Consider the following 45,422-nt stretch of genomic DNA (forward strand, 5'->3'; position numbering starts at 1 on the left):
GGCCTCTACACCGTGCTTTTGCGCCGTGCCAAATTCGGCATCGAACTCCTGCCGATGGTCGTGCTGCTGCTCGGCGCCGGTGCGCTGGTCGCCTTGCCTTTCCATCTGTGGGAATTGTTCAACGACGAACGCTCCGCCATGAACGTCCACAGCCTTCTCGCCCTCGCCTATCTGGCGGGTCCCGGCGGCGCCTTGATGTACTATCTCTACAACAAAAGCGTGGAAACGCTCGGCGCCAGCCGGGCAAGCATGCTGCTCTATTTGCAGACGGTGTTCGTGGCTGTGCTCGCCTACCTGCTGCTCGGCGAGGGCTTGCACGATTACGATCTGGTCGGTGCTGCCTTCATCGTCGCCGGCATCGTCCTCGCCACCGTGGTCAAACCAGCTCAACCACGCGTGGTGTAGAAATCTTGCGAGTGCGGGTACCCGGTCGCAGTAGCGTGTGGTGCGTCACCATCGCGACAGTCAAAGGCACCCCCTCAATGCCGCTTGAAATACTGCACCTCGCGCTCATGCTTCTCCGCCGCTTCGCGCGTCTCAAACGTGCCGAGATTCCGCCTCTTCCCGGTCTTCTCATCCTTCTTGCGCGAATAAAGCCGGTATTTGCCGTCCTTGAGTTTGCGGATCATCTCGCTCTCCCTCGCTAGGGTCGATCAGGATTTCCGCCTGGCCTTGAGGCTGCGGGCGGCCTGTTCGGTGGCGGCGCGGTCGGCGCCCAGGCGGTCGACCAGCGCTTGCGCCTCGTCGCCCGATATGCCGGTGCGCACGGCCAGCGCTTCGACCTCCAGCACATCAGTGCTGGCGATCTCGCGTGTTTCCGGCAGCGCGTCGTCGGCCGTCAGCGGCAGAGCGGCTTCCCGGTCGATCTCCATCGCGGCCTGGTGCCAGTGGCGATCATGGTCGCCATGAGCGCCGCCTTCTCGCTGCCAGATGGCGTAGGCGCGGTCACGGATTTTGTCGTTGCGGTCGTCGGTCATGGTGGTTCTCCCTTGGTGTGGGAGATGAACGCCGCGCCGCCGCGAATGATCCAAAAAATTTACGTGATCGCTGGTCCAGGTGGAATTGCTGGATGGCCGGGAGGACGCGAGGCGCCAGCCGGGCGCAAAATGATCCAGGCGGCGGGATCTGCCCGCCGCCTGGATGCCGACCGTGGTGGCCGATGTTAGTGGCCCCAGATGCCCTGGCCATAACCCGGTGCAGGCATGCCGGAGGTCGCATTTGCCTCGGCCGCGCTGTCGGTGATGCTCTTGGTGACGCTGTGGTCGACCGCGCCGCCGGACATCATCCAATGGGTGGTGGTCGGGTAGCTGCTGGCGGCGGGGACGAAGTCCGAGCCGAAATGGTCGCTGCCGGCAAAGGCCATGCCGGAGGCAAACAGGAACGCAGCAGTAGCCAAAATGATCTTCTTCATTTCAAGTCTCCATCTTTCAAAAGTGACATCGACCTCGACGCGCCGCCCGCATCGCATTCGTGAGGCTGTCTGTTCATGCTCTCGGGCGAAACCGGCCAACCGCGACCCTCACTGGATCTTTGCGGCTGCAGGTTTCAGCGCACGACCGTCTCTCGGTTCGTTGTTGCGCTGTTGGCGGCTTCAATAAGGGGCTGGTGTTTGTGCCAACGTGGGAATGGGCGTGGTAAGAACCGCCCGAGGAGTGGGATTTTGCGTGGAATGCGGCCGGGAGACGCGGCGAAAGCCGGTCGGGAGGGCCTGCAGCGGCCCTCAAACCGGCGGCCTCACCGGCAATTGGTCTCTACCGCAGGCAGCGCCATCTCCTGATGTCGCACCGCCGCKATTTCAGAGAGGCGGAGATGGCAAGCAGCAGCCTATTCGCACTGGCGCCTCGGCCCGCCGGAATAGGGCTGGTAGCTGTTGTCCTCGGGACGGTAGGAGCGATAGCGGTTGAAGCAGGATTGGACGTGGTCGTCCGAAAGSTCCGCTGCCGCAACCAGGGGCGCGGCGCCGCCTTCGACATAGCTGACTTCGGCGGGCTGCTGCGCGGCCGGGTCGGTCGCAACGGTGTCGAGATAGGGCGACACGCAGGGCCGCTGCTGTCCGCTATAGGACCTGTAGCTGTTGTCGTCGGCATTGTAGGAGCGGTAGCGGTCGGCGCACCAAGCGACATGGGCAGGTKGCAGCCTGGCTTGCTGCTCGCCCTCGTCCGGCGCCACCGCGCCCGTATTGGTCGGGTYGGGCGCCTGCACCCTGGCGGCGGCGTCGGGCGCCACGGGCTGCGCGGCGGCCACGCGCTCCARGCSCTGCGCGGCCTTGTCGACAGGCTGTGCGTCCTTGGTCCAAAGCTGCGAGACACTGTCGGCGGGCCTTGCCTGATGCACGGGCTTGGCGACAATCAGCCAKGCAGCGAAAGCCAGCCCGCTGGCGAARACCGCAAGGGTCAGCACGAAGCCGCCGACCAGTGCCAAAACCGCTTTCATCACACACTCCTTGAGCCCCTGCTAATAGAATGCGGAGCGTGCGGACTGGTTCCAGCGAGCGAGCATATGGCAAGGGTCGGCGACTGGAGCGGCCTGCCGATGCGCAAGGCAGGCCGCCACGACGCCTCAAACCGGCAACCGTACATCCACCGTGAAGTCGTTCTCCACGGCCAGCAGTGCCGCCACCATTTCCTTGTCGCGCTGGCGCTTCTGCAAATAGAGCCCCAGCAGCCAGTCCAGCGAGATCCTGCCGGCGCCGGCGACGGCCAGCACGAACATCCCGCCTGATATCGCCAGATCCTTTTCGAAGTTCAGCAGCTCGGCCTGGGTGGCGAAGTTGGTGTGGAACAGCGTGGCGGTTGCCAGGCAGAACAGGCCGAGGCCAATGGCGCCCAGCCGCGTCAGCACGCCCGTCGCCACCGAGAGCCCTGCCCCCAGCTGCAACGCAATGGTGGCGACAAACAGCGGCAGGCCGACGCCTTGGGCCGCCATCGCCTTGGCGGCGCCGTCGAAATGGGTGGCCAGTGTCACGCCCTCATGCAGGAAGATGAAGGACATAAGCAGGCGGCCGACGAGCAAGGTCACATCCCTGATGTGGTATTTCATGGCGAGGCCGGTGAGCTTCGCGGCGAGTTCGGTCGGTATCATGGGTCAGCCTCCAATTTTTTGGCACAGGCAAGCGCAGCGCCCGTCGTGGGACGTGCAGCGCTTGCCCAATGTGATGTCTGAAAAGGCCGGAGCCGGCTCGAGGGAGAGGCGCCGGCTCCGGCAATGGGCGCCAGCCACGAGCGCCCAAACTGGGATTCACCTTTGTTGAGGTTGGCGCCAAGGCCCCCTCATCCGGCCGCTTCGCGGCCACCTTCTCCCCGTGGGGGAGAAGAGAAGGCGCGCCGTGCCGGCCCCCTCCTCTCCCCTCGGGGAGAGGTCGGATTGCCCCGAATTGCTCCAGGCAATTCGGCCTTGGCAATCCGGGTGAGGGGGACCTTACTGCGTCACCTTGGTGTCGATCGCCTTCTGCAGGTCGGAAAGCTCGTCGCAGCCGGCGGGGCAGAGTTTTTGCAGCGACGCCAGCTGTTCCTTGGCCTTTGCCATGTCGCCGGTCTCGACATAGAGCTCGCCCAGATATTCGCGGGCGGCCTTGTGGTCGGGCTTCAGCTCCAGCGCCTTGTTGTAGTAGGTCAGCGCGGTGGTGAAGTCGCCGGTCTTGCGCAGCGTGAAGCCGAGCAGATTGTAGACATCGGCCTGCTGGTTGTCCTGCGCCAGATCCCGCAGATCGGCCAGCGCGCCCTTGTAGTCCTTGGCGGCGATCTTGGCCTGGACGGCGGTAAGGTCGGGCGCGTCGGCACCCTCGATGTCGTCGACCGCATAGGCCGGCATGATTGTCGCGGGAACCACGGTCAGCACGGCGATGGCGCCGAGCAAGCCGTAGAGGGCGTGCTTGCCCAGGAAGGATTGTTTCATTGTCTTTCTCGCTTTGGTCGGAGTTACCCGTTCAAATCTGAACGGGAGAGAAGCCGTAGGCGCTGCCATCTTTCACGAAGACGCCGGTGCCGGGGAACGGGAAGTGCGACCCGGAAATGCGGATGTTGTCCGCAATCACCCGGTCGATGATCTTGTGGCGCGTGGTGATCGCGGTCGGCCCATCCTGGTCGTAGCTGCCCTGCCACTCCGGATGCGGCGCCAGAAGGGCGGGCACATACATGGTGTCGGCCGAGATCATCAGCTGCTCCTTGCCGGAGTTGGCGAGGTAGACGGAATGGCCCGGCGTGTGGCCGGGTGCGGCGAGGATCTGGATGCCGGGCGCGACTTCCGCACCGTCCTCGACCAGCTTCCAGTTCTTCCACTTCGGAAAGTTTTCGGCGATGCGCTTGCCCGCCGGCTTGCGGCCCTCCGGCAGCTTGGCCAGCCGGCTTGGGTCGGTCCACCAATTGTATTCGGTGGCGTTGACGATCAGCTCGGCATTGGGGAACACCGGCGTGTTGGTGCCCTTCTCCATCAGGCCCCAGACGTGGTCGGGGTGGAAATGCGAGATCATGATGGTGTCGATCGCCTTGTAGTCGATGCCGGCGGCGGCCATGTTGGCCGGCAAATGCGTGGCGTTGGCCTGCCACTGGCCGACGCCCGAGCCGGCATCCATCATGATCAGACGGCCGCCCATCTTGAGCACGACGACGGTGAGCGGAATGGGCATGAAGTCGGTGGTCAGCCCCGCCTTGGCGAGCGCTGCCTTGGTGTCGTCGACGGAAACATCCCTAATGAAGGCCGGGTCGTGCGGCTTCTTCCAGATGCCGTCATAGATGGCGGTCACCTCGATGTCGCCGACCGTGTATTTGTAGAAACCGACGGTCGGCTCCACCGGGGTCTGCGCGAAAGCGGGGCGGGTGAATTCAAGCTTGCCGGCAAGGCCGAAGGCAGCGGCAGCAGTGGCGGTTCCAAGCAGTGTGCGGCGTGTCATGCTGAACATCGTGTGGTCTCCTGTGGGTTGCGGGTGGTGGCAAAAGTCGGAAGGCGAGAATTCCAGGGGTGACGGAGGGCCACGCCACATGGCCCTCCGTCCTGATTGCGGGTGGGGTCGGGACTCGAGGGAGGTCCGGACCCCTGAACTCAGCGACCCCAGATGCCCTGGCCGGGTTCATCCGCATCAGATTTCATCGTCGCCTGGGCACTGTGCCGGACCATGTCCGGCTTGCGGATCGAGGCGGTGTAGGTGTTGTCGATGGTGACGGCCGTCGGGTCGGCGCGGTCGCCAAAATGGTCGCTGCCGGCAAAGGCGCCAGTGGTGGCCACGAGAATGGCGGCGGCGGTGAGAGCGATGTTTTTCATGTCGATGGTTCCTGTTTGTTGAGAGATTGATTGAAGGCCGGAGCGCGCTCAGCGGCCCCAGAGGCCGTCGCGGTTGTGCTGGGCAATGATGTCCTGCACCGAGCCCTGGCTCGGCCCGGTCGTCACCTTGGCGTCGACGCCGTTCTGCTGTGCCGTGTAGGGGATCGAAGCGGTTGCATTGGTGTCGACAGAGGCGACAGGCTGGTTGGCGTTGTCGGCGCCGAAATGGTCGCTGCCGGCAAAGGCAGCACTCGARGCAAGCAACATCGCAGCCACGCTAAGAGCGAGCTTGGTCATTTCTGATAAATCCTTGTTTCGTTTCTTCGGGTCGCGGGCCGGTGAATGGCCCCGCTGAAATGAAGACCCGGCAGGGTGGTGCTTTATTCCCGGAGGCGTCGAGATTTTTTTGGAAGAGAGGATTTCTAGAGGTTGCGGCCAAGCCAAGCTTGGGTTCCTCGCCCCCGCCAAAGGCGGGGGAGAGGTGGCCGCGAAGCGGTCGGAGAGGGGGCCTTCGTAGAGGGCGAACCTTTCAGAAAGCATCCGGCACAGGTTCGCGCCATCCCCCTCTCCGTCTCGGCTTCGCCGAGCCACCTCTCCCCCATTTCATGGGGGCGAGGAACCCAGGCTTGGAAGCGCCGCCGCTTTGCGGCATCGCCATCGCAACCGGAAGGCCGAGGCTTTCGCCCTACGATTCACCCCTGCCCCTAGCCCCTCCCCCGGTTCGCGATGGCTCCCCCAGACACACTTCAGAAACAATATTCAACAGTTCGGAAAAACTGGCGAAAAGATCGGATGGCATAAGCATCCCTCAACGGCCGGGAATCGGCCGCCGCACACGCGCATATCAGTCAGATGGCGCGGCGGCGCAGCCGGCAAGGCCTGCCAATTGCGGCGGCGACCCGGCAATACGCAGTCAGGGCGAGAAAGTTTGGAAATGGATTACGGTATCGATATCGCCGCATTGGACAGGGACGCGGCAAGGCCGGGCAGAGAGCCGGAAATTCTCGACGCGCAGCCGAAAACCGGCTCCGGTTCCGCGATGGTCGCGCGCCCCCAGATCCTGACGGGCGCCGACTTTGCCCTGGCGGGTCAGCCCGACGAGCGGCTGGACAAGGTCTTCGAGCAACTCGCCGAAACATTCGCCACCTTGCCCGCGGTGATCTCCGACGGACGTAGCTGGACCTATGAGGAACTCGACAGCCGCGCCAACCAGTTCGCCCGCGTGCTGATCAAGCGCGGCGTGCGGCCGGGCCACCGGGTCGGGCTCATTCTCGATCGGTCGGCGGAGACCTATGTCGCCGTGCTCGCCGTCGTGAAGGCAGGCGCCGCCTTCGTGCCGCTGGCCACCGCCTTTCCACAAGAGCGCATGGCGCTGATCATCGAAGACGCCAGCGTCAGCCTGATCGTCACCATCGCCACATATGCGTCGCGCGCCGACCAGCTGCCAGTTCCCCATGTGCTGATCGACAGCGCCGCCGCCGAGATCTCCAAACAGTCCGGCGCGCCGCTGAAGCCGCACAAGGCCGCCACTGCCGGCGAAGACATCTGCTACATCCTGTACACCTCCGGCACGACCGGCAGGCCGAAGGGCGTGGCTGTCCGGCACCAGAGCTTCGTCAACTTCATCCGCGTCGCCGCCGCATCCTACGGCTACAGGCCGAGCGACCGCGTCTACCAGGGCATGACCATCGCCTTCGACTTTTCTTCCGAAGAGATCTGGGTACCGTTCGTCGCCGGCGCGACCGTGGTGCCGGCACCCGGCCAGATGCCTCTGGTGGGCGAGGAACTCGCCGATTTCCTGCGCCATCACCAGATCACCTGCATGGCCTGCAGCCCGACGCTGCTGTCGTCGATGACATCCGACGTGCCCAGCCTGCGCACGCTCCTGGTCGGCGGCGAGGCCTGCCCGCACAATCTGGTGGTGCGCTGGTCGAAGCCGGGGCGGCAGATCCTCAACACCTATGGCCCGACCGAGGCGACCGTCACGGCAACGATGGGCGCGCTGACACCCGACAAGCCCGTCACCATCGGCGCGCCGCTGCCCACCTATTCCATCGTCATTCTCGACCCTTCGCTGCCGGAACTGGCCGAGCCCAGTGAACTGGGCGAGATCGGCATCGCCGGCATCGGCCTCGCCGTCGGCTATCTCAACAGGCAAGACCTGACCGACCAGAAGTTCATCGCCGACTTCCTCGGCCTGCCGAACAACCCGTCGCAGCGCATCTACCGCACGGGCGACCTTGGCCGGATCAACGGCGATGGTGAGATCGAGTATGCCGGGCGCATCGACACCCAGGTGAAGATCCGCGGCTATCGCATCGAGCTCGGCGAGATCGAGGCGGTGCTGCTCGACCAGCCGGAGATCGCGCAAGCTGCCGTCACCACCTGGGAGATCGAGCCCGGCCGCGTCGAGCTCGTCGCCTATTACGCGCGCAAGGCCGGCCAGCCGGCGCTCTCGCGCGCCGACATTGCTCAGACGATGAAGCGACGCCTGCCGGATTACATGGTGCCCTCCTATCTGGAGGAACTGCCGGCGATCCCGATGACGGTCTCCAACAAGGTCGACCTTCGCCAGCTGCCGAAGCCGACAAGCGTGCGGCTTTCCGCCGACCGGGAGATGGTGGCGCCCGGCAATGACGACGAACGTTTCCTGGCCGAGGCGCTGGCCGCAGTGCTGAAATTCGAGGACGTGTCGGTCGAGGACAATTTCTTCGACGATCTCGGCGCCAACTCGCTGCTGATGGCGCATTTCTGCGCCCGCGTGCGCACCCGCAAGGAATGGGCGACGACGTCCATGCGCGACATCTATCTCTATCCGACCGTGGCGCGCCTGGCCAAGCACCTGAGCGTGCCGGAAGAAATGACGACGGCCACCAACGAGCCTGTCCTCACCCGCAAGGCCTCGAATTTTGCCTACTGGACCTGCGGCATGGCGCAGTTGCTGTTCTACGGGGTCTACAGCTATGTGGCGCTGTGGGCGATCAACATCGGCCTCAACTGGATGTATGACGCGCTCGACGATCCGCTGCAGCTCTATATCAGGTGCGTGGCGCTTTCGTCCGGCGTCTTCTTCGGCATGACGGGTTTTGCCGTGCTGGCGAAATGGGTGCTCATCGGCCGCTGGAAGGCCGAGGCGTTTCCGATCTGGGGCCTGCGCTACTACCGCTTCTGGGTGGTCAAGACATTGATCCGCACCGCGCCGGTCGTGCTGTTCCGCGGCAGCCCGCTCTACAGCTTCTATCTGCAGCTGCTGGGAACCAAAATCGGCAAGAACGCCGTCATCGAATCCCGGTCCGTGCCGGTCTGCACGGATCTCATCTCGATTGGCGCCAACACCATACTGCGCAAGGAATCGCTGATCCTCGGCTTTCGGGCGCAGTCCGGCTACATCCATATGGGACCGCTGACCATCGGCCGCGATGCCTTCGTTGGCGTCGGCTCGACGCTCGACATCGACACGTCGATCGGCGACGGCGGCCAGCTCGGCCATTCGTCCTCACTGCAGCGCGGGCAAAGCATCCCGGACGGCGAACACTGGCATGGGTCGCCGGCCGTGCCGACCACCGCGGACTATTGCAAGGTGCGCAACGAGAACGCGTCCGACGTCAGGCGCTTCCTCTTCGAAGCGGTCCAGCTGATCGGGCTGTTTGCCGTTGTCATCCCGCTGCCGCTGCTGTTCCACAGCTATTGGGAGAATGTCGGCGACGACTATCAGGAGACGATCGGCCTGGTCGCGATCGGCACCACGGTCACGCTTTTCGGCTATATCGCGGTCGCTTTTCTCGCCGCGACTTTGCTGCCGCGCCTGCTCAGCCTGGTGCTGAAGCCAGGCCGAACCTACGCGCTCTACGGTTTCCGTTACTGGCTGCAGGCCGCCACCGAATTCTCGAGCAATTCGCGTGTGCTGGGGCTGCTGTTCGGCGACAGCTCCGCGATCGTCTATTATATCAGGGCCGTCGGCTGGAACCTTAACAAGGTGGTGCAGACCGGCTCCAACTTCGGCTCCAACCAGCAGCACGAAAACCCGCTCCTGTGCGAGATCGGCACCGAGACCATGGTGTCGGACGGCCTGTTCATGATCAACATGCACAAGTCGGCCTCCGCGTTCCGGCTCGAGCCGACGCGCATTGGCGAACGCAACTATCTCGGCAACAACATCTACTATCCGCCGGATGGCCGCACGGGCGACAACGTCCTGCTCGGCACCAAGGTGATGATCCCCATCGATGGGCCGCTGCGCGAGAATGTCGGGCTCCTGGGTTCGCCTGCCTTTGAAATCCCGCGCATGGTCAACCGCGACAAGGAACTCATCGCCGGCGTCGACGAGGCCGACCGGCGCAAGCGCATCCCGTTCAAGAACCGCCACAATCTGGTAACGATCCTCCTGTTCTTGGCAACGCAATGGGTCATGCTGTTCGCCACGCTGGCGATCTGGGACCGGGCACTGAACTACTACACCGAATGGGCGGAGGTCGCGCTGTTCGTCGCCGTGCTCCTGACTTCAGCGATCACCATTCCGTTCTACATCCTGGTCGAGCGGGCAAGCCTTGGTTTTCGCAGGCTGAAGCCGCGGATAACGACGATCTACGACGTCGACTTCTGGCGTCACGAACGCCACTGGAAGCTGGCGGATTCGCCGATCGTGAACCTGTTTGGCGGCACGCCGTTCCGGCCGATGATCCTGCGCCTGCTCGGCGTCAAGGTCGGCAAGCGCGTCTATGACGGTGGAGCCAACCTGACCGAACGCTCTCTGGTCGAGATCGGCGACGACGCCACGCTCAACGAAGGCTGCGTCATCCAGGCCCATTCGCTTGAGGAAGGCGCGTTCAAGTCCGACTACATCCGCATCGGCAAGGGCTGCACGCTCGGACCGTCCGCCTTTGTCCACTACGGCGTCGTCATGGGTGAAGGGTCGGTGGCCGATACCGATTCCTTCGTGATGAAGGGCGAAGAGCTGGAGCCCTACTCCATCTGGCGCGGCAACCCGGCCAAGCTGCATCGCTTCGTGATCCCGGTCACGGACGACGGCGCCAAGGCGCCGGCTTGAAGGCCGCAGAAGTCCGCCTCGCTCCCGTGACCGAGGCCAACCTGGCCTTGGTCATGTCGCTGGAACTGGCCCCGGGCCAGATGGATTTCGTCGCTGGCAATGCGGAGTCGCTGGAGGAGGCCGAGGCCGACGACGACGCCCGGCCGCGTGTCGTGATGGCCGGAGATCGTGTCGTCGGTTTCCTGATGTACGAGGCACCGGAAGATGACGACGAGGCGCGCATCTACCGTTTCATGATCGACCGCGCCAGCCAGGGCAAGGGCTATGGCAAGGCCGCGCTGCGCGAGGTGCTGCACGAAATCGGCGGGCTCGGCCACATCAGGCACGTCTCGATCTGCTATGAACCGGAGAATGAGGCGGCACGCCAGCTCTACCGCGCCGCCGGTTTCGTCGAAGAAGGGCTCGACGAGGATGGAGAAATGATCGCCGACCTCGTCCTCGCGGCATCGACCTGCGACAACAGATGACACCTCCCGCAAATTCGTCCTCCCCAAATCTGCCCGAGGAAATTTCGCTGGCGCAGGCGCTGGCCGCCATCGCCCCGAGCGGGGTCCGCACCGGATGCCGGCTCATCCGTGGTGAAGACGAGACCCACCTCCTGCCGGAGGAGGCCCGCTCGATCCCGGCGCGTCAGCCGGCCATGCGGCGAGCCAGCGGCGCGGCACGATGGATCGCGCACCGGCTGCTGACGGATCTCGGCTTCAACGACTTTGCCCTCCTGCGCACCCCATCCGGCGCACCCGCCTGGCCTGGCGGGGTCACGGGCTCGCTCGCGCATGACGACGACATGGCCGTGGCAGCGGTTGCGCCAGTTGGCGATATCGTGTCCCTCGGCATCGATGTCGAGCCGGCGCTGCCCCTGCCTGACGAGATCCTGACCCTGGTTGCAACCCCTGCGGATCAAACCGGCGCGGCGCCCCGGCTTCTTGCCGGCCGCATCCTCTTTGCCGCCAAGGAAGCAGTCTACAAGGCCGYCTATCCGCTTGATCGCSARGTGCTGGGCTATGAGGAYATCACCGTAGACCTGAACACAGGCCGCGCGACGACAACGACAGGCCGCAGCGCCAGCCTCGTCTACTGCATTGCCCCACGTGTGGTGGTGTTGGCGTTTGTCGGTGAATAGCGCACCGCCCTATTCGCTCACAATCTCCCGATAGGTCCTCACCGCGCCATCCTGCCCGCGAAAGCGCCAGGTTTCCCCGTCACGTCCCTCGACAGGACACGGCCCGAGCGGCACCTTGCCGCCGCCTTCCGGCAGGTCGAGGACATAGACCGGGTTGCAGATACCCGACAGCCGCGCCCTCAGCGCTTCCACCAGCGCCTGGCCCTTGGCAATCGTGGTGCGCCGGTGCGCCATGCCGCGCGCGAGGTCGCCATGGTGCAGGTAGTAGGGTTTTACCCCCAGCCGATACATCAGCTCGCGGCAGAGCTCTTCCAGCACCTCGACCGTATCGTTGACGCCTTTCAGCAGAACGCTCTGGTTGAGCAGCGCGAAGCCCGCTTGCCGCATCGTCCGGCAGGCTGCCTCGGTAGCATCGGTGATCTCGCGCGCGTGGTTGAAATGGGTGATGACGGTGACCATCAGCCGGCCCTGCAAGGCCTCGACCAGCCCCGASGTGATGCGCGASGGCAGCGCCACCGGCACRCGCGTGTGGATGCGCAGCAGCCGCACATGCGGGATAGCCTCGATGCGCGCGCGGATTTCGGCCAAGGCCTTATCGGGCAGCGACAGCGGGTCGCCGCCGGTCAGGATCACCTCGCGGATTTCGGGATGATCCGCGATATAGGCCAGCGCCGGCTCCAGCGCCTCGCGCGTATAACCGCGACCGATCGAGGTCAGCGATTCCTTGCGAAAGCAGAACCGGCAATAGACCGCGCATTGATAGGTCGGGAACAACAGCACCCGGTCGGCATGGCGATGCGTCAATCGTGCCACCGGGGTGAACTCATGGTCGGCGATCGGATCGCCAAGCTCGCCCTCCGTCTCCACCAATTCCTCAGGTGACGGGATGATTTGCGCGCGGATCGGATCGGCCGGGTCGTTCCAGTCGATCAGGTCGAGATAGGCTTTTGGCGCACGGACCTTGTGGTGCGCGGCGGCAGCTTGCGCGGCCGCGCGCTCGGCGGGCGACAGCGGCAGGGCAGCGAGGTCGCGGACATGGCGCACGCCCTGGCGGACATCGTCCTGCCAGGCGGCGTCGAGGGCGCGGGTTGCATCTTTTAGGTCGGTCATTGGCGGTCTCGGGCTGTTCGCGCGGACCTATCGGCCGGATGGACGATTGGGTCAACTGCCACGAAGGCCAACGACGCAAGCCGCACCCTACGGCGCCCCCCTCTGTCCTGCCGGACATCTCCCCCACTTGGGGGGAGATCGGCAGCTCGGGCGCCGGCTCTCCTTTACTACGTTGGAGATTGGCGAAAGCCGAAACAACGTCCAATCTCCCCCCTTGTGGGGGAGATGTCCGGCAGGACAGAGAGGGGCGCCGTAGAGCACCAGCCTTTGCCGGGCATCCAACCTTCATCCAGTCCGCCCCTCCCTCTCGGCCATCGCCACAAAAGCACTCTCAATGCTCTCAAACCTCAGCTCCGGATAAAGCACCCCCGCCTCCGGAGTGCCCGTCTCGATCGCGGTCTCGCCACGGATCCAGAACGCCCGCAGCAAGCCAAGGCCGGGCGCTGCCGCGATCATTGCCTCCAACTCCTCCGCGCTCATGCCCACGACGCGCGGCGCGCGTCCGCTGACCCGACGCCACAGTTCGATCATCCCACTCTGCGTGATCCTGTTCTGCGCGATGCGGATCTCGCGGCGAACGGCATTGGGATCCTCCAGTGCGCGCAGGGTGACGGCAGCGATGTCTTTCTCGCTGACAAACGTCGCCGGCACATTGCCGTCGCCATAGAGCGTCACCTCATCCGGCGGCAGGGGCGCCGAACCGAAGCGCGTCAGGTCGCCGAGCGTCGCCACCCAGGTCGAGAAGAAACCGTTGGTGTAAATCACCGTATAGGGCAGATCGGCCTCCCTGACCGCGTCGAACACGGTTCTCTTGATGTCGAGCGGCGCGATCGAGCCGGGGGCGGCGGCGGCAAAGTCGAGGCCGAAGCCGGCGGAGGGCACGAAGCGGGAGACGCCGACATCTTTCACGGCGCGCACCAGCGTCATCTCGCTGGCCGAACCGACATGCACCGAGCTGATGACGCGATCGGCCTTGCCGACGGCGCGCACAAGGCTGCCATAGTCGTCGAGATCGCCGACATGCACCGTGGCGCCCAATTCCTTGAGCGGACGCATCCGCGCTTCGTTGGCTGAAGTTGCCGGCCGGACAAGGACATGGACGCTGTCGCCATTGTGCGCGCTGGCCTTCGCCATCTCGCTGCCCAGAAGCCCCGTCGCGCCGATGATCAGGGTGCTGCTCATATTTCCCTCCCGTTGTGCCGGATGGAACCGTCCCAGTCGCGCTCAAGGCCGATGTCATGCAAACGACGGTCGGAAAGCCGGGAAATCCGGCGCAGCGCGCGGCGGCGCTCGAACGCTGCCGTGCTTCGCATGGCGAAGCCGCTCATCGCGGCGCCGATGGGTCCAAGGGTTAAGGTCATCTCAGTCTCCTGTTCGCTGGGCGCAAGCGGGCCGGTGCCGCCCCAACGGGGCGAGCATGAAGATTGCTCACACTATGTCTGGTCATCGGGCGCTTCGACGGATGAAAACTTGATGCCTGTGCGCCGGTACGCCTTGATATTGGGCATTTCCGGGCTGGACGACAAACGACTCTTTGTGCAGGATTTGTGAGCAACGCTCACAGGTCGAGATCATGCCGCGCACACTGCCGCCCCTCACTGCCCTGCCCGCCTTCGACGCCGCCGCCCGGCATTTGAGTTTCACCAAGGCCGCGGACGAGCTCAATCTCACCCATGGCGCGGTCAGCCGCGCCATCCGCAACATCGAAGACAGGCTGGGCATCCAGCTCTTCGATCGCGGGACACGATCCGTCCGCCTGACAACCGTCGGTGCTGCCTACGCTTTGGAAGTCGGCAAGGCGCTGGACCAGATCGCCGCCGCCACAATCGTCGCCACGCCCGACCGCTCGACACGCATCCTCAACGTCAGCACATCGGACGGCTTCGCCGGCCGCTGGCTGGTGCCGCGGCTGCATCGCTTCCACCGCGCCAACGCCGACATCGACGTGCGGCTGGCGACCTCGGGCGTGCTGGCCGATTTCGTCAGCGACGGCATCGACATCGCCATCCGCTATGGCAAGGGCGGCTACACCGGCGTGACGGCCGAATTTCTTGCCGATGAGGAAGTCTTCCCCGTCTGCAGCCCGGAGTTGATGCAAGGCGAGCATCCGCTGCGCCTGCCCGGAGATCTGCGGCATCACAAGCTGATCCATGACGCCTTTCGCATCGACTGGGCGACATGGCTGCAACAGGCCGGCGTCGACGGCATCGACCCCAAACGCGGCGTGCGCTTCGATTCCGCCACCTTCGCCGTCGAGGCCGCCGTGCATGGCGAAGGCGTGCTGCTCGGCCGCAGCGCCCTGGTCTCGGCCGACCTCGCGGCGGGACGGCTGGTGCGGCCTTTCGACCTCGCGCTGAAATCGGCGGCCAGCTACTACGTCGTCTATTCCGACGGCGCGCTGCGGCAGAAAAAGGTCAAGGCGTTTCGCGACTGGCTGTTTGCCGAGGTGGCGGCTGATTGGGTCGGCATGCCCGGGAAAGATCGAAGCGGAACATAGGGCAATGGCCGCACGACTTGAGCCGAGCTGTTGACTCCGGCGCGGATTCGCACACCAATGTCCGCACACATTGGGTGGGGTCCTGCGATGAAAAGAGCTTACGTCAAACCGGTGCTGGCAAAGCACCAGAAACTTTCGGCCGTAACGGCCCAGGCAACCAATTCCAACGACTCCCAGGCGCCCGAGTAACCCTGAACAGAGGCTGGCAAGACCAAGTCGGCGCCAACCTCGTCTACACCCCCGCTTTCGACCGGCCCACCAGCCGCAGCGCGAGGAAGATACGCCCGTGGCGGTGCTGGCCCGCTCGCTCGGCTACACCTCCGAAAGCGCCTTCAGCAACGCCTTCAAGCGCGCCACCGGCACCGCGCCCAAGCGCTATCGGACCGCAGGGAAGGCCGAGCGGCTGGAGGATACGGAAGCGCAGCCGCTGAGCTTGGTGTCTTGAAAAATCGGGAGAGGCGGAGGCCCGAGACAGGTGGACAGCCCGGGGCTGTCCACCTGGCCCCCGCCTGATGCATGCCGCCCCAAAGGGGGCATCGGTTTTCAGGGAACCGACATGCAGGCCCGCGGACAGATTGGACGTTGGCGTCCGCGGCGGCCAGTCGTCATATGACGGGTATCAGCTCGGAGCGGCTAGTCCTTGGCGCGATAGGCTTCCGGTATGACGAACACCTCGTCGGCGCGGCCGTAGCCGCCATCGGCGACTTCCTCGACCAACACCATCGTGGTGGGGCGCGCGACCTCACCGAAAAAGTCGACGAACATGGCTGTGGTCCGATGGATGAGGTCTTCCTTCTGCGCCTTGGAGAGTGCGGCCTGCGGTACTTTTATGTTGGCGAACGGCATGGTCGTATTCCTTCTTTGAGATTGGATTTCAGGCTTTGGGATGGAGCAGGTCGGCAAGGCCGATCCGCTCCAGCAGTTGCACGCGCACGCGGTCGGCAACGCCGTTGACGATCACGGCGCCGTCATCCGATGGGTCGATGTGGACGCGAAACGGGCGGCTTCCGTGCGGCATGGCGACGAGGTCGACGATTGCCGCCGCGATCTCAGCCGGATCGGCATCCGCCGGCTCCAATGCCGCCAGCCCCTTCAGCGCCTGCTGATCGACACCGGCATAGGGACCGGACCAATAGGCGTCGGCGCGCGCCGCATCGGCGGGTGCCGCTGCGTGGTGGAAATGCTCGGTGCCCTTGGTGAAGGCGCCAGGAACGACGATCGTCGTTTCGATGCCGAAGCGGGCAAGCTCCAGCGCATAGCTCTGCGCCAGCGCGTCCATGCCGGCCTTGGCGGCGAAGTAAGGCGCCAGGAACGGCGGCGTGCCGCCGCGCGTGCTGCTCGAACCGACCCAGATCATCTGGCCCCGGCCGAGAGACCGCATATGCGGCAGGGCGGCGCGGTTGACACGCTGCGTGCCGACGACGTTGACGTCATAGAGCTGCGCCAGCTGTTCGGGCGAGAACGCCTCGGCCGGGCCGAACCCCATATGCCCGGCATTGTGGATCAGCACGTCGAGCTGGCCGGCTTCAGCAACGATCTGCTGGATCGCCGCCTGCGCCGAGGCGTCGGAGGTGACGTCGAGCGCAATGGTCTTCAGCGCCACACCCTCGTCACGGGCGAAGTTTTCCATCTCGGCTACCGCCGCGCCACGTGCCGAGGGGTCGCGCATCGAGGCATAGACCGTGTGGCCCGCTCTTGCGAGCGCCCGCGCCGTCATCGCGCCGAAACCCGAGGAAGCACCGGTGATCAAAATTGTCTGTTGCATATCAGTCTCCTTTAGAGAACGCCGCCATTGGCGCGGATGATTTGTCCGTTGACCCAGCCGCTATCCGGGCCGGCAAGGAACGCGACGACGCCGGCAATGTCGTCGGGCTGGCCGAGCCGGCCGAGCGGGCTCATCTTGCCGATGGCCTCGATCTGCGCCGCGCTCTTGCCGTCCGTGAACAGCGCGGTCTCGACCGGTCCGGGCGCCACGGCGTTGACGGTGACGCGGCGCGCGCCAAGCTCCTTGGCCAGGATGTGCGTCATTGCCTCGACAGCCGCCTTGGTGGCGGCATAGACGCCGTAGCCCGGCTGGTAGAGGCCGACGACGCTCGATGAGAAATTGACGATGCGGCCGCCATCGCGCAGGCGTTTCGCGCCTTCGCGCATGCCACGGAACACACCGCCGAGATTGATCGCCACCTGCGTGTCGAACGCGGCGTCGTCGGTCGCGGCGATCGGCGAAAGCTTCATGATGCCGGCATTGTTGACGAGGATGTCGACACCGCCGAACGCCTTCTCGCCGGCGTCGAACAGTGAAGCTATGCCTGTGGGATCGGCGATGTCGGCCTGCACGGCGATCGCCTTGCCGCCTTCGGCTTCGATCGCGCCGACGACCGCTTCGGCCTCCGCACGGCCCCGTGCATAGTTGACGACGACGGCGACGCCGTCGCGGGCAAGCCGCTGGGCGATCGCCGCGCCGATGCCCTTGGAGGCGCCGGTCACGATCGCGGTTCTGGTTGGGCCACCCGTACTTGTCTGCTGGTTTGTCATGTAAGTCTCTCCGTGTTGTTGATGACACGGATATAGGCCAAGCCAACTTCCGGATAATCAGCCGTCTCTTGACATCACTATTCGTAAACTGCGAACAAAGGCCATGGATCGGCTTGACACGATGCGGCTCTTCGTTCGCGTTCTGGAACGGCGCAGCTTCACCGCTGCCGCCGCCGATCTCGGCCTGCCGCGCTCAACGGCGACAGAAGCGATCCGCCGGCTCGAAGAACATCTTGGCGCCCGCCTGCTGGAGCGCACGACACGGCAGGTGAACGCCACGCAGGACGGCGAAGCCTACTATCAGCGCTGCCTGTCGATCCTGGCCGAGATCGAGGATGCCGAAGCCGCCTTCCGCAAGGCCGAGCCCTTCGGCCTGCTGCGCATCGACGCCAGCACGCTGCTCACCCGCACCTTCCTGCTGCCGCGCCTGCCGGAGTTTTTGGCCCGCTATGTCAGGATCGACCTGCAGATCGGCCAGAGCGACCGGCTGGTCGACCTTGTGCGAGAGGGCGTCGATTGCGTCATCCGTGTCGGCGAACCGCCCGACAGCGGCATGATCATGCGCCGGCTGGGGATGATCCGCGAGATGACTTGCGCCAGTCCCGGCTATCTCTCTCGCCACGGCATACCCGCCTCCCCCGATGCGCTCGACGGCCACCAGGCGGTCGGCTTCGTCTCGTCGCGCAGCGGCGAGGTGCTGCCCTTTGAATTCACCGTCAACGGCAAGACGCGCGAGATCCGGCTGCCCGGCCGTGTCGCCGCCAACAATTCCGACACCGCTGCCGATCTGGCACGGCTCGGCCTCGGCCTCATCCAGGCGCCGCGCTATCGTTTCGAGAAGGACCTGGCGGACGGCACGCTCGTCGAAGTGCTGGCCGACTGCCCGCCCTCGCCGACGCCGCTGTCGGCGCTCTACCCGCAGAACCGGCAGCTCTCGCCACGCCTGCGCGTCTTCCTCGACTGGGCGGCGCGCATCTTCGCCGAGGCGAACCTTTAGAACGAGGGGACAGGCGTCGGTTCAGTTGGTAGCTCGCCGCCATCGACCCATCGCTGACGAAACCGTAGGTGTTGAAGCAAAATGGCATTACTCTGCGCAGTCTGGGGTCTTGGGGCAAAAGGATGGATTTCGGCACAGGCCATGGCTACCTCCTCATCGGCGGCCTCATCCTGGTTGGTGCCGGGCTGCTGATCCTGTCGCTGATCGTCAATCTTCGCGTCGCCCACAGCGTGCGCGACGACGTGCGCCATCGCGAAAAGCTGCTCGAATATTACCGCAACATCTTTTCACAGCTGGGCGTGATCCTGATCGGCATCGGCGTGTCGCTGTTCATCTTCTTCTTCCAGCAGAACTATCAGGACCAGCGCAGACGCGAGACGGAACTGCAGCAGGTTCTCGCCAAGCTGGCGGCGCGCATTGCCCGCGGCGCTCCCGTCGTCGGCTCGCTTGGCGAATTCGACACGCTGCTGGATCAAGGCGGGCCCTATGTCAGTCCGGAGCTTGGGGGAACGAACGCCGCGGTCAGCACGCAGGGAACCGAGCTCGGCAAGCAGGTCGCCGAGATCCTTCTGGTCGAGCGCGACGTCGATATCAAGGACTTCGACATCCTGAATCTGTCGCGCGATTTCGAATCGTCGTTCGTCGTCAACGAGCTCGATCCGACGCTGTGGTTCAACATCGTGCGCGACGAGAGCGAGATCAAATACGCCACCACCCAGCTCGCCCTCGACTATAAGGACCTGCAGGACGCGATCGGTGGCGATCCGATCGAGGTCGCGATCGCCAATCCTGAACAGGGGCCAAGGATCAAGCACGAGGTGCTCGACATCTTCTACGATGCCGACCTGCTGCGCCAGCGCAGCAGGCGATTTCTCGGCCGTGCGTGCTGGCTCCTTGGCAACGGGCGCGGCTTCGTCAGCCTTCGACCGATCGATGCGATCGAGGCCGATGCCAGGTCGCACCAAGAATGGATCGACCGCTCGAAACCGCTGCTGACGCAGGCAAAGTCGGGCAGCGGCGAKTGCTTCAAACTGCTGCGGTACGGCCCGGCGTCGTGAGCTGGGAGCGTGTGGGCAAGGCCGCCGCTCTGGTGTCAAAACCAATCACTCCCAACAACCGGGTTCGACCCATTGCGGACTCTTAGTTGCGGGGCTCGCTTGACGCGATCCGCCCCCTGAGGCGTTGTTCGTTTGCTGCTGGTGAATGGCGGCTTTGCGCCTCACATCGGTCGCTCAGCATTGCGCAACCGCTGCCTGTAAGCAGACGAACCGGCTGGAGCCTCGCTGGAGGCAGACCATCCGCTGTTATGTATGGGAGCGCTTACGCGAATCCAGCCTCGTGGCAATCCGATGTGTGTTGTGAGAGCCGACCTCAGCGAGTAATGTGGATCGCCCTCAGCATCGCCACGGCAAGCTGATGGTTGGAAGATGCTTCGCGCTTTCGCCTGCAAGGGAGGATGCGTGTTGAACGACCTTCTAGACACTGCGCCGATAGGTGATCCACCGTCGAATACCAATTTCCTGTCAGGTGGCGGCGAGATGGGCTCGCTCACCCGAGCTTACGACTGGAACAAGACGGACCTCGGGCCACCTCAAGGTTGGCCTCAAAGCTTGCGTACCACCGTCAAGCTGATGCTCCAGTCGCGTCACCCCATGTTCATCTGGTGGGGGCCCGATCTCATCCAATTCTACAATGATGCCTACCGTGCGACACTAGGACCTGAACGGCATCCTAGTGCCCTGGGAGACCGTGGCAAGGATTGTTGGGCGGAAATCTGGCACATTATCGGTCCTCAAATAGAATTCGTTGTGGCCGGAAAAGGATCGACTTGGGACGAGGACGCCTTGGTCCCGGTGACCCGCCACGGCAAGCGCGAGGATGTCTGGTGGACGTATAGTTACGGGCCGATTGATGTCGATGGCGAGGTCGGTGGGGTCCTGGTCATCTGCAATGACGTTACTGAGAGGCATCTGGCAAAGGAGGCGTTGGAAGATCACACTCGCTACCTTGAGCAACTCTTTGAGCAAGCGCCCGGTTTCATAGCGGTGCTCCAGGGTCCGAACCATATCTTCGAAATCGCCAACGCTGCCTACAAGCGCCTGGTGGGGGATCGAACATTCGTCGGGAAAACTGTGCGCGAAGTGATCCCGGAGATGGAGGGCCAAGGCTTTTTCGAATTGCTTGATGAGGTCTATCGAACAGGCGTCGCTCATGTCGGCAGACGGGTACCAGTCATCTTTGTTGGAGACGCCGAAGCGCTTGCCAAGACAAGAGTGGTCGACTTTGTCTATCAGCCGATCATCCTGAGAACCGGGGAGAGCACGGGAATCTTCTGCGAGGGGATCGACGTGACTGACCACGTCCAGGCCGAAGAGCATCTACGACTGATGAATCAGGAATTGAAGCACCGAGTTAAAAACACCCTGGCAATGGTCAGCGCAATCGCCGGGCAGACCCTTCGTGGAACTCCTTCCGCATCTGCGCTTGCGACCTTCCACGGGCGTTTGGCCGCCTTCGGAAAGGCCCACGACACTCTGACGGCCGACACCTGGGCTACGGCGTCAGTAAGGAATGTTGTCCACGACGCACTTGAAGCGCACCGGACCGGGCAAGGGAGGTTCATCATATCCGGCCCAGACATCACCTTGGGCTCGAAGCAGGCGTTGTCGCTCGCCCTTGCCACCCATGAGTTGGCGACGAACGCTGCCAAGTATGGGGCGCTTTCCAGCACCCGGGGCACGGTTCACGTTTCCTGGCGGGAGGAGCGTGAGGGAGATGCGGTCATGTTTCACTTCGAGTGGAAAGAGGCAGACGGCCCATTGGTCACGGCACCGATGAAGAAGGGCTTTGGGACTCGCCTCATCAATCGCGTTCTATCGGCAGATTTCGGGGCGCGCGTCGAGATCGACTATGCACCCGGCGGGCTGGTCTGCCGCCTCGTTKCTCCAACTCAGAATTTGAACCAAGACCACCCTGCTTTTGCGGGCGAGTGATCCGGATAGCAAAAGCGAATTGTTCAGATGCCCATCGACGCGCGGCGTGCAGGGCCGTACCATCCTGTTGTCAAAAATGGTCTCCGGAAAGTGGCCTGGCCGCGCATGCTACGGCGATGATAAGCGCGCTTAACAGACACACTCATGCCGTTGCGGCGCTACTGCCCTTGATGATCCGGAAGTGACGCGTCCAGTGACCAGGGTTAGCGAACGACAATGGCAGGCAAGAAGATCACTTGGCCGTTGTCGACTTGCGGCTATGCAAAGCCGCTAGCCGGCTGGCTGCAGGGAGCAAAGCTTATAGAGGCTGCTTTGGCGATGCATGCGCCTGGAAAAGGAGTGCTAACAATGGCCTACACGCTGATTTGGTACGGTAGGCAAGGTATTGTTGAACAGATTCCCTTCGACGCCGAGAAAGCTGCTCGCGACCAAGCGCTCGCGACCTTTCCCATTCGCAAGGAGGTCGATGGTATCGTGGCCGTGGAAGTTCGCAAAGATGACGGCACGGTCGTTTTCAGTCTGGCAGGCGGTCACTGACCGGTCGTATTCCTTCAATGGAGCCCTGCGCCAATTTTGGTGACCCAAGGCATTCCCAAGGCACGTTTGGACGCAAAAGAGTCTGCTTCCCATCCCCATCATCCCGAAACCGGACCGTCTGCTCTCGGCCCCGTCCCGGTCGTTGAGAAACGCACGTCCGAAGAGCTACTTCTGGCGCAATGTGCTCGTTCTAACAGTTGAGCCGAACGGCAACTCCCGCCCCTGTCAGCACCTAGTCGCCCACCCGCCGCAGCGTGCCGAGATGATTGTCGTCGAGGAAGTCTATGGTCATCGCCGACGCCTTGCCGTCGGGGCCGACGACGAAGCTCACGCCGGTCGGCCTGTCCGGCGTCTCGGCATCGGGGAAGGTCAGGAACAGGTCACCGTCGAAATGCGTCAGTGAGTAGGACCGGGCGCCGGCCGGGCCGACCTTGAGCACAAGGCTGGCTCCCGCGCTCGCCACGACAGCATCGCCGATGAAGTCGTTGGTGTAGCGGCCGGCATAGGCACTGGCCGGCGCGGCCGGCCTTGCCGGAGACGGCGGCGTGGCATAGGTGGCCTTGGCCGCCTCGACCACCGGACCGAACATGCCGTTGTAGATGCCGTCCCACGCCTTGATCCAGTCCTTCTCGACCGAACCCTCGAAAACGAGATCGGCAAAACTGTCGGACAGCCCCTCCGGCACACCTGTCGGGAAAGCGTTGGCGAGGATGACGATGCCAAGCTTCTCCTCCGGGAAGACCGTCACCAGCGTACGCGCGCCGACGCTGAAGGCACCCGCATGGCCCCAGCTCAGGCCATGGCGGCCGAATTCGACATTCCAGCCGAGGCCGTAGAATGATGCACCGGCCGAGACAGGGTTCTTGCCCCGCGTCATCAGCGGCACATGCATCTGGTCGAGAGCATCGGCGGCAATCAGCGTCTTGCCTGCATAGACCCCATTGCCGATGATGAGGCGCACCCATTGCGAGAGATCGCGCGCGGTGGAACTGACGCCGCCCGCGGGCGCCTGCGCATCCGGATCACGCTTGATCTTCGCGGCCCAGGCGCCATCGACCTTGACATGCAGCGCGGCATGATCGGCGTGCTTGACGAAGTCCGAATGACGGGAACTGGTCGAGGCCATGCCAAGCGGACGATAGAGCTTCTCCTCGGCGACATCCTCCCAGGACTTGCCCGTCGGCATGGCGGCGGCAATGGCGCCCTCGGTCAGCCCGAAATTGCTGTAGGAGTAGCCGGCGCGAAAGCTCGACGATGGCGGCACGAAGCGCAGGCGATGCAGGATCTCGGCGCGGTCATAGCCAATGTCCTCCAGGTCGTCGCCGGCGGTGCCCGGAAGCCCGCTGCGGTGCGAAAACAGGTCACGGACGGTGAGTTGGCTGGTCGGATAGGGATCGGCCAGCCGGAAGGCCGGATCGAGATCGGCGATCTTCGAATCCCAGGACACGATCCCGTCGCCGACCAGCGCCGCCACCACGGTGGCGGAGACCGGCTTGGAAAGCGAGGCGAGCTGGAACACCGTGTCTGCGTCGACCGCTTCCGGCTTGCCGGCCTCGCGATGGCCGAAGCCTTTCAAGAAGATCACTTGGTCATCATGAACGACCGCGATGGCGAGACCGGGCACGCCACCGCCGGCGACGGCGGCTTGCGCCAGCGCTTCCAGCTTCGGCACCGCAGCAGCGATGCGCTCCGGCGTGACGGGGTCGGCCGACGCCGCATGGGGCCACAGCGCCATCACGGCGATGACGGCCCAGATCCTCAATGTGCAGAGATTCCGATCAAGCCACATGCTCGCGCCTCCCCTCCGTGCATTCACCCCGCAAATAGTACAGCCTGGCGCCGGCGCGGCCAATGCTGGCTCACCTCGCGACTTTCGCCGCAATCGACCATCGCCACGATTTCAGGCAATCTGACAGATGATGGCGCGCCATGGGGAGATGGAGCGCCGCCAGGGAGGACTGACATGACCAGCAAACAAGCCGGCTTGCCGCGCTACGACGACGCCGTTGCGGCCTTTCGCATCGAAGGCGAAATCGCACGGCTTCACGGCGACCCGGCGACCGGCATCAATGCCTATGTCGAATGCTGCGGCCGCTATTCAGGCCAGAACCGGCTGGCGCTGCGCACGATCTCCGCCGGCGGCGAACTGCGCGAGTTCAGCTTCGACCAACTCGCGGACATGTCCGGCCGTGTTGCCAGCCTGCTCAGAGATGTTGGCGTCGGCCCCGGCGATGTCGTCGCCGGCATGCTGCCGCGTATCCCGGAACTGGTGGCGCTCATCCTYGGCACATGGCGCATCGGCGCCGTCTACCAGCCGCTGTTCACCGCCTTCGGTCCGAAGGCGATCGAGCATCGCTTGGGCTACAGCGGGGCAAAGCTGGTGGTGACCAATCCGGCCAATCGCGGCAAGCTCGACGAGATGGAGACCTGCCCGCCGATCGCCACCATCCTTGGTCACGGTGACCCCCTGCTCGCAGGCGATATCGATTTCCGCGCCGCCCTTGCCACCGCCTCGCCGGATTGCGAACCCGTCATGCGCAAGGGCGACGACCTGTTCATGATGATGTCGACTTCGGGAACAACGGGCCTGCCCAAGGGCGTGCCGGTGCCGCTCAGCGCGTTGCTCGCCTTCGGCGCCTATATGCGCGATGCCATCGGGCTGCGCCCCGACGACATCTTCTGGAACATCGCCGATCCCGGCTGGGCCTACGGCCTCTACTACGCCATCACAGGCCCTTTGCTGCTCGGCATTGCAACCACCTTCAACGAGGGCGCCTTCACCGCCAGGAGCACCTATCAGGTCATCGAGCGGCTCGGCGTCACCAGCCTTGCCGGTTCGCCGACCGCCTTCCGTCTCCTCCTTGCTGAAGGACCCGACGCCGCCGCCCGCATCAAGGGCCGGCTGCGTGTCGTCAGCAGCGCCGGCGAGCCGCTCAACCCGGAAGTGATCCGCTGGTTCGACGCCCACCTTGATGCGCCGATCCACGACCATTACGGCCAGACCGAGAATGGCATGATGGTCAACAACCACCATGGCCTTGCGCATACCGTGCGCGCGGGGTCCGCTGGCTTCAGTATGCCGGGCTACCGCATGGTGGTGCTGGACGACGAAGGCCGCGAACTCGGCCCCAACCAGCCCGGCATCCTCGCCGTCGACATCGCCAACTCGCCGCTGCGCTGGTTCGACGGCTACCACCAGGAGCAGACGCCGGCGATTGYGGGCGGCTATTACCGCACCGGCGACACCGTGGAATACGAGCCGGACGGCTCGGTCTCCTTCATCGGCCGCGCCGACGATGTCATCACYTCGKCCGGCTACCGSATCGGSCCSTTCGACGTCGAAAGCGCGCTGATCGARCATCCSGCGGTCAACGARGCGGCGGTGGTCGGCGTGCCCGATCCGCAGCGCACCGAGATCGTCAAGGCCTTCGTCATCTTGGCGCCCGCTTACCAGGGCAGTCCGGAACTGGCCGAGGAGCTGGCCCAGCATGTCCGCAAGCGGCTCTCGGCCCACGCCTATCCGCGTGAGATCGACTTCGTCGCCGAACTGCCGAAGACGCCGAGCGGCAAGATCCAGCGGTTCCTGCTGAGGAAGGCGGAGGTGGAGAAGCGGAAGGGGTGAAGCGGGCCTACCAGCAATTAGACCGCGATCTTCAGCCGAGGCGCCCACGAAACAAGGTAGTGCCGTCCGTCAGGCGCGACCTGGAGATATCGCGCAATCCCGCCTCGGTCATCCACGCGCGATACTGACCTTCCGTGTAGGATTCGCCGTGGCGATAGAGGTTCAGGAAGGTGAGGTTCAGAAAGACACCCTCAGGCGGGCCGAGGCGGTCGTCATCGACGACACCCCACCCGGCAATTGCGATCTCGCCTCCAGGGTTGAGGCAACGCGCCGCGTTCAGGATCGAACTGCGCGCCTGGTCCGGCGGCAGGACCTGGACGACGGCCTTCAGGATCGCCAGATCGTGCCGACCGATCGATGGCGCGACAGTGATGTCGCCCTCTTCGACAACCACGTCGTTGGCGCCGTATTCTGCCAGGATAGCCGGCGCGACSGCTGCGACCGTTGGSAGYTCCATCAGCGTCGCCGCRATMTGYGGCCACCGCTCGCGMAGTCCGACSAGAATGGTSCCGGCGCCSCCGCCGATRTCGATCACCGAACGAATYGCCGAGAGGTCCAACTCGCGGGCSAGATKTCGGCCGAARATCACCCCGCCYGGTGCSAGCATGCGGCTGAAGGCYGCCGCGGACTCAGGCCCTGCTTCGGAAAAGTCGTGCAGCGCGGCCGGCCGGTTCTGTCGCAACGAGTCCGCGGTCAAGAGGTCGGCTCCCCAGAGCTCGCGCAGGAGCGCATGATCGCCGCCGCGATAGTCGGGCTTCGACGCATCGAGGAAGGCGGACGCCTCGGCTCCGTTGCGAAATTGACCATCCCTAACTTCGAGGAGACCGATGCTGGCGAGCGCGTAGAGCAGCCGCGACAGACGATCGGGCTCGACTTYGAGCGCGGCCCCAAGGCTGTCGGCAGTCGCGGCACCGCCACCGAGCCGGGTGAAGACGCCAAGGTCCAGCCCGGCTCGAAGCGCCAGGGCGGACGGCACCGCTGCGATCAGCCTGTCGATCCGATCGGAATCCACCATGTCACCTCCCCTTCCGCGGCCCAGAACCGAACTTCGAAGCAGCTTCTAATGAGTTGGTCGCAGCCGCTTGGCGGCTCCTCCCACGGCATCGCGGAAGGCGGCATCGAAGTTTACGCCGGCGATCTCCCAGCTTGCATCTTTCGCGATGAGGGGTAGCCGCCAAATGGCATGCCAGCCCGGCTCGTCGGTTTCCCAATCAAGCCGACCGACCAAGATCGCATCGGCGCCCAATCTGGATTTCAGCGTCATCAACTTATCCGCCGGAATTGCATCAATGCTCCCGAGCGTAACCGCTGCCGCCGCCAGATCGGCTTCTTTCGCGAATATCACAGGCATCGAGAACCGTGCCGAGGCATCCTCAAAGCTCGCGCGCATGTCGGAACCGTGGGCGCCGTCCGCCGCGAGCATATAGCTCCGCGCCATATCGGTGACTACGAGGACGATTGCCAGCTTCGGGCGCGGGCCCAGCCAAGGCGTCTCACCCAGCGCCGCCATCGCATCGTCCATCCGCTTTCGGTCAAACTGGAACGTGAGGTCAAAGGGGCGGTCGTGTGTGCCTTGTTCGTCGTGGATGGGAATGCCGAACATGCGATCATGATAGGTATACGACCAAACCATGGCAGTGGCCTTGATCGCCAACGAAGCGAAGACCGGATTTTGCGCAATATCAGGATTTCCCGTCAGCTTTTGCGCCGCCAGTTCGAAGCCCTGTGTAACGGCGGGGATGCGTGTTTCCTCACGATCTCCAGTGACAATCACGCTTGAACGATAGAGCACATCGTCATCCGCCTGCGCCAGGCTCGAGAATGCGAACCACGCCACGAGCGTCAACGAGATGGCCTTCATGGACGCCTCCCAGCCCTCTTGAGTAACCGTATAAACGGTTACATATTGGATGGATGGAATCAACTGAATTTATCCGCACCTACCTCTCGCCGCTCGGCCGCATGCGCATGTTGGGCGGCGCGCCGGCACTTGACCTTGCGAACACTTTGCACTGGCGTGACGGGAGCGAGGTCGATTTCATTCCGACCTATCAAGATATGTTGGCCTTTTGCGCTCCGGCCCAGTTGCTGTCTGACGACGAGGGGCGTGCGCTGAAGCGCATGGCGCGACATCATGGCAGCGCAGCCGGCAAGGTGCATCTCGAGGTGCTGAAGCTGCGCGAAGCCCTCAAATCGTGGCTCGCTGTTTCGGCACGAAATCTGAACCATGGAATGGCGCCGAAGGCACTGGCCTTGCACCGCATCCAGGAAGCGATAACACGGGCGGGCGGCACTGCCGGCTTTGGCGACATTTTGAAGCTCGCATCCGATTCCGCGAATGAGGCTATTTACCTGCCGCTACGCCGGTCCGCGGCCGCTGCTGCCATGTTGGTGCTGTTTCCGCCGGCAAATGACATCCGGCAATGTGAGGCCGACCATTGCGGCGGCTTCTTCATAAATGACAGTCGCTCGAAACCGCGGCGCTGGTGCTCGATGGATGGTTGCGGCAATCGTGCCAAGGCAGCGCGCTATCGCCTGGCACACCGAAAATCCGTTGCGTAGCATCCGTCCAGGGCGCACGCTCTTCCACAGACGCCCGTGTGACTGTCACGGAACGTTCCTGAGCCTGACGATCAGCTTCTGACCGTCTCATGCAATGTGATACCAGCGCCCGCCGGCTTTTGGCGGGCTTTTTGTGCCGGGAAGCCTCACAGTCTCGGCCGATAAGGGAGGTGCCCACCATGGAAAAGATCATTCTCGACTGCGACCCTGGGCATGATGACGCCATCGCCATCCTGCTGGCGGCRGGCAATCCRAAGATCGATCTCCTCGGCATCACCACGGTTTCGGGCAACCACAATGTCGAGAACACCACGCGCAATGCGCTCTCSGTMTGCACCGCCTATGGCATCAAGGTGCCGGTGGCGAARGGCTCTCCMGGSCCGCTCMTCATCGACCAGGTGCTGGCCGTCGAGATCCACGGCGAGACCGGACTGGACGGCCCCGTGCTGCCGCCCGCCTCGTTCGACCTCGACAAGCGRCATGCCGTCGACTTCATCATCGACACSGTSATGGCGCATGAGCCGAAGACGGTGACGCTGGTGCCGGTCGGCCCCTACACCAACATCGCGCTCGCCGTGCGCAAGGATCCGCGCATCATCAGCCGGGTGAAGCGGGTGGTCGCGATGGGCGGCGCCTATACGCGCGGCAACATCACGCCGGGGGCGGAATTCAACGTCTATGGCGACCCGGAGGCCGCCGACGTGGTGTTCCGCGCCAATTGGGACGTCACCATGGTGGGGCTCGACCTCACCCACCAGGCGCTGGCCACCCCGGACCTGCAGGACAGGGTGCGCGCCATCGGCGGCCCGATGGCCAAGTTCATCCTCGATATCTGGGAGTTCATAGCCACCACGCATGGCGGCCTGCTGCAGATCGAATATCCCGCCATCCATGACGCCTGCTGCGTCGCGGCGATGATCGACCCAACCGTCTTCACCACCGAGAAGGYCGACATCCGCGTCGAGCTAGCCGGCCGGTGGACCAAGGGCATGACCGTCTGCAATTTCGAGAAAATGGGCGGCATGCACCATTTCGGCGGCACGGCGAGCGARCAGACCGACTTCCGCCACACCGTGGCGATGAAGCTCGACCATSCGAARTTCTGYGAYCTGATCGTRGATGCGCTGGAGCGGTTGGCCAGGCAGAAGGCGTGATTGAAGCGTTGTCCGAACGAGCCGGTCACAGCCGGTTCCCCTTGGACTTCATCAATTCCAACTGACCTTCGCTGGGGATGCCTCATGGCGTCGATCAGGTAGGCAGAAGCTTCATGCCGTGCAGTCAGCCCGGCAAATAACCGAACCTTTCCATTTGAGCATGGTGCTTGGATACGATCTGGTCTACCTGGCTCGGCGTCAGAACCTCGCGCCATTGATCGGTTTTGCCTGCGCGGAAGAAGCTCGCCGTGGCCGCTTCGGGCCGCTCCCGAAAACCGCCCTCCTTTTCCTCAGCCTGCAGTCTCTCGAATGACGACATGTCGAGCGCGCTGTCGAGTTCGGCGGCAGATGGATTCATCTTGAGATGACTGGCAAGTCCGGCGAAGGTCTTGGCTTGATCGGCAAGCATGTCTTCATATCGCATGACGTAGATTGCCGGATGCTGCGACCGGGTCCAGCTGTGCACATGCTCGCTCCAGGAGCCCCAGATTTCATACACCTGCTTTTCGCTGATCGTCGTGCGCATGCCTTCACAGGCCATGAAATCGATTGTCTCATCAATGGGCCTGCCGCGATGGTGCGACAATGAGATGACCACATCGAGCGGGTTCCTGACGATGTAAACGGCGCCCGCCGTCGCGGCGGGACTAATGACTGGCTGTCCCTCGTCCATCAGCAAGGCATTGTGCGTCTTGATAAAGGCGACGCCACCCGCCTCGTCAGCGAGCTTGACCTGCACTTTGGGACGCAGCGTCGGGATAAGCTCTACGTCTTCTTTGGTTATTTCTCGCCCGGCCAAGACGGAATAGCGCCATCTCCCGGCCTCGCCACTGGAGAAGCGCCCCATATTGTTGATCGACTGCGCACCAGCCTCGCCATGAAGAACCCTCAGCAGGCTGTGAAGGAAATGCCTCGTCCAGGTGTTGCCGGACTTCGGGTATGACGCCAGCCAAACTATTCCGGATTGATGGGACARACTGGCCTCCTTACCGCCTTGCCATCGCTGATAGCGTCTCCGGCATTTTTGCAACAGTTGTTAGAATTCTAATGTAGTAACATACGCGTGAGTTGAAACCTTAGCCGGTCCCGCTGCATGTGACGTTGCGGAATGAATTGGGCTTTGGGATTTAACATGCATCTGAAAAGATTACTGCTTCTGGGCGTCTCGTCCATAGCGTTGGCGGCCTTGGCGCCGGCGGCGCGCGCTGCCGATCTCGCCGATACCTCGCTTCCGGTTGCGGCTTCGTTGCCGCTGACGGTCTTCATCGAAGGCGGCGTGAACTGGGCGAACGGCGACCGTCTGTATCCGAACACGCCTCTCCCTGACTTCTTCTCTCCCTTCGCGGGAGCAGGCGGTGAAGTTGCGGCGGGTCTCGACTATCGCATCAACGAAGCCTGGCATGTCAGCGCAGCCTTCCGCTACGGCTGGAACAAGCGCAACAAGAATCACGACGCGACGGAGAGCGTCACCTTTGCGCGGCCGCCGGGAGACGGTACAAACGGCTCGAACGGCTCGATTGACGCCACAGGCGCCCGTGCAGGAACCGTCCATGTGCGCTCGTCGCATTTCGTTGCCGATTTCGCGGTGGGCCGCGACCTCGGCATCGGATCCGGACAGGCTCAGGTCAAGCTTGGGCTGCGCTACGCCGACCTGAGCGAGAAGATAAGCGGTCCAGGCGTTGCTTACACCGATTCCGGCTTGGGATCGCTGACTTCTACCGACAACGCATCTCTGAAGAGCCGCTTCCAGGGCCTCGGCCCACGTATCGCGGTCGAAGGCAGCATGCCGATATCGGGCCAGTGGGGCGTCGACTATGGCGCGGGCGCCGCGTACCTGTTCGCTCTCAAGCGCGACCGGACATTTGCGCTCGAAGACGGTGAGACGATCACCCAGTCCGACAAAAAGGGCGTGTTCAATCTCGATGCGTCATTGGCGTTGACATACAACTTCACGGAAACCACCAAGGTGGCGGTGGGATACCGAGCGGACGCGTATTTCGACGCCCTGCCTGGAATCGATTTCACGAAACCAGGCGGCGGGGCCGATACGACCCGTGTCTATCACGGAGCGTTCCTGAGACTGACGACCAGTTTCTGACCGTCTCACGCATTGTGAGGCAATGGCCCGCCGGCTTCCGGCGGGCTTTTTTGCGTAGAGACGTCGACTGACAAAGCCACACATGCCCACTGCCAGAAGGCTGTCGGCGCACCATCCTGAGCGCCGGCTGAGAACGATGTCTCGTCGTTAGGAGACGGATTGGCGGAGGTCAGTGCGCCACCCYGTCCGTTGCATGCAGCAGCCTCCAGGCCGAGCCGAGACGGCCATGGAACTGCGAGGCACAATGCTCCGCGGCCGCATCCTCAAGGCCATCATCGACCAGCGCCTCGATGCTTCGCCGCATCAAGGCAAGCTGCATCTGCCGGGCGTGTTCGAGGTCTGCCTCTCGCATGATTGCCGTGACGTGGTAGGCGACGACGGGTTGCCCGAGGCACGACAACAGAGCGCTGGCCTCGGCTGTTACAGCAGTAATCGCATCTTCGATTTTCATTCTGGCGATCCTCATCAAAATGATGCTGACGCCTCCCCGCAAGGCGACGGTGGTCCGTCGCTTCTTTTTTAAAATTCAAGCTGCCGCGCGCTCCCGAAAGCCTCGCGCCAGTCTAAAAATTACTGTCTTCTCCGGCTCCCCCAAGCAGCCTGGTTTGGCAGCCTCGTTTGGCCAAGAACAATATCCGCCAAATTTGATTCAAAGGCGAACGGATAGTTAACTGATGGTTAATGCCGGCGCTTGCCATCCCTCCCCGATCAAGATGTTTCGTCTCGACGTTTCCTGCCGCGCAATCGCCGCAAAGCTGCCCGATGGCTGCCTTGCCTGTTGATCGCCACGAAGAAAGGTTCTGTCATGCGGTTGGTCTGGACGGTCATGTTTGCACTTGCGAGCAGCGCGGCTTTCGCCGCCACGCCCGAGGACGATTATATCGCCGCGCGTGACAAGGCGATCGCGGCCATCGCGGCGATGGACAGCGCGAACACCCCGGTGGAAACGCTCGATGCGGCCAATGAAAAGGCCCGCGCCGATCTCGAAACGCGTCTCAACGCCCTGCTCGGCCCGTTCACGGTCAAGGATTTTCCGGCAACCGGCACGATCAACCTCGAAAGCCTCAGCTCCTCCGATGTCGGCTTCGGCATGCTGGACGGGCTGCGCCATGGCACCGAGGATGGCCCAAGCATCGTGGCCTCGACGCGCGGGCTGGTCGAGCGCTGGCTGCAGTCACGCGCCGCCGAGACGGACGCCGATCTCAAACTGCCCACCAGCTTCGACGCGGCGCTGAAGCTCGAYGCCTTCTACACCCAGGCCATCGGCAGCGACGCCGCCTTCACCGGCACGCTCGACTTTGCGCTGAAGACACCTGACGGCGCCGACATGGCGATCGCCCGGCTCGGCGGCTGGGCACAGGATGTCGGGCCTAACTACGACCAGGAGGTCGTCGTCACGGTCGTCAAGGGCAACAGCGTGCTGATCGCCGAAGCGCCCGCGACCCCGCCCATCCCCAAGATCGCAGCCTGCGACGCGGTGTGGACCGCCGCCGACGCCGCCGCCCAGAAACTGGCCAAGCAGGCGACCGACGACAGCGACGAAAACACATCCGACGCCGCCAATGCCGCCTGGACAAAAGGCGACAACGACTTCCGCGCCTGCCTGGGCAAGAGCCTGCCGGCGGATGCGGCCTTCCCGGCGCTGCAGGCGCAGGCGCAGGCGCTGGCGGATCACATGGCGGGGAAGTAAGGCCAATCCAGCTTGGGTTCCTCGCCCCCACGAAAGTGGGGGAGAGGTGGCTCGGCGAAGCCGAGACGGAGCGGGGGACGCCCTCCGCAAAGCCAGAGCCGGCCGAGAATTAGGCACAGCAATGCGTAGCTTTCAGAAGCAAGCTTCCAACCGTCAGCGCTGCCCCCTCTCCCACCGCTTCGCGGCCACCTCTCCCCCGCTTTGCGGGGGCGAGGAACCCAAGTCTTGAGATGCCGGCAGGACAGCGCCCTCTCTGCCCTGCCGGCTTTCGTCGCTCGGAAAGCCAAGCAATTGGCTTCCCGTCCGCTGCGCGGACCGCTCCTCAACCCCCACGAGGGGGGAGATCGGCAAATCGGAGTTGCCAGCGCAATTGAAAATGGTTGAAAGGAAGTCCTGCACGCGCCCCGGCGCGGCAGGCGGATGAACAGCGTGGGAAAATTGGAATGACGACCGACACAAAAGCGACGGAAACCAGGGCGTTCGAGGCTGACGTCTCGCGGCTGCTGCACATGATGGTGCACTCGGTCTATTCCGACAAGGACGTCTTCCTGCGCGAACTGATTTCCAACGCCGCCGACGCCTGCGAAAAGCTACGCTTCGAGGCCGTCAGCCGTCCCGAATTGCTGGGCGACGACCCCAAGCCGCGCATCTCGATTTCGGCTGACGCGGACAACAAGGAGATTACCGTCGAGGACAACGGTATCGGCATGAGCCGCGACGACATGGCCGAGGCACTGGGCACCATCGCTCGCTCGGGCACGCGCGCCTTCATCGAGCGCGTCGGCGCAGGCACAGAAGACACGCAGCTCATCGGTCAGTTCGGCGTCGGTTTCTATTCCGCCTTCATGGTCGCCGATCGCGTCGACGTCATCAGCCGGCAGGCGGGAAGCGAGGAGGCCTGGCGCTGGTCATCCGACGGCAAGGGTTCTTACGAGATCGCGCCCGCTCCGCTCGAAGCCGCTCCCAAGCGCGGCACTCGCGTCGTGCTGCATCTCATGGACGACGCCGTCTCCTACACCGGATCCTACCAGCTCGAGCAACTGGCCAAGTCGCAATCGGGCCATGTGCCGGTGCCGATCACGCTCATCGAAAAACCCGGCGCCGAGGCGCGCGACATCGCCGACGGCACGGCACTCTGGGTCCGCCCGAAGAGCGAGATCAAGCCTGAGGAATACACCGACTTCTACCGCGGCCTGTCGGGCCAGTATGACGAGCCCGCCGCCACCATCCATTTCCGCGCCGAGGGCCGGCAGGAATACTCCGTGCTCGCCTTCGTGCCGGGATCGCGCCCGTTCGATCTGTTCGACCAGGACCGCAAGGGCCGCATGAAGCTCTATGTGCGCCGGGTCTTCATCACCGACGAGGCCGACCTTCTGCCGCGTTATCTGCGCTTCGTGCGCGGCCTGGTCGATTCCGCCGACCTGCCGCTCAACGTCTCGCGCGAAATGATCCAGGAAAGCCCGCTGCTCGCCTCCATCCGCAAGGGCCTGACCAACCGCGTGCTCGGCGATCTCGTCAAGCTGGCCGAGAACGACACCGAGGCCTACGCGAAAATCTGGGAGAATTTCGGCGTCGTGCTCAAGGAAGGGCTCTACGAGGACCATGAGCGGCGCGAACAATTGCTGAAACTCGCCCGCTTCCACTCGACCACATCAGGCGAAGGCTGGCGCGGCCTTGCCGACTATGTCGCGGCGATGAAGGAAGGCCAGAAGGCGATCTTCTTCATCGCCGGCGACGACCGCGCCAGGCTCGAAGCCTCGCCTCAGCTCGAAGGTTTTAGGGCGCGCGGCATCGAGGTGCTGCTGCTCACCGACCCGGTCGACAGCTTCTGGGTGACGATGGCGCCGGACTTCGACGGCAAGCCGTTCAAATCGGTGACGCAGGGCGGGGCCGAGCTGTCCGACATTCCGCTGCTCGATGATGCAAAGACGCCGGACACACTGGCGACACCGGAAGTCGACAGCTTCCTGGCCTTCGTCAAATCCGCGCTTGGCGATGCCGTCTCGGACGTGAAGGCGTCCGACCGCCTGACCGAAAGCGCTGTCTGCCTGGTCGCCCCCGAACACGGCCCCGACCGGCAGTTCGAGCGGCTGATGAACGCCGCCGGCCGCCTCGACAAGGCGGCCAAGCCGATCCTCGAAATCAACCCGCGCCACGAACGCGTGCTGGCGCTCGCCGGCCTCGGCGAAGAGGACCAGGCCTTCAAGGACGACGCCGCCCACCTCCTCTACGACGAGGCGCGCGTGCTCGACGGCGACAAGCCGGCGGACGCCAGGGCGTTTTCGCAGCGTCTGGCCCGGCTGATCGCGCGCGGCATCTCGAAGGGCTGAGCTTCGCGGCCGGGCTTCAGTGCTGCGCCGCGGCGGCAGGCATGCGGTTGGGATGCCTGAGATGGGTTGGCGTGATGCCGGTCTGCTGGCGGAACACGCGGCTGAAATGGCCGGCATTGGTGAAGCCGCAGCGATAGGCGATGTCGCCGATCTGCAGGTCGCTGCCTTCGAGCAGCGACTTCGCATGATGCACCCTGAGCGCCAGGTAGGCCGCCATCGGGCCGATGCCGAGTTCTGTGCCGAAAAGCCGTTCGAGCTGGCGCCGCGAACAGTTCAGGCGGCTCGCGATCTCGCTGACCGRCAGCGTCTCCTGCAGGTTGCTCTCCATCAAAAGCAAGGCGCGCTTCACCGCGCGGCTCGACGCCGCTGGAAAAAGGTCGCCGACGGGCTGCACGTCGCGGCTGCTTCTGATGCGGTCGAGCACCAGGATTTTTGCCGCCTTTTCCGCCGCCTTCTGGCCGATGAACTGCGACACGAAATGGCCGGCGAGGTCGGCGGCGCCCGTGCCGCCGGCGCAGGTCGAACGGCCCCGGTCGACGGAAAACAGGCTGTCGGCATGGGCATTCACATCGGGGAACTGGTTGCGAAAATCCTTGATGTGGAACCAGCTGACGGCCGCGGCGTAGCCGTCGAGCAGGCCGTAGCGCGCCAGCACGAAACTTCCCGTACACAGCGCCGTCAGCGGCACGCCCTTCTCGGCAGCGCGCAACAGGAAGGCCTCCTTGTCGGAACTCAGGCTACGGTTGGTGTCGAGCAGGCCACCGACCACCACGACATTGTCGAAATCCTCTGGATTGCCGATCCCTTTGGTCGGCAGCAATTCGACGCCGCAGCTTGCCCGGATCGGCAGGCCGCGTTCGCCGACGATCTCCCAGTCGAATTCTATCCTGCGGCTGCGGTCGCCCTCATCGCCCGCCAGCCGCAGCGTGTCGATGAACAGCGACAGCGGCGACAAGGTGAAGTCGCGAACCAGGAGAAACGCAAACCGCCTTGCCATTGTGTGTCCGGAACCGCCCTCGGCCTGTGCTGGAACCTGTTATCACCGATGCGTATGGTTTGGCACAGCCACCAGGCCCCGCGCTTCTCAGGAGCGGCCGCTGATGTCGGAGATAAGATCGACGGCCTCGAGAAGAGGGTGTGCTCGTGTGAGCCAGCGATCTAGATCTGCGGTTCCGTCTTCGATCCTGGGCTACCTTGCCCCAGGCGTGGCTCCGTTCCGGCCAGCAGTCGCCGGATGTTGGCACGATGGCGCGCGATCACATAGAGGCCGCCGGCAATCACCAGCAGCCGGTAGGGCAGCGGTTGCTCCAGGACGCAGACGAGAACGATCGCGGTCAATGCCGCCAGCATCGAGCTCAGGGAAACAATCCTGAAAAGTGCCAGCACGGCGCAGAAAACCGCTGCCGCGCCCAGACCGATCGGCCAGGACAGCGCCAGGAGCACGCCGAGCCCCGTCGCGGCGGATTTGCCGCCGGTGAAATTCAACCAGACCGAACGGCCGTGCCCCAGCAACACAGCAAGTCCGGCCAGGCAGACGGCCCATGGTACAAAGCTTTGCAGGTCAAGCCCTGCCGGGGGCGTAAGGAACGGCAACGGGTAGAGCCAGCGGATAAAGACGATCGCCGCCACACCTTTCAACACATCGACCAGCAGCACCGCCAGGGCAGGCCCTTTTCCCAGCGTTCGCAACACGTTGGTTGCGCCGGTTGATCTGGAGCCATGCTCCCGGATATCGATGCCCGTGAGCAGTCTCCCCGCCAGATAGCCGGTCGGCACGGAGCCGAAGAGATAAGCGATCGCCAATCCAGCCACGCTCGCTATCCAGAAAACCATGGATTTACCCTGTTGCTGCAGACCAATCGCCACGACCTTATAGAGCCGCTGTCGGAAAAGGCAGAGTTGGTTTGGTAAGCCCAACTCCTTTCACTACGAAGTCCTTTCGCAGGCGAAAGCTCTGGCCTTTGGCTTCGTGCACGAATTCCCCACGACGAACATCGGACGCTGTTAAGCACCCAATCGTTCGTCCGTGTGGCGCTCAACTCGAGGAACGCTCCGGTCGTACATCGCCCAGGGAGTAGTTCATGCAAAGCCACCCGAATAATGCTCGCAAAGCCAGCACCCGCATAGGCGTTTCGTCGGGTATCTGGCCCCGACACGTCCAGAAGGGCCGGCGACGCCGGCCGTTTTAAGCACTGCTCCGCCCGGCAAGTTGAAATGCCCCGCATAGGCTAATGCTGAAACTTCCTGCCAGCATGGAAGGGCAAATTTAAGCGTTTCCTACTAGGCTCGATCGATGAGCTATTGTCCAGGAAAGCTATCCGGGTCGAATTGACCACAACAAGATTCAATCTTGGCCGCGTGAGCCGGGCCGTTTTTTCTTCCGCCAACTTGCCGGCGGCGATCGCTTTTGTCGTGCTTATGGTTTGCGCCGTCGTTGCCGACCAGCAAAACAGAATGGTCTCTGATCAACTGGCGCGCGCCGACGTGCTGGCCAAGGTCAACATCATTCGCGCCAAGCTCGAAGGCAATGTAAACGGCAATCTTCAGCTTGTTCAGGGCCTCGTCTCGACCATCGTGACGGAGCCCTATATGGGCCAGCAGAGATTCGCCGCGCTTGCCGGCAATCTGTTCGAGCAGAAATCGCAATTGCGCAACATTGCCGGCGCGCCCGACCTCGTCATCTCGCTGATGTACCCGATGAAAGGCAACGAGAAGGCGATCGGGCTCGATTACCGCAAGAACGAAGCGCAGCGCATGGCAGCGCTGCGGGCGCGCGACCAGCGGGTGCTGGTATTTGCCGGCCCGGTCGACCTTGCCCAGGGCGGGCGCGGCTTCATCGGCCGCATTCCAGTCTTTGTGCCGACTGCCGGCGGCGGCGACCGTTTCTGGGGCATCGTCTCGGCGGTGGTCGATGTCGACCGCCTCTACGCGGCGAGCGGGCTGACCGACCCGGATCTCGACATCGATGTCGCGCTCACAGGCAAGGATGCGCTCGGCGGCGGCGGCGAACGCTTTTTCGGCGGCGACCATGTCATCGCCGGAAATCCCGTATCGGCCGATGTGCAGCTGCCGTCAGGCTCCTGGCAGATTTCGGCCATCCCCAAGGGCGGCTGGCCGGCGGCTCCGAAGAACGAGTGGACCTTGCGGTCGCTTATGTTGCTCGCCGGCGCATTGGTGGTGCTGCCGATCATGGTGGCCGGCCGGCTATTCGGCGAAAGGCAGAAGAACTACGCCGAGTTGAGGCGCCTGTCAGGACGCCTGGAGCTGGCTCTTGAAGCCTCTGGTATCGGCGTTTGGGAACACGACCTCACCACCAATGAAATGGTGTGGGATGACCGCGTCAACGAGATCTACGGCAGGTCTGCCGACGGCAAGCCGCGCGGCTATGATGACTGGGCGCAGGCGATCCATCCAGAAGATCTCGGACGGGCAAGACAGGATTTTGATGCGGCCGCTGCCAGAAAAGGCCCCTACTCCTCGCAATACCGGCTCCTGCGCGCCGACGGCACCGTCCGCCATGTGCGCACGCGGGCAACCTACTTCCAGGACATCGGCGGCACGCCCAAGCTGATCGGCGCCGAATGGGACGTGACCAGCGACGTGCTGCTCAACGAAAACCTCATTCGCGAGCGCCAGTTGACGGAATCGAAGAACGCCGAGCTTAATCTCGCCAAGGCGCATATCGAGTATGCGGCGCTGCACGATTCGCTGACCGGCCTGCCCAATCGCCGCTACCTGGATGAGATGCTGGCCGAAAACGGCCAACCGAACCGGCGCACGGCACTGCTGCACCTGGACCTCGATCGCTTTAAGCAGATCAACGACACGCTCGGCCACGCCGCGGGCGATGCCATGCTGATGCATGCCTCCAGGGTCATCAAGGCCAATGCGGGCCGTGACGATTTCGTTGCGCGCATCGGCGGCGACGAGTTCGTCGTGGTGAGCCGTGGGCTTGACGACGACGGGCTCTCGGCACTTGCCGACCGCATCATCGAGGAGATGCGCCAGCCTGTCGATTATCGCGGACATCCCTGCCGTTTCGGGGTCAGCATCGGCATCGCCGCCAACAGCGGCGTCGACGTGAAGCAGTTGCTGGTCAACGCCGATCTCGCGCTCTATCGGGCGAAAAGCCGTGGCCGCAACCGTTACGAGTTCTTCAACGAAGACCTTCAGAGYGAGATCGTGCGGACCAAGCAGATCGCCGACGAGATTCTCGGCGGGCTGGAGCGGCACGAATTCGTCGCCTACTATCAGCCGCAGTTCGACGCGAGCACGCTTGAGATCGTCGGCGTCGAGGCGTTGTCGCGATGGAAGCATCCGCGACGGGGCATCCTGGCCCCCGACGCCTACCTCAAGGTGGCCGAAGAACTCAACGTCGTGGCGCTGATCGACCGCATCGTCCTCAAACACGCGCTGGAGAATTTCGAGCGTTGGTCGCGCAGTCATCTCAACATCCCGCGCGTGTCGGTCAACGTCTCGGCCAGGCGGCTGGAGGACAAGGACCTGATCGAGGGTCTGCGCAAGCTCGCCATCAAGGCGGGAACCGTGTCGTTCGAGCTGGTGGAGTCCATTTTCCTCGATGAGAACGACGATCTGGTCACCTGGAATATCGACCACATCAAGGAWCTCGGCATAGACATCGAGATCGACGATTTCGGCACCGGCCATGCCTCGATCGTCWSSCTGCTCAAGCTGCGGCCRCGKCGCCTSAARATCGACCGCCARCTGATCACGCCCATCACCGGCTCAATGGCGCAACGGCACCTGGTGGCGTCGATCATCGAGATCGGCAAATCCCTCGGCATCGAAGTGGTCGCCGAGGGCGTCGAGACGATGGAGCACGCGCGTATCCTCAAGGAGCTTGGCTGCGATATCTTGCAGGGCTACCTTTTTGGCCGCCCGATGGAGGCCAAGGCCTTCAAGGCCTTCGCCCAGTCGCGCAAATGGCTGGCCGCAGGCTAGTTGGCCCCTAGTCGATGGCGTTGCCCTTTGCCGCCGCCATGCCTGTTGCAGACCAATCGCCACATCGCTATATAGCCGCTGTCGGAAAAGGCAGAGTTGGTTCGGTAAGCCCAACTCCTCTCGGTAACGAGAGCTCTGGTCTTTGGCTTCGTGCACGAGATCCCCACGACGAACATCGGACGCTGTTGAGCGCCCAATCGTTCGTCCGTGTGGCTCTCAACTCGAGGAACGCTCCGGTCGAACACATCGACCAAGGAGCAGTTCATGCACAACCCGATTCCCCATGATGTCGTCATTGCCGGTGCCGGTCCTGTCGGCCTGTTTCTCGCTTGCGAGCTGCGTCTGGCAGGCCTCTGCGTGCTGGTGCTGGAGCAGGCCGAGAACCCCAGCTCGCCGCTGAAGCGGCTGCCCTTCGGCATGCGCGGCCTCAACGTGCCCACCATCGAGGCCTTCCACAGTCGCGGCCTGCTGGACGACATTGCGCCGCCCGCGCAGAATGGCTCGGGCGGCGGCAAATTGGCAGCCGCGCACTGGATGCAGCAGCCGCGCCGCCCGGGCGGCCATTTCGCCGGCATCCAGTTCCACCTCGACGCCGTCGACAGCTCGAAATGGCCCTATCGCCTGCCGAGCCCGGCGAACCCCGGCATGGCGGTCGAGATGGAGCATCTGGAAACCGCGCTTGCCGCGCGCGCGACCGCGATGGGCGTCGAGATCAGGCGTGGCCTCGCCGTCGACGGCTTCTCCCAGTCGGACGAAGGCGTGACCATCCGCGCCGGTGGCAAAACTTTTCACGCAAGCTGGCTCGTCGGTTGCGATGGCGGCCGCAGCGCGGTTCGCAAGCTCGGCGGCTTTGCCTTCACCGGCACCGATCCCGAGTTCACCGGCTATTCCGTCGAAGTCGAGATGATCGATCCGGACACACTCAGCCTCGGCCGCCACTATACGCCGACGGGCATGTATACCTACTCACGGCCAGGCACGATCGCGATGGTCGAGTTCGATGGGGCCGCTTTCCACCGGATGGAGCCGATCACGCTTGAGCATGTGCAGGCGGTGTTGCGCCGCGTGTCCGGCACGGACGTCACCTTGACCGCTCTCCACCTCGCCACGACCTGGACCGATCGCGCCTACCAGGCGACCGCCTACCGCAACAAGCGGGTGCTGCTTGCCGGCGACGCCGCGCACATCCATTCCCCGCTCGGCGGCCAGGGGCTCAATCTCGGGCTCGGCGACGCGATGAACCTCGGCTGGAAGCTTGCCGCCACCATCCGCGGCGACGCGCCGGCTGGCCTGCTCGACAGCTATTTCGATGAACGGCATCCGGTGGGGGCGCAGGTTCTCGACTGGTCGCGCGCCCAGGTCGCGCTGATGCGGCCGAGCCGCAGTTCGCGCGCGCTCGAAGCCATCATCCGCGATCTCATCGACACGCGCGACGGCGCGACCTATTTCGCCGAGCGCGTCTGGGGCGTTTCGCTGCGCTACGATCTTGGCGGCAGCCACCCACTGGTCGGCCGCAGCGCGCCCGATTTCGAACTGGCCGACGGGACGAGGCTCGGTGAACACTTGAGGAACGGGCAAGGCCTGCTGCTGGACTTCGACACCAGCCCTGCCCTTCAGGCGCTTGCCGGCCGCTGGAATGGGCGGATYACCTATGTCGCTTGCAACGCCGGGGGGCGGCTGGGCCTGAGCGCTGTGCTCGTGCGCCCGGATGGCTTTGTCGCCTGGGCTGCTGATGCCGAGCCTGACCTTGAGGGCGCTGCCCAGGCGGCGGCGCGATGGTTTGGCGAACCCGAATAGCTGCCTGCGCGTGCTAAAGGAACTGTTTGAGCCTGATTTCGGTTGTCTGCAGTGCGAACTGCCGTTCCACGAAGGCAGCTGATGAGCGAACATGAAACATGGCAGACAAGAAGCGTTCCCTGCGAAAGATCGTGAGCGGCATCGTCGCGGCAATTGCCACCGCTCCTGATCGCACATCCGAGCGCGACACCCCTAAAGCGTCAGTGGTCGCCGAATGGCCGCTGCCGCCATCGGCAACGCTTGGCTCCTCCATGCGCCTGAAAGGGATCGAACGTGAAGTTCGAGCCCGCCTGCCATGGGTGGTGAGGAAGTTTGCCAAGGCTGAGACGGGCCGCATCGTCTTGCGCATGTTGAAAACCGACGCGGATGCGTTCCAGGCAGCCTCTGCAACCATCTCCAGGGCACTCGAGGGGATCGAAACACTGCCAGTGCTTCCGCGTGAGGCAGAAGACATTCTAACCATCTCCGCCCGCGAGCGTCACAAATGGCTGAAGGACGGGCGTCTGAAGAGCGTCGGCACGCGCACCGTCAAGATGCGCGGGCGATCCAAGGCCGTCACCTTCCATGTCTTCGATCCACGCCACATCGAGGACATTCTCGATCGTGATTTGGCGAGCACCTGGCGGGAGGAGGATGCGCAGGAAGTGACCGAGAACAGGCGGCGCGGTGCCGGCAAGGCCGCGCTGACGCGGGCGGGAAAGCGGGAGCGCACAGCTCGCAGTCCCAGGAAAGCCGGGAAGGATGACGCTCCGCAGCCAAAGTTGGAAGGCTGGGATACGTTCGAGGCGGAAGGCCTGCTGCGCTAAAAAAGCGAGGCAGCTTGTCGGGAACAGCCCCGGTCGTTCGTCCTCTGTGTGCAAGCGCAAGACCTGGAAACCAACCCTTCGGAGCCTCCCATGATCCCCACCATCACCGCCTTTGAACGCTCGCCCGATGGCGGCAAGGGACTGGCGCGCGACACGCGCGTTCGCTGGGCGCTCGAAGAAGTCGGGCAGCCCTATGAGGTTCGTTTTGTTTCCTTCGCTGGGATGAAGGCGCCTGGCCATCTGGCCATCCAACCCTTCGGCCAGATCCCCACCTATGAGGAAGGATCTCTATGCCTGTTCGAGACCGGCTCGATCGTCTTTCATCTTGCCGAGCAGCATGCGGGCCTGCTGCCTCGGGAGCGCGATGCCCGSGCSCGCGCSATCACMTGGATGTTTGCCGCGCTCARCACSRTCGAGCCGCCGGTCCTCGATTTGACGACGGCCAGGATATTCGAAGCCGACAGATCCTGGGCTCAGCAGCGTCTGCCGCTGGTGAAAGACCGTGTTCGGGCAGTGCTGGACAAGCTCTCGGCCTATCTGGGCGCCGCAGAATGGCTCGATGGTGCATTCAGCGCGGGCGATCTGTTGATGGTATCGGTGCTGCTGCGCCTGAGAATGTCGGGCATTCTCGACGAATATCAAAACCTGGCCGCCTATGTGGCGCGCGGCGAAGCGCGGCCCGCTTATGCCAGGGCTTTCGCCGCGCAATTTGCGGTCAACGGCCCATCGTAAGGCCGCACCCTTCGGCGCGATCACAGCGGCCACGAGCGGACGTCAGGCGAAGGCGGCCGCAGCGGGCGGCGGGTCAGGATCGACAGCAGTCGGAACGGGAGCGTATGCGGCGTAGCTGACGCTCAAGCGCGCCTGCCCGTTCGAACGCGAGCAGAGTGTCGACTCCAGTTTGAACATTGTGGCGAGCGGCACCATCGCGTTGATGACGACTGCGCTGTCGCGAGCTTCCTGGTCCCCGATCCGGCCACGGCGGCCCTTCAACTCGCTGACGATGCCGCCGGCATAGTCTGCCGGCGTCACCACCTCGACCCTCATGATCGGCTCGAGCAGTTGCACGCCGAGATGCGGCGCGGCTTTGCGAAAGCAGGCGCGGCCCGCAACCTCGAAAGCCAGGGCCGAGGAGTCGGTCTCGTGCCAGGCGCCGTCCACCAGCGTCGCCTTGACGCCGATCATCGGAAAGCCCGCAAACGGCCCCTGCGACTGGATGCTGCGCAGCCCCTTTTCGACCCCCGCCACATAGTCGTTCGGGATCACACCGCCGGCGATCCTCGACGCGAACACCAAGTCCGGATTGTGCGCGTTCGGCTCGAACATGATCTTGACGCGGGCGAACTGACCCGCGCCGGCCAACAGCTTCTTGTGGGTGTAGTCCTGTTGATGGCTGCGGGTGATCGTCTCGCGATAGGCAATTTGCGGGGCGCCGACATTCACCGCAAGATTGAACTCGCGGCGGATGCGGTCGATGATGCTGTCGAGTTCAACTTCGCCCATGGCGGCGATGATCGTCTGACCCGATTCCTCGTCCCACTTGACGTCGAAGCAGGGATCCTCGTCCGCCAGCCTCGACAGGAGGATACGCAGCTGCCCCTCATCGGCCCTCGATTTCGCCTCGATCGCGAGTTGCAGCAAAGGCCATGGCGCGGCAGGTTTTTCCATGACGATAGGATCGCAGCTTGACCGTATGTCCGCAACGGGTCAGGTGCGTCAACGATCCAATATCAGCCGCGCGCTACGGTGCCGTTGCCTGCCGAAACCAATCAGCGGTCCTGCGACCAGGCCCCCAGGCCCGCCATATCGGTCAGGCGGATCGCGGCCAAGGTCTCGATTTCCCTGGAGATCGGCGTCTGCCGCATGCTCTGCGCCTCAGGCTCGCTTTTGGCGGTGGTGAAGCGGGCTTGGCCAATCATGGCTCGAACGGCGGTCAGCATGTGTGRTGTTCCTTAGCTTGTCCTGGGCTAAGAACTTGGCGAATGCATTTACGTTCCAAGGGCTGCTGACAAAACCGTTCGGTGCAATCCAATCCACTGGCGGTTACGATGAGCCACGCAGCCCTTATCCAACAACAGAAAGTGATGGTCGGGATCGAAACCGTTTTGGGCAAGCTGCGAGTGAAGCGCTACGGTGGTTGTCAACCGGAGCAGGTAAATGATTGGAATGAAGTGGAACGCAACGACAGCGACTGAGGCGACCAGCTCAAATAGCCCCAATGAAACTATCGCTGGAACCAGCAATTCTGGAAGCGCAACGCAGGAACCCGTTCGCATTGAACAGTTTTGGGACAGGAACCGATTGGT

Annotated in this window: 45 protein-coding genes; 22 read left to right on the forward strand and 23 right to left on the reverse strand. The window is 63.7% G+C overall.

Annotation, left to right across the window (positions count from 1 at the left end; all coding sequences use genetic code 11):
* A partial coding sequence (locus AC1DX0_RS05190) for a DMT family transporter (protein ID WP_477354494.1) occupies positions 1-405 on the forward strand: 405 nt, incomplete at its 5' end.
* A gap of 74 nt (positions 406-479) precedes the next feature.
* Here the strand turns inward: AC1DX0_RS05190 and AC1DX0_RS05195 are convergent.
* From AC1DX0_RS05195 to AC1DX0_RS05235, 9 genes are all read right to left on the reverse strand, one after another.
* Positions 480-629 carry a hypothetical protein gene (locus AC1DX0_RS05195; RefSeq protein WP_013894378.1) on the reverse strand — a complete coding sequence of 50 codons (150 nt, stop codon included), beginning with the start codon at positions 627-629 and terminating at the stop codon, positions 480-482.
* Positions 630-653: 24 nt separating this feature from the next.
* On the reverse strand, positions 654-977 hold the full coding sequence (locus AC1DX0_RS05200) for a DUF2934 domain-containing protein (RefSeq protein WP_477223642.1): 324 nt from the start codon (positions 975-977) through the stop codon (positions 654-656).
* A 185-nt stretch (positions 978-1,162) separates the two neighbouring features.
* Positions 1,163-1,411 (reverse strand): hypothetical protein, encoded by a 249-nt coding sequence (locus AC1DX0_RS05205; protein ID WP_477223641.1) that lies wholly within the window; start codon positions 1,409-1,411, stop codon positions 1,163-1,165.
* 413 nt (positions 1,412-1,824) lie between these two features.
* Positions 1,825-2,436, reverse strand: a complete 612-nt coding sequence (locus AC1DX0_RS05210) for a BA14K family protein (protein WP_477354497.1) — start codon at positions 2,434-2,436, stop codon at positions 1,825-1,827.
* Between the two features lie 123 nt (positions 2,437-2,559).
* On the reverse strand, positions 2,560-3,081 hold the full coding sequence (locus tag AC1DX0_RS05215) for a DoxX family protein (RefSeq protein WP_477224448.1): 522 nt from the start codon (positions 3,079-3,081) through the stop codon (positions 2,560-2,562).
* A gap of 336 nt (positions 3,082-3,417) precedes the next feature.
* Positions 3,418-3,894, reverse strand: coding sequence for a tetratricopeptide repeat protein (locus tag AC1DX0_RS05220; protein ID WP_477224449.1), 477 nt, complete (start codon positions 3,892-3,894; stop codon positions 3,418-3,420).
* Between the two features lie 31 nt (positions 3,895-3,925).
* A complete protein-coding gene (locus AC1DX0_RS05225; protein WP_477224450.1) occupies positions 3,926-4,897 on the reverse strand; it encodes an MBL fold metallo-hydrolase in 972 nt (323 codons plus the stop codon).
* 140 nt (positions 4,898-5,037) lie between these two features.
* The gene (locus AC1DX0_RS05230) at positions 5,038-5,256 is read right to left on the reverse strand and encodes a DUF680 domain-containing protein (RefSeq protein ID WP_477224451.1); all 219 of its coding nucleotides are present in this window, start codon (positions 5,254-5,256) and stop codon (positions 5,038-5,040) included.
* Between the two features lie 48 nt (positions 5,257-5,304).
* The gene (locus tag AC1DX0_RS05235) at positions 5,305-5,553 is read right to left on the reverse strand and encodes a DUF680 domain-containing protein (protein ID WP_477224452.1); all 249 of its coding nucleotides are present in this window, start codon (positions 5,551-5,553) and stop codon (positions 5,305-5,307) included.
* A 637-nt stretch (positions 5,554-6,190) separates the two neighbouring features.
* Here AC1DX0_RS05235 and AC1DX0_RS05240 point away from each other — a divergent pair.
* The 3 genes from AC1DX0_RS05240 to AC1DX0_RS05250 are packed head-to-tail and all read left to right on the forward strand — an operon-like array spanning position 6,191 to position 11,426.
* Complete coding sequence (locus AC1DX0_RS05240) at positions 6,191-10,303, forward strand: Pls/PosA family non-ribosomal peptide synthetase (RefSeq protein WP_477224453.1); 4,113 nt, start codon at positions 6,191-6,193, stop codon at positions 10,301-10,303.
* Between the two features lie 26 nt (positions 10,304-10,329).
* Complete coding sequence (locus AC1DX0_RS05245; RefSeq protein ID WP_477224454.1) at positions 10,330-10,770, forward strand: GNAT family N-acetyltransferase; 441 nt, start codon at positions 10,330-10,332, stop codon at positions 10,768-10,770.
* Positions 10,767-11,426: a 4'-phosphopantetheinyl transferase family protein gene (locus AC1DX0_RS05250; protein ID WP_477354500.1), complete on the forward strand. Its 660-nt coding sequence runs from the start codon at positions 10,767-10,769 to the stop codon at positions 11,424-11,426. The genes AC1DX0_RS05245 and AC1DX0_RS05250 overlap by 4 nt, the downstream gene beginning before the upstream one ends.
* A gap of 9 nt (positions 11,427-11,435) precedes the next feature.
* Here AC1DX0_RS05250 and AC1DX0_RS05255 read toward each other — a convergent pair whose 3' ends face one another.
* From AC1DX0_RS05255 to AC1DX0_RS05265, 3 genes are all read right to left on the reverse strand, one after another.
* Positions 11,436-12,536: a KamA family radical SAM protein gene (locus AC1DX0_RS05255; RefSeq protein WP_477224456.1), complete on the reverse strand. Its 1,101-nt coding sequence runs from the start codon at positions 12,534-12,536 to the stop codon at positions 11,436-11,438.
* Between the two features lie 285 nt (positions 12,537-12,821).
* A complete protein-coding gene (locus tag AC1DX0_RS05260) occupies positions 12,822-13,718 on the reverse strand; it encodes an NmrA family NAD(P)-binding protein (protein ID WP_477224457.1) in 897 nt (298 codons plus the stop codon).
* Complete coding sequence (locus tag AC1DX0_RS05265; RefSeq protein WP_477224458.1) at positions 13,715-13,897, reverse strand: YjiS-like domain-containing protein; 183 nt, start codon at positions 13,895-13,897, stop codon at positions 13,715-13,717. Before AC1DX0_RS05265 ends, AC1DX0_RS05260 begins: the two co-directional genes overlap by 4 nt.
* 212 nt (positions 13,898-14,109) lie before the next feature.
* On the opposite strand from AC1DX0_RS05265, the gene AC1DX0_RS05270 reads away from it, so the two are divergent.
* Both AC1DX0_RS05270 and AC1DX0_RS05275 read left to right on the forward strand, forming a co-directional pair.
* Positions 14,110-15,033, forward strand: coding sequence for a transcriptional regulator GcvA (locus AC1DX0_RS05270; protein ID WP_477224459.1), 924 nt, complete (start codon positions 14,110-14,112; stop codon positions 15,031-15,033).
* Between the two features lie 202 nt (positions 15,034-15,235).
* Complete coding sequence (locus AC1DX0_RS05275; RefSeq protein WP_477224503.1) at positions 15,236-15,478, forward strand: helix-turn-helix domain-containing protein; 243 nt, start codon at positions 15,236-15,238, stop codon at positions 15,476-15,478.
* A gap of 188 nt (positions 15,479-15,666) precedes the next feature.
* Here the strand turns inward: AC1DX0_RS05275 and AC1DX0_RS05280 are convergent, their stop codons facing one another.
* Genes AC1DX0_RS05280 through AC1DX0_RS05290 form a run of 3 tightly spaced genes read right to left on the reverse strand, consistent with a single transcriptional unit; the run spans position 15,667 to position 17,568 of the window.
* A complete protein-coding gene (locus tag AC1DX0_RS05280) occupies positions 15,667-15,879 on the reverse strand; it encodes a tautomerase family protein (protein ID WP_477224460.1) in 213 nt (70 codons plus the stop codon).
* A 28-nt stretch (positions 15,880-15,907) separates the two neighbouring features.
* On the reverse strand, positions 15,908-16,798 hold the full coding sequence (locus AC1DX0_RS05285; protein WP_477224461.1) for an SDR family oxidoreductase: 891 nt from the start codon (positions 16,796-16,798) through the stop codon (positions 15,908-15,910).
* Between the two features lie 11 nt (positions 16,799-16,809).
* Positions 16,810-17,568 carry an SDR family oxidoreductase gene (locus AC1DX0_RS05290; RefSeq protein WP_477224462.1) on the reverse strand — a complete coding sequence of 253 codons (759 nt, stop codon included), beginning with the start codon at positions 17,566-17,568 and terminating at the stop codon, positions 16,810-16,812.
* Positions 17,569-17,671: 103 nt separating this feature from the next.
* On the opposite strand from AC1DX0_RS05290, the gene AC1DX0_RS05295 reads away from it, so the two are divergent.
* The 4 genes from AC1DX0_RS05295 to AC1DX0_RS05310 all read left to right on the forward strand — a co-directional run bounded on the left by AC1DX0_RS05295 (position 17,672) and on the right by AC1DX0_RS05310 (position 22,095).
* Positions 17,672-18,565, forward strand: coding sequence for a LysR family transcriptional regulator (locus tag AC1DX0_RS05295; RefSeq protein ID WP_477224463.1), 894 nt, complete (start codon positions 17,672-17,674; stop codon positions 18,563-18,565).
* A 122-nt stretch (positions 18,566-18,687) separates the two neighbouring features.
* Positions 18,688-19,623 carry a hypothetical protein gene (locus AC1DX0_RS05300; protein WP_477354503.1) on the forward strand — a complete coding sequence of 312 codons (936 nt, stop codon included), beginning with the start codon at positions 18,688-18,690 and terminating at the stop codon, positions 19,621-19,623.
* Positions 19,624-20,028: 405 nt separating this feature from the next.
* The gene (locus AC1DX0_RS05305; RefSeq protein WP_477354506.1) at positions 20,029-21,558 is read left to right on the forward strand and encodes a sensor histidine kinase; all 1,530 of its coding nucleotides are present in this window, start codon (positions 20,029-20,031) and stop codon (positions 21,556-21,558) included.
* A gap of 216 nt (positions 21,559-21,774) precedes the next feature.
* Positions 21,775-22,095: a hypothetical protein gene (locus AC1DX0_RS05310; protein WP_477224466.1), complete on the forward strand. Its 321-nt coding sequence runs from the start codon at positions 21,775-21,777 to the stop codon at positions 22,093-22,095.
* Positions 22,096-22,327: 232 nt separating this feature from the next.
* On the opposite strand, the gene AC1DX0_RS05315 is transcribed toward AC1DX0_RS05310, so the two are convergent.
* Entirely contained in the window at positions 22,328-23,884 is a 1,557-nt protein-coding gene (locus AC1DX0_RS05315; RefSeq protein ID WP_477224467.1) for a serine hydrolase, read from the reverse strand.
* Between the two features lie 174 nt (positions 23,885-24,058).
* Between AC1DX0_RS05315 and AC1DX0_RS05320 the strand changes: the two genes are divergently transcribed.
* Positions 24,059-25,717, forward strand: a complete 1,659-nt coding sequence (locus AC1DX0_RS05320; protein ID WP_477354509.1) for an acyl-CoA synthetase — start codon at positions 24,059-24,061, stop codon at positions 25,715-25,717.
* Positions 25,718-25,748: 31 nt separating this feature from the next.
* On the opposite strand, the gene AC1DX0_RS05325 is transcribed toward AC1DX0_RS05320, so the two are convergent.
* A complete protein-coding gene (locus AC1DX0_RS05325; RefSeq protein WP_477354512.1) occupies positions 25,749-26,732 on the reverse strand; it encodes a methyltransferase in 984 nt (327 codons plus the stop codon).
* Between the two features lie 45 nt (positions 26,733-26,777).
* On the reverse strand, positions 26,778-27,578 hold the full coding sequence (locus AC1DX0_RS05330) for a DUF2066 domain-containing protein (RefSeq protein WP_477224470.1): 801 nt from the start codon (positions 27,576-27,578) through the stop codon (positions 26,778-26,780).
* Positions 27,579-27,679: 101 nt separating this feature from the next.
* Here AC1DX0_RS05330 and AC1DX0_RS05335 point away from each other — a divergent pair, with 101 nt between their 5' ends.
* A complete protein-coding gene (locus AC1DX0_RS05335; protein WP_477224471.1) occupies positions 27,680-28,279 on the forward strand; it encodes a CGNR zinc finger domain-containing protein in 600 nt (199 codons plus the stop codon).
* A 179-nt stretch (positions 28,280-28,458) separates the two neighbouring features.
* The gene (locus AC1DX0_RS05340) at positions 28,459-29,433 is read left to right on the forward strand and encodes a nucleoside hydrolase (protein ID WP_477354515.1); all 975 of its coding nucleotides are present in this window, start codon (positions 28,459-28,461) and stop codon (positions 29,431-29,433) included.
* Positions 29,434-29,557: 124 nt separating this feature from the next.
* On the opposite strand, the gene AC1DX0_RS05345 is transcribed toward AC1DX0_RS05340, so the two are convergent.
* The gene (locus tag AC1DX0_RS05345) at positions 29,558-30,463 is read right to left on the reverse strand and encodes a sulfotransferase domain-containing protein (RefSeq protein ID WP_477354518.1); all 906 of its coding nucleotides are present in this window, start codon (positions 30,461-30,463) and stop codon (positions 29,558-29,560) included.
* 102 nt (positions 30,464-30,565) lie between these two features.
* Here AC1DX0_RS05345 and AC1DX0_RS05350 point away from each other — a divergent pair, with 102 nt between their 5' ends.
* The 4 genes from AC1DX0_RS05350 to htpG all read left to right on the forward strand — a co-directional run bounded on the left by AC1DX0_RS05350 (position 30,566) and on the right by htpG (position 35,551).
* Positions 30,566-31,531: an Lpg1974 family pore-forming outer membrane protein gene (locus AC1DX0_RS05350; protein WP_477224474.1), complete on the forward strand. Its 966-nt coding sequence runs from the start codon at positions 30,566-30,568 to the stop codon at positions 31,529-31,531.
* A 226-nt stretch (positions 31,532-31,757) separates the two neighbouring features.
* The gene (locus tag AC1DX0_RS05355) at positions 31,758-32,054 is read left to right on the forward strand and encodes a hypothetical protein (protein WP_477354521.1); all 297 of its coding nucleotides are present in this window, start codon (positions 31,758-31,760) and stop codon (positions 32,052-32,054) included.
* Positions 32,055-32,357: 303 nt separating this feature from the next.
* On the forward strand, positions 32,358-33,221 hold the full coding sequence (locus AC1DX0_RS05360; protein ID WP_477354524.1) for a hypothetical protein: 864 nt from the start codon (positions 32,358-32,360) through the stop codon (positions 33,219-33,221).
* Between the two features lie 443 nt (positions 33,222-33,664).
* A complete protein-coding gene (htpG, locus tag AC1DX0_RS05365; protein ID WP_477224477.1) occupies positions 33,665-35,551 on the forward strand; it encodes a molecular chaperone HtpG in 1,887 nt (628 codons plus the stop codon).
* 16 nt (positions 35,552-35,567) lie between these two features.
* On the opposite strand, the gene AC1DX0_RS05370 is transcribed toward htpG, so the two are convergent.
* Complete coding sequence (locus AC1DX0_RS05370; RefSeq protein WP_477354527.1) at positions 35,568-36,548, reverse strand: GlxA family transcriptional regulator; 981 nt, start codon at positions 36,546-36,548, stop codon at positions 35,568-35,570.
* Between the two features lie 161 nt (positions 36,549-36,709).
* On the reverse strand, positions 36,710-37,384 hold the full coding sequence (gene plsY / locus AC1DX0_RS05375; RefSeq protein ID WP_477224504.1) for a glycerol-3-phosphate 1-O-acyltransferase PlsY: 675 nt from the start codon (positions 37,382-37,384) through the stop codon (positions 36,710-36,712).
* A 585-nt stretch (positions 37,385-37,969) separates the two neighbouring features.
* Here plsY and AC1DX0_RS05380 point away from each other — a divergent pair.
* The 4 genes from AC1DX0_RS05380 (at position 37,970) to AC1DX0_RS05395 (ending at position 43,848) form a co-directional block, all read left to right on the forward strand.
* A complete protein-coding gene (locus AC1DX0_RS05380; protein WP_477354533.1) occupies positions 37,970-40,513 on the forward strand; it encodes a bifunctional diguanylate cyclase/phosphodiesterase in 2,544 nt (847 codons plus the stop codon).
* Between the two features lie 264 nt (positions 40,514-40,777).
* Positions 40,778-42,310 (forward strand): FAD-dependent monooxygenase, encoded by a 1,533-nt coding sequence (locus tag AC1DX0_RS05385; RefSeq protein WP_477224479.1) that lies wholly within the window; start codon positions 40,778-40,780, stop codon positions 42,308-42,310.
* Between the two features lie 98 nt (positions 42,311-42,408).
* Entirely contained in the window at positions 42,409-43,116 is a 708-nt protein-coding gene (locus tag AC1DX0_RS05390; protein WP_477224480.1) for a hypothetical protein, read from the forward strand.
* A gap of 90 nt (positions 43,117-43,206) precedes the next feature.
* Complete coding sequence (locus tag AC1DX0_RS05395; protein WP_477354530.1) at positions 43,207-43,848, forward strand: glutathione S-transferase family protein; 642 nt, start codon at positions 43,207-43,209, stop codon at positions 43,846-43,848.
* 42 nt (positions 43,849-43,890) lie between these two features.
* On the opposite strand, the gene AC1DX0_RS05400 is transcribed toward AC1DX0_RS05395, so the two are convergent.
* A complete protein-coding gene (locus AC1DX0_RS05400) occupies positions 43,891-44,784 on the reverse strand; it encodes a translation factor GTPase family protein (RefSeq protein WP_477224482.1) in 894 nt (297 codons plus the stop codon).
* Between the two features lie 101 nt (positions 44,785-44,885).
* A complete protein-coding gene (locus AC1DX0_RS05405; RefSeq protein ID WP_477224483.1) occupies positions 44,886-45,056 on the reverse strand; it encodes a hypothetical protein in 171 nt (56 codons plus the stop codon).
* A 108-nt stretch (positions 45,057-45,164) separates the two neighbouring features.
* Between AC1DX0_RS05405 and AC1DX0_RS05410 the strand changes: the two genes are divergently transcribed.
* Positions 45,165-45,311: a hypothetical protein gene (locus tag AC1DX0_RS05410; RefSeq protein ID WP_477224484.1), complete on the forward strand. Its 147-nt coding sequence runs from the start codon at positions 45,165-45,167 to the stop codon at positions 45,309-45,311.
* Positions 45,312-45,422: the final 111 nt, after the last annotated feature.

It is taken from the genome of Mesorhizobium sp. P3_A9 (assembly GCF_056402975.1).

What these genes read in the sequence shown, in the direction of transcription:
- AC1DX0_RS05195 (WP_013894378.1), bottom strand. Translation starts at nt 629, where the DNA reads ATGATCCGCAAACTCAAGGACGGCAAATACCGGCTTTATTCGCGCAAG.
- AC1DX0_RS05200 (WP_477223642.1), bottom strand. Translation starts at nt 977, where the DNA reads ATGACCGACGACCGCAACGACAAAATCCGTGACCGCGCCTACGCCATC.
- AC1DX0_RS05205 (WP_477223641.1), bottom strand. Translation starts at nt 1,411, where the DNA reads ATGAAGAAGATCATTTTGGCTACTGCTGCGTTCCTGTTTGCCTCCGGC.
- AC1DX0_RS05215 (WP_477224448.1), bottom strand. Translation starts at nt 3,081, where the DNA reads ATGATACCGACCGAACTCGCCGCGAAGCTCACCGGCCTCGCCATGAAA.
- AC1DX0_RS05220 (WP_477224449.1), bottom strand. Translation starts at nt 3,894, where the DNA reads ATGAAACAATCCTTCCTGGGCAAGCACGCCCTCTACGGCTTGCTCGGC.
- AC1DX0_RS05225 (WP_477224450.1), bottom strand. Translation starts at nt 4,897, where the DNA reads ATGTTCAGCATGACACGCCGCACACTGCTTGGAACCGCCACTGCTGCC.
- AC1DX0_RS05230 (WP_477224451.1), bottom strand. Translation starts at nt 5,256, where the DNA reads ATGAAAAACATCGCTCTCACCGCCGCCGCCATTCTCGTGGCCACCACT.
- AC1DX0_RS05240 (WP_477224453.1), top strand. Translation starts at nt 6,191, where the DNA reads ATGGATTACGGTATCGATATCGCCGCATTGGACAGGGACGCGGCAAGG.
- AC1DX0_RS05260 (WP_477224457.1), bottom strand. Translation starts at nt 13,718, where the DNA reads ATGAGCAGCACCCTGATCATCGGCGCGACGGGGCTTCTGGGCAGCGAG.
- AC1DX0_RS05265 (WP_477224458.1), bottom strand. Translation starts at nt 13,897, where the DNA reads ATGACCTTAACCCTTGGACCCATCGGCGCCGCGATGAGCGGCTTCGCC.
- AC1DX0_RS05270 (WP_477224459.1), top strand. Translation starts at nt 14,110, where the DNA reads ATGCCGCGCACACTGCCGCCCCTCACTGCCCTGCCCGCCTTCGACGCC.
- AC1DX0_RS05280 (WP_477224460.1), bottom strand. Translation starts at nt 15,879, where the DNA reads ATGCCGTTCGCCAACATAAAAGTACCGCAGGCCGCACTCTCCAAGGCG.
- AC1DX0_RS05285 (WP_477224461.1), bottom strand. Translation starts at nt 16,798, where the DNA reads ATGCAACAGACAATTTTGATCACCGGTGCTTCCTCGGGTTTCGGCGCG.
- AC1DX0_RS05290 (WP_477224462.1), bottom strand. Translation starts at nt 17,568, where the DNA reads ATGACAAACCAGCAGACAAGTACGGGTGGCCCAACCAGAACCGCGATC.
- AC1DX0_RS05295 (WP_477224463.1), top strand. Translation starts at nt 17,672, where the DNA reads ATGGATCGGCTTGACACGATGCGGCTCTTCGTTCGCGTTCTGGAACGG.
- AC1DX0_RS05310 (WP_477224466.1), top strand. Translation starts at nt 21,775, where the DNA reads ATGGCAGGCAAGAAGATCACTTGGCCGTTGTCGACTTGCGGCTATGCA.
- AC1DX0_RS05315 (WP_477224467.1), bottom strand. Translation starts at nt 23,884, where the DNA reads ATGTGGCTTGATCGGAATCTCTGCACATTGAGGATCTGGGCCGTCATC.
- AC1DX0_RS05330 (WP_477224470.1), bottom strand. Translation starts at nt 27,578, where the DNA reads ATGAAGGCCATCTCGTTGACGCTCGTGGCGTGGTTCGCATTCTCGAGC.
- AC1DX0_RS05335 (WP_477224471.1), top strand. Translation starts at nt 27,680, where the DNA reads ATGCGCATGTTGGGCGGCGCGCCGGCACTTGACCTTGCGAACACTTTG.
- AC1DX0_RS05350 (WP_477224474.1), top strand. Translation starts at nt 30,566, where the DNA reads ATGCATCTGAAAAGATTACTGCTTCTGGGCGTCTCGTCCATAGCGTTG.
- AC1DX0_RS05355 (WP_477354521.1), top strand. Translation starts at nt 31,758, where the DNA reads ATGGAACTGCGAGGCACAATGCTCCGCGGCCGCATCCTCAAGGCCATC.
- htpG (WP_477224477.1), top strand. Translation starts at nt 33,665, where the DNA reads ATGACGACCGACACAAAAGCGACGGAAACCAGGGCGTTCGAGGCTGAC.
- plsY (WP_477224504.1), bottom strand. Translation starts at nt 37,384, where the DNA reads ATGGTTTTCTGGATAGCGAGCGTGGCTGGATTGGCGATCGCTTATCTC.
- AC1DX0_RS05390 (WP_477224480.1), top strand. Translation starts at nt 42,409, where the DNA reads ATGGCAGACAAGAAGCGTTCCCTGCGAAAGATCGTGAGCGGCATCGTC.
- AC1DX0_RS05400 (WP_477224482.1), bottom strand. Translation starts at nt 44,784, where the DNA reads ATGGAAAAACCTGCCGCGCCATGGCCTTTGCTGCAACTCGCGATCGAG.
- AC1DX0_RS05405 (WP_477224483.1), bottom strand. Translation starts at nt 45,056, where the DNA reads ATGCTGACCGCCGTTCGAGCCATGATTGGCCAAGCCCGCTTCACCACC.
- AC1DX0_RS05410 (WP_477224484.1), top strand. Translation starts at nt 45,165, where the DNA reads ATGAGCCACGCAGCCCTTATCCAACAACAGAAAGTGATGGTCGGGATC.